Raw genomic sequence first — 41,143 nt, 5'->3', positions numbered from 1 at the left:
CGACGAGGTCCCCTCGGAGGTACCCGACGACGTACCGGTGGAGGTCCCCTCCGAGACACCCACCGACGCACCCTCGCTCGTGCCGGACGTGGTGCCTTCGGTCGCGCCGCCCTCTGCGCCGGCCTCGATGCCGATGCCGAGGCCCCCCTCGCCGGCCTCCGCGGTCACGCCGATCTCGAGTGCCGAAGCGGCACCCGCGGCGGTCAGCGAGGCGCCGGCGGCGATCACCGCGCCGGCCGCTATGCGCGCGACACGGATCCGCGTCTTCTTCGTCATGTAGTTGCTACCCCCAGTAGCCGAATAGTCGATGAGGCGGCGTTCGGGGCCGTGATCGACGGGAGTAGACGCTCTGAAGCCAAGCCCCCCGGTTCACATGCGCCCCAGAAATACGCATGCCGCGCTTCACCCTTCCGATTTTTGACAGCAACGTCAAGGCCATTGCGTACGCGATGTCCGAGTACGAGACGTATGCCGGACACGGAAGGGCGTGAGTGTGATGTAAAACCCAGACATCACCGGCAAACGAAAGGCAACTGCCGCCGGAAGGGCGGCAGTTGCCTTGTCGACAAAGCGGCGATCAGTCGCCGCCCGGTCTCCTCCGTTACTTCTCCTGCTGCTTGCGCCAGCGAATCCCGGCCTCGAGGAAGGCGTCGATCTCGCCGTTGAACACGGCCTCGGGGTTGCCGACTTCGTGCTCGGTCCGCAGGTCCTTGACCATCTGGTACGGGTGCAGCACGTAGGAACGCATCTGGTTGCCCCACGAGTTGCCGCCGTCGCCCTTGAGGGCGTCCATCTTGGCCTGCTCCTCCTGGCGGCGCCGCTCCAGCAGCTTGGCCTGGAGGACGTTCATGGCCGTGGCGCGGTTCTGGATCTGGGAACGCTCGTTCTGGCAGGAGACGACGATGCCGGTGGGGATGTGGGTGATGCGCACCGCGGAGTCCGTGGTGTTCACGCCCTGGCCGCCCGGGCCGGAGGACCGGTAGACGTCGACGCGGAGGTCGGACTCGTCGATCTCGACGTGGTCGGACTGCTCGACGACGGGGAGCACCTCGACGCCGGCGAAGGACGTCTGGCGGCGGCCCTGGTTGTCGAACGGGGAGATGCGCACCAGGCGGTGCGTGCCCTGCTCCACGGAGAGGGTGCCGTAGGCGTACGGCACCTGCACGGCGAAGGTGGTCGACTTGATGCCGGCCTCTTCCGCGTACGACGTCTCGTAGACCTCGGTCTTGTAGCCGTGCTGCTCCGCCCAGCGCAGGTACATGCGCTGGAGGCGCTCCGCGAAGTCCGCGGCGTCGACGCCGCCGGCCTCGGCGCGGATGTTGACGACCGCCTCACGGGCGTCGTACTCACCGCTGAGGAGGGTGCGGACCTCCATCTCGTCCAGCGCCTTGCGGACGGCCGTCAGCTCGGACTCGGCCTCGGCCCGGGTGTCCGGGTCGTCCTCCTCCTCGGCCATCTCGAACAGCACTTCGAGATCGTCGATCCTGCCGCGCAGCGCCTCGGCCTTCCGCACCTCGGCCTGGAGGTGGGAGAGCCGACTGGTGATCTTCTGCGCCTCGTCCGGGTTGTCCCACAGGGACGGCGCGGCCGCCTGCTCCTCGAGCACGGCGATGTCTGCCCTCATCCGGTCGAGGTCCAGAACGGCCTCGATCGACTCCATGGTCGAGGAGAGGGACTTGAGCTCTTCGGATACATCGACGACTGCCACGCATCCAGCGTAACGGCTCCGCCGGGCGGTCCACGCCGGGCGGGCACCGGATACGCCCCGGCTCAGGGCGTGGCGGGCGCCGAGTGCTTCGTGTCCTGCGGGTTCGCGTCGGCGTCGTCACCGGACGTGGCCAGCCAGGCACCGACACCGACCACGGCCGCGAGGGCCAGTGCCCCGGCGCTCAGCGCCACCCGGCGGCGCCGGACGGCGGCCCGGTTGCGGGCCGAGCCGGGGCGGGGGGCGCCGCTGGCGCGGGGGGCGCGTGCGGTGCCGCGGGCGCCGCCGGCCAGTTCGTCGGGGGCGGGGACGCGCATCGAGGTGTGCGTGTCCCGGTTGGAGCCGGCGGGCCTGGCGCCGGGCACCAGCGGGATCGCTCCCCGGCGGCGTACGGGCTCGCCGGACCGCGCGGGACCGGGGCCCGGTTCCGGCTCCTCGGCGGCGCCGGGGGCGTCCTCGGGCTGCTCGGCGCCGGGCTCGTCCACGTCCAGCGGGGGCATCCCGGCCAGCAGCGGCAGCAGCTCGCGCAGCCGGGCGGCCAGCTCCGGGGCGCGCAGCCGGGAGGCCGGGGCCTTGGCCAGGCACTGCACCAGCAGCTGCCACAGCTCGTCCGGGATGCCCGGGAGCGGGACGACGGTCTCGGTGACATGGCGGCGCAGGACGGCGCCGGGGTGGCCGCCGCCGAACGGGGTGAAGCCCGCCAGCAGCTCGTACAGGACGGTGGCGAGCGCGTAGATGTCCACGGACGCGCGCGGCGGCAGGCCCTCGACGATCTCGGGGGCCAGGTAGTCGGGCGTGCCGATGATCTTGGAGGCGCGGGTGCGGCGCGGGGTGTCGATGAGCTTGGCCACACCGAAGTCGGTCAGGAGTGCGCGGTGCGAGCCGCCGGGGCCGAGCGGACCCTGCATGTCCAGCAGCACGTTCTCCGGCTTGACGTCGCGGTGGACGACGCCGGCGGCGTGCGCGGCGGCCAGTCCGTCGGCGACGTCGGCCACGATCGCCGCCGCGGACTCGGGGGCCAGGCGCCGCTCCCGGTCCAGGCGGGTGCGCAGGTCGGTGCCGCGGACCAGGTCCATGACGAGCGCGAGGTCGTTGCCGTCCACGACCAGATCGCGCACGGAGACTACGTGCGGGTGCTCCAGGCCGAGCAGCGCGGTCCGTTCCTGTACGAAGCGTCCGACGAGCTCCTGGTCGGACGCCAGGTCCTCACGCAGCAGCTTGATCGCGACGGGACCCTCCGGCCCCTCGCCCAGCCACACCGTGCCGGCACTGCCCCGTCCCAGGATCTGGTGGGCGGCGTACCGGCTGCCGATCTTCCGTGCCAAGACTGCTCCTACCGACGCGTGTTGCCGCCGCTGCGTCTTTCCGGGGCCGCAGCCCCGGATCCTCGGCCGGCAAACCCGAACCCCCGGGCGACAAAGCTACGCGCCCCGGAAGCCAACCTTGGCCGCGGAGGCGGAAATCACCCGCTGGATGTCGACAAATCGCCAGGCCGGCCGGTCATGGCCCGGCTCGCGGGGAGCGGTCGGAAGCCGACGGTCGGTGGCCGGTATCCCTGAGGGAGCGAACGGCCCTCAGCCCGTGCCCGTTCCGGTGTCCGTGCCCGTGCCGCCGGAGGTTCCGGAGTCGCCGGCGCCCAGGTCCTGGATCCAGCCGGTGACATCGCCGAACCAGTCACTGAGCTGGGCCCAGTAGCCCTTGCCGGTGCCGATCCAGTCCTGGAGCGGGCTGAGCTCCCACACCAGCCAGCCGGCCACGAACAGGACGACCAGCGTGACCAGGCATCCCTTGAGGCAGCCGAGGCCGGGGATGCGCATGGGGTTGGCGCTGCGCCGGCGCGGCTCGCGCGGCTCGCGGGCGGGACGCCGGGGCTCGGGAGCGGGCGGCGGGGCGTACCGCTGCGGCGGGTCGGCCCTGCGCTGGGGCTGCTGCGGCTGGGGCGGCGGCTGCTGGGGCGCGTACGGCTGCTGCGGCCGGCCCTGCTGCGGATAGCCGTAGCCCTGCGGCGGCTGGGGTGCGCCCTGCGGCGGCTGCTGCGGGCGGGCCACCTGGCGCTGCGGGCGGCGGCGCAGCGGGTCCTGGGACGGGTCCAGGTACTGGACCTGCGTCTGTTCGTTGCGGTCGCGGGCGGCGCGCAGCTGGTTCTGCCAGGGGTGCGGGTCCTCGGGCCCGGCACCCTGGTTCGGCTGACCGGGTCCCCCGGGGTGACCGGGACGGCCGGGCGCCCCCTGCGGCATCGGCGGCATGACGGCGGTGGGGTCGGCGGCACCGGCCGGGCCGCCGGTGTGCGGCAGTACGCTGGTCGCGGCGTTGGGGTCGTACGATCCCGCGCCCTGCGGCAGCACCTGGGTGGGGTCGGCAGCACCGGGCGTGCCGGGCACCTGGGCGGGCGCCGGGTCGGGGGCGAGCAGCATCCCGACGTTCTCGGCGGCGCCGATCTGCGCGGAGTTCGCGTGCACGCCGATGCCCTCGGCGACGACGCGCAGGCCCCGGGCGAGGTTCTCGGCACTGGGCCGTTCGTCCGGGTTCTTGCGCAGGCAGCGCTCGATGACCGTCCAGAGCGGGTCGGGGACCGTGGACGGGCGGCGCGGCTCGGCGCTGAGGTGCTGGTGGAGGACCTCGAGGGCGGAGCCTCCGGAGAACGGCGGACGGCCGGTGACCAGTTCGTACAGCAGGATGCCGGCGCCGTAGACGTCGACGGCGGAGGTCTGCGGACGGCCCTCGGCGGACTCGGGCGCGACGTACGCGGGCGTGCCGACGAACTCGTGGGTCCGGGTGAGGCCGGGCGAGTCGGCGAGCCGGGCGATGCCGAAGTCGGTGAGCAGCGGGTGCATCTCGCCGCCGTCCTGCCGGAGCAGGACGTTGGCCGGCTTGAGGTCGCGGTGGACGACGCCGTCGGTGTGGCTGGCGGCCAGCGCGTCGGCGATCTGCGCGGTGAGCAGCGCGGCGGCGACCGGTGTGAAAGGGCCGTTCTCACGCAGGTAGCGGTGCAGGTCGGGACCCTCGATCAGGTCCATGACCAGGGCCAGCAGATCGCCCTCGACCACCAGGTCGCGGACCCGGACGATGTTGGGGTGGGTCAGCCGGAGCAGCACGGAGCGCTCGCGCAGGAACCGCATCACGACGTCGGAGTCGCTCGCGAGCTCCTCCTTGAGGACCTTGATCGCGACGGTCTCGCCGGGCTGTCCGGGTACGGCCGCCTCGGCACCCGCGGTCTCTCGCTGGCGGGCTCGCCAGACGGTCCCCGTGGCGCCGCGTCCGAGCGGCTCCTCGAGGAGGTACTTGCTGCCTACCGGCCGCACGTCATGCGCTCCCTGTTGCTCGGGGTTGCTTGCTGGCAATTCCGACCCACTGTAATGCCGCCGTGCGCGGCACCGGGCTGTCCTGTTCCTGTGGCCCCCCGGTTGATCTTTCCGCAGCGCCCGGCATTCCGCTTCCGGCGCATGTTCGAAGGAAAGACGCTCGACCCGGTCCGTTGGTTGCCGGGGGCGAACGTGACCGATCTCAAGCGGCGCTCAAACGATCAATGACACGGCACTGGTCAGGCAATTTTCCGGGCAGAGCCGACCAATCAAGATCATTTGACGGCGGGCGGGCGGCACGCTGTCAGTGGCAGGTGCGAGGATGCGTGGAGTACTGGCAGACGTGCTCGTGTGGCGGTGGGGGAAGTGATGCAGATCCGGCTGACCGTCGTGGACGCGCTGGGCCCGTCCTCCCCCTCGGCGCCGGACCGCGCCGCGCGCCGCGACCTCCTGGTCACCGCCCCGGCCGGCACGGCCCTGGCGGCGGTGGCCTCCGCGCTGGCATCGGCTCTCCCCGGCGGCGACAGCACCGGTTCCGGTTCCGCGGTGCTGTACGCCGGCGGCCAGCGGCTCGACGCCCAGCGCTGCACCCTGGGCGAGCCCCCGCTGGTCGACGGTGCCGTGCTGACGCTGGGCGCCCCGGGCGAGCCGGAGCCGCACCCCGAGGCGGCCGGCATCCCCGCCCAGCTCCACGTCGTCGCCGGCCCCGACGCGGGCGGCGTCCATCTGCTGCACGGCGGCCAGATCCGGCTCGGCCGCTCCGCCGAGGCCGACGTCGCGCTCGACGACCCGGACGTCTCCCGGGTCCACTGCACGGTGACGCTGGCCGCCGACGGCCGGATCTCGGTCGCCGACCTCGGCTCCACCAACGGCACCACGCTGGACGGCGCCGCCGTGGGCACCCGCCCGGTGCGGTTCGTGCCGGGCTCCCTGCTGCGGATCGGCGAGTCCGCGCTGCGGCTGGTGCCGGGCCGAGCGGCCGAGCGGGTGACGACCACGCCGGACGGAGAGGGGCAGGTGCGCGTACCGGGGCCGTCCACCCGGGTGACGGAGGCCTCCGACGGGAGCGGGGCGTCCGGGGGAGGCGAGGCGCCCGGGGCGGCACACGCCCGTGCGGATCACCGCGGCGCGGACCGCGCACCCCACGCCCAGGACCCCCAAGAAGTCCAAGATCCTCAGGAGACCCGAGAGCCCCGAGATCCCCGGGAGGCCGACGGGACCCCGCATGCCTACGGCAGCGCCGGCTGGGGCGCCTCCGACGCCTCCCCCGGTGCCAGGGGGCACGGCGCGCCCCGCACCCCCCTGGTGCCCGGCCAGGCCGGCGCCCCGCCGGTCGAGAGCCGCAGCGCCCCGGACGCACCGGGGCTCCCGACGCCCCGCGCCGGGGACGCGCCCCCGCCGAACGATGCGACGCCCGCGCCCACACACCATGACGAGCACGAGCACGGGCACGGACGTTCCGAGCAAGCCGAGCAGTCCGCCGTCGGCACCCGCGGCGGACGCAAGGGCACACCGGTGCGCGGCACCGACGCACCGCAGGGCGTGCGCAGGCGCGGCGGGCTGACGGCGTGGGCGCGGCGGCTGGCCGGCGGGCGGGGTGAGCCGGGCGCGACCGGGCGGACGCCGTACGAGGAGGCCGCCGACCGGCCCGAGGAGGCCCCGGCCGGCACACCCCCCGTACCGGAGACCTGGCCGGACCCGGCGGCGCTGCTGCTGACCGCGCTGGGGCCCGGACCGCGGCTGTGGGAGCGCGGGTCCGGGCATCCGGAGGCGCTCACCGTGCGGCTCGGCACCGCCGACCGGGTCGCGCCGGGCGGGGCGGTGCCGCTGCCCGCGGTGCCGGTGACCGCCGGGCTGCGTGAGGCCGGGGCGCTCGGGCTGGCGGGACCGCGCGAGCGGCTGGCCGGGCTGGCGCGCGCGGTGCTGGCCCAGCTCGCCGCGCTGCACTCGCCCGATGTGCTGGAGATCGTGCTGATCAGCGCGGACCGCGCCCGTCCGCTCGAGGAGCGCACCGCCGAATGGTCCTGGCTGGGCTGGCTGCCCCAGGTGCGCCCGGGACACGGCCAGGACTGCCGGCTGCTGCTCGCGTACGACCGGGAGCAGGCCGCGGCCCGTGCCCAGGAGCTGCTGCGCCGGCTGGAGGACCATCTGACGGACGCCCGATCCGGCAGGCCCCGCCCGCCTGCACCCGCCCCGGCCGCTCCCGCACCCGCGGGCCCGGGCACCGCACCCGCCCCGGCCGAGCCGCCGGGGGCCGCGCCCGCCCCGGCCGGGACGACCGGGGCCGTCCGGCGGCCCTCCTGGGCGCGGGCCGACGGGGAGGCCGACGAGCCGGCCGGTTTCCCGGGCCCGTACACGGTGCTCGTGGTGGACGGCGACCCCGGCGGCGCCACCGTGCGCGAAGCGGTGGCGCGGCTGGCCGTGGAGGGACCGCGGGCCGGCATCCATGTCGTGTGCCTCGCCGAGACCGCACCCGCCTCCCCCGCCTCCCCGGTGTCAGAGACGTACGAGGCGGCCTGTGCGGCCTCCCCGGTCTTCCGGGAGTGCGGTGCCGTCGCGCTGCTCAGCGGGGACGTGGCGACGGCCCTGCGGCTGCTCCGGGTGGCCCGCGCCGGAGTCTCCGGCGCCGGGGACCCGGCAGCGGCCCGGTCCGGTCCGGTGGGCCACGGCACCCTGGGCACGGCGGACGCCGTCTCGCCGCCCTGGGCCGAGCGGTTCGCCCGGGCCCTGGCGCCCCTCCGCACGGAGGGCACCGGCGGCGAGCGGCCTGCGCGCGTGTCCGCACCGCTGCCGCAGGCGGCCCGGCTCCTCGACGAACTGGGCCTGGCCCGGGCCACCCCGGCGTCCCTGATGGCACGGTGGGCGGACGCGGCCGACGACACCGCGGCCCTCGGCGGCCGGGTGCACGGCGTACTGGGCGCCGGACCCCGTGGCCCGGTCGGCGTGGACCTCGCTGCCGAGGGACCGCATCTGCTGGTCGAGGGGCCGCCCGGAAGCGGCCGTACCGAGCTGCTGCGCGCCCTCGTCGCCTCGCTCGCCTCCGCCGAGCGCCCCGACCGCCTGGGCATCGTGCTGATCGACGGCCGGGACGGGACGGGCACGGGCGGCGCATCCGGCGAGGGCCTGCGCGGCTGCCTGGACGTCCCGCACGTCACCACCCATCTCACGGCCAACGACCCGGTGCGCATGAGGGAGTTCGCCCAGTCCCTCAGCGCCGAGCTGAAGCGGCGCGCGGAGCTGCTCGGGCGGTCCGGCTTCACCGAGTGGCACACCGGCCGCGAGGTGCAGGACCGCATGGTCGCCCAGCGCTCCACCCGCACCACGACCGACCTCACCGGCCCCCCTGCGGAGCCGTCCGCCGAACCCGCGGCAGCCTCCCCCGGAGCCACGCCCGCCCCCGGGCCGCATCCCGCACCCGCGGCGCCGCACCCCGGCGCCGGGGATCTGGACACGCCGCCCAGTTCGACCCTGCGGCTGCGGCCGGGCGGGGCCCGGCGGCGGGAGCAGTCCGCGCCGCCGCTCGCGCGGCTGGTGGTGGTGGTCGACGACCTGGATGCGCTCGTCACCCCGGCCCTCGGTGCCCCGGGCCGACCCGCGGCCGGCTCCGTGATGCGGGCGCTGGAGACGGTGGCGCGCGAGGGCGAGCGGCTCGGCGTGCACCTGGTCGCGGCGGCCGGACCCGGCGGCCGTACGGCGCAGACCGAGCCCGCGCGCAGGGCTGCGCTGCGGGTCACGCTGGACGCGCCGGTGCCCGGACCGGACGAACCGGCGCCGGGACGCGGGCGATTGACCGGACCGGACGGGCAGGTGACACCGTTTCAGGCGGGCCGGGTCACGGGCCGGATCCCCCGCACCGCGACGCTGCGTCCGACGGTCGTTCCGCTCGAGTGGCACCGCATGGGCGACCCGCCGGCCAGACGCCCCGTCCGGGAGCTGGGCAACGGCCCGACGGACCTGGCGCTGCTGGCCAGTGCGCTGGAGCGGGCGGCCCGCGAGGTCGCGGCCGCCCGGGTGCCGTCGCTGCTCTGACGCGGGTCCGCCAAGGGCTTCGGCCAGGCCGCCCCGACCGTGGTCACGAGGGGGTCACGATAGCCCGCTCGGCAAGGGACGCGCTCTTGCCGCCCCTGACCCCCCGGGCGTACACCAGAGCGCACGGGACAGCGCCGGACGTTCGACGAGGAACGAAGAACGGGGCATTGATGGGGACCACGAGGAGCACCATCGGCACACGCAGGACCGTCAGGAAGACCACGAGACTCGCAGCCGCCCTCACCGCCGGAGCACTGTCGCTGGCGCTCACCGCCTGCGGCGGTGACGACGACGGCGACAGCGGCGGCAGCGGCGGCCAGGGCGGCGGCGACCCGCAGACCGGGTCCGCCGTCACCCTCCCCAGGCTGGACGGCGAGAGCCTGGAGGTCGCCGCCGTGTGGACCGGCGCGGAGCAGGAGAACTTCAAGAAGGTCCTCGAAGAGTTCGAGGAACGCACCGGCGCCGAGGTGACCTTCGTGCCCGCCCAGGACCCGATCATCAACTTCCTCGGCTCGAAGATCGCGGGCGGCGCCCCGCCGGACGTGGTGATGCTGCCGCAACCCGGCGCCGTCAGGCAGGCCGTGGACAAGGGCTGGGCCAAGCCTCTGGGCGCCGAGGCGCTCAAGGAGCTAGGCGAGAACTACTCGCAGGGCTGGCAGGACATCGGCGCGGTCGACGGCACGAGGTACGGCGTCTACTACAAGGCCGCCAACAAGTCGCTGATCTGGTACAACGCGCAGGTCTTCGAGAACGCCGGGGTGTCCGAGCCGAAGACCTGGGACGAACTGCTCCGCACCGCCCGGACCGTGTACGACTCCGGTGTCACCCCGTTCTCGGTCGGCGGCGCGGACGGCTGGACCCTGACCGACTGGTTCGAGAACGTCTATCTCTCGCAGGCCGGCCCGGAGAAGTACGACCAGTTGGCCAGGCACGAGATCAAGTGGACCGACCCGTCGGTGACCAAGGCGCTGACCACCCTCGCCGAGATCTGGGGCAAGGAGGACTACGTCGCGGGCGGCGCGTCCGGCGCACTGCAGACGGAGTTCCCGGCGTCGGTCACGCAGACCTTCACCGGCGGCGCCCAGCCGAAGGCCGGCATGGTCTACGAGGGTGACTTCGTGCAGGTCAACATCGCCGAGACGGAGGCGAAGGTCGGCGAGGACGCCAAGGCGTTCCCGTTCCCCGCGGTCGGGAGCACGGCGCCGGTGGTCTCCGGCGGCGACGCTGCGGTGATCCTGGAGGACTCGAAGGCGGCGCAGGCGCTGGCCACCTGGCTGGCCTCCCCGGACGCGGCGACCATCCAGGCGAGGCTCGGCGGCTATCTGTCGCCGAACAGGAACGTGGACCCGTCGGCCTACCCCAACGACGTGCAGCGGGGCATCGCCGAGGCGCTGGTCGCGGCGGGCGACGACTTCCGCTTCGACATGTCCGACCAGGCCCCGCAGGCCTTCGGCGGCACGCCCGGCAAGGGCGAGTGGAAGGCGCTGCAGGACTTCCTGAAGAACCCGGAGGACGTCGAGGGCACCCAGCGGCAGCTGGAGACCGACGCGGCCGCCGCGTACGGGAACTGACGCCATGCCGCCGGCCACCGCGGCGGGGGCCGCACCGGCCCCCGCCGCAGCCCCGTCGCGCAAGAGCGTGACCGGCACCCGCAGGACCGTGGCGGCGCTGTTCCTGCTGCCCGCCCTGGTGCTGCTCGGCGCGCTCGTGGTCTACCCGATCGGGTACTCGCTCGTCCGCAGCTTCTACGACCAGTCCGGCGACGGTTTCGCCGGATTCGACAACTACCAGGCGCTGTTCACGGACGACGGCATCCGCACCGCGCTGAAGAACAACGTCGTCTGGGTGGTGTTCGCGCCGACCGTGGCCACCGCGCTCGGTCTGGTCTTCGCGGTGCTCACCGAGCGGGTGCGCTGGGGCACGGCGTTCAAGCTGGTCGTCTTCATGCCGATGGCGATCTCGATGCTGGCGGCCGGCATCATCTTCCGGCTGGTGTACGACCAGGACCCGGACAAGGGTGTGGCGAACGCCGTGTGGGTCGGGGTGCACGACACGTTCGCCGAGGCGTCGGCGTTCCCGAAGGCGCACCCGGGCCGCGAGTCGCCGCTGCAGGCCGCCGGCGGCGGCGCGTTCGTCACCCGGGAGCCGGTGCGCACCGGCGAGCCGGTGGTGCTGCCGCTGGTCGGTGTCGCCCCCGACCGGATGCCGGGCGACGCGAGGGCGGCCGTGGCGCCGCGGGCCGAGCCGGGGAAAATCACCGGCACCACCTGGCAGGACTTCACCCGCGGCAAGGGCGTCGGCGAGCTCAACGGCGTCGACGGCTCCGAGCTGGGCTACGCCGGGATGCGGATCGAGGCGGTGAAGGACGGCAGGGTGGTCGCCACGACGACGGCCGCCGGCGACGGCACGTTCACGCTGCCCGCCGCGGCCGACGGGGCGCTGCTGCGGCTGCCCGGCGACAACTTCCGGGAGGCGTACAACGGACTGAACTGGCTCGGCCCGTCGCTGGTGACACCGGCGATCATCGGGGCGTACGTGTGGATGTGGGCGGGCTTCGCGATGGTGCTGATCGCCGCGGGGCTCGCGGGCGTGCCCCGGGAGCTGCTGGAGGCGGCCCGGGTCGACGGCGCCAACGAGTGGCAGGTGTTCAGACGGGTCACGGTCCCGCTGCTCGCGCCGGTCCTGGCGGTCGTCGTCGTCACCCTCATGATCAATGTACTGAAGATCTTCGACCTGGTCTTCATCATCGCGCCCGGTTCGTCACAGGACGACGCGAACGTGCTGGCGCTGGAGCTCTACCGCAAGGGCTTCGCCGCGGACCAGCCGGGCGTGGCCAGTGCCATCGCGGTGTTCCTGCTGCTGCTGGTGATCCCGGTGATGTGGTTCAACATCCGCAGGCTCAGGCGGGAGGTGCGGCGATGACCGCGGAGGCGGGCTCTGTCACCGAGGCGCGGCCGTCGCCGCCGCCCGCCGCGCCGGCCGCGCCGAAGCGGCCGCTGGGCGCGCGGCTCGCCGAGGGCGTCAGCGGCGGACTGGTCCGGGTCTTCCTGATCGTGGTGGGCCTGTTCTGGCTGGTGCCGACCATCGGTCTGCTGCTGTCCTCGCTGCGTACCCCCCGGGAGATGGCGGCGAGCGGCTGGTGGGAGGTCCTCACCGAGCCCTCCCAGCTCACCTTCGAGAGCTACGACGAGCTGCTGGGCAACAGCGACATCACGGGTTCGCTGCTCAACACGGTGCTGATCACCGTCCCGGCGACGGTGCTGGTGGTCGTCATCGGCTCGCTGGCGGGGTACGCGTTCGCCTGGATGGAGTTCCCGGGCCGCGACTGGTGGTTCCTCGGCGTGGTCGGGCTGCTGGTGGTGCCGGTGCAGGTGGCGCTGATCCCGATCGCCGAACTGTTCGGCACCGTCGGGCTCTTCGGATCGATGCTCGGGGTGATCCTGTTCCACGTCGGCTTCGGGCTGCCGTTCGCGGTGTTCCTGCTGCGGAACTTCTTCGCGGAGATCCCCCGGGAGCTGCTGGAGGCGGCCCGGCTGGACGGCGCCGGTGAACTCCGGCTGTTCGCCCGCGTCGTGCTCCCGCTGGGCGGCCCGGCCATCGCCAGTCTGGGCATCTTCCAGTTCCTGTGGGTGTGGAACGACATGCTGGTCGCGCTGATCTTCTCGGACTCCGGGAGCCAGCCGATCACGGTCGCCCTGCAGACGCAGGTGCGGCAGTTCGGCAACAACATCGACGTGCTCGCGCCCGGCGCCTTCATCTCCATGGTGATCCCGCTGGCCGTGTTCTTCGCGTTCCAGCGGCAGTTCGTGTCCGGGGTGATGGCGGGCGCGGTGAAGTAGACCGGCGTGCGCGCCCAGGGCGCGCCGCACCCGAGCGCCTGTGCACGCCCGGCGCGCACGGCGCACGTAACGCTCGCAGGGGGCGGACCGGCAACCGGCCCGCCCTCGTCCGTTCACCCGTGGTCCCCCGAATGCCGTAGGCACCGTAACCACGTCACTCCATTGGCCGTTCCCGGGCCGAACGCCCGCGCCGACCCATGGATGTCCCCGTGCCCCGGTTCAGTGTCATCGTCCCCGCGTACCGGGTCCAGGCGTATCTGCACGCGTGCCTGGACTCGGTGCTGTCCCAGTCGTACCCGGACCTGGAGCTGATCGCCGTGGACGACGGCTCCCCCGACGCCTGCGGCGCGATCATCGACGAGGTGGCGGCCCGCGACCCGCGGGTACGCCCGGTCCATCTGTCCGAGAACACCGGCCTGGGCCCGGCCCGCAACACCGGGATGGCCCGAGCCACCGGCGACTACCTGCTCTTCCTGGACGGTGACGACACCCTCGCCCCCGGTGCGCTGGCGGCGGTCGCGGACCGGCTGAAGGAGACCGGTGACCCGGACGTGCTGGTCTACGACTACGTCCGCACGTACGAGACCGGCGAGACCGTGCGCAACCGGGCCGCCGCCCGGCTCGGCGAGGACGGTCCCGCCCCGTTCCGGCTGGCGGACCGGCCGGAGCTGCTGGACCTGCTGATGGTGGCCTGGAACAAGGCCTGCCGCCGGGACTTCGTGGCCCGCACGGGCCTGGCCTTCCCGCCCGGCTACTACGAGGACACCCCCTGGACCTACCCGCTGCTGCTGACGGCGGACTCGATCGCCACCCTGGACCGGGTCTGCGTGCACTACCGGCAGCGCCGGCGGGGCAGCATCCTGGGCACGCCCGACGCACGGCACCTCGATGTCTTCGCGCAGTACGACCGGGTGTTCGCGTTCCTGGAGTCCGTGCCGGACGCGGACCGCTGGCGACCGGTGCTGTTCCGCCGCATGCTCGACCACCTGGCGACCGTCTACGCCCGGCGCGACCGCCTGCCGCCCGGTATGCGCGCCGAGTTCCTGCGCCGGGCCCGCGCCCACTGCCGCCGCCACCGCGTCCCCGGCCGGCTCCGCGCCCTGCGCAGCCTCCGCGACGTCCGCGGCCTCCGTGGTGTCCGGGGCGTCCGCGTCCCGCCCCGGACCCGGGTGCGGCACGCCCTGATCCGGCTGGGCCTGCGCCGCACCTACGGCGCCCTGCGGCTGGCGTCGGCCCTGGCCCGCCACACCCGCGGACGGGCCGTACGGCTGCTGCGCATCACGCGGAGCGGCGCCCTGCGGCTGCACTACCGCCTCCAGCGGCTGCTCCCGGTGCGCGCCGACCGCGCCCTGTTCGCCGCCCACGCCGGCGGCCGGGCCCACGGTGGCAACCCGGGCGCGCTGGAGCAGGCGTTCCGCGCCGTCGCCCCGCACATCCGCACCGCGTGGGCCGCGGGCCCCGCCCTGCGGCACACCGTCCCGCCGGGCCCGCGCCGGGTGACGCCCGGGTCGGCCGCCTACTTCACCGAGCTGGCCCGCGCCAAGTACCTGGTGCACGACGCCGGCTTCGACCCCCGGCTGGTCAAGCGCCGCGGCCAGGTGCTGGTCCAGACCCTCGCGGGGACGCCGCTGCGGTACGCGGGCCTGGACCTCCGTGAGCGCCCCGCCGCCGCCCCGGAGCCGGACCCGGCCGGGACGCTGCGGGCGGTCGGCACCTGGGACTACGTCGTCTCGGCCAACCGCCACTCCACCCTGACCTGGGAGCGCGTCTACCCCGGCGGCTACACCGTCCTGGAGGAGGGCCAGCCGCGCACCGACGCCCTGCACACGGCGTCCGCGGCGGACGTGGCACGGCTGCGTGAGGTGCTCGGCGTCCCCGAGGACGCGGTCGCGGTCCTGTACGCGCCGGTCCGCCGCGGCTACCGACGGGTCCAGCGTCCCGGCCTGGACCTGGAGTACGTGCTGCGCCGTCTCGGACCGGGGTTCGTGGTGCTGGCCCGTGTCCCCCTCCCGGACGGTGTGCGGCCCGTGCCCGGCTCGCCCGCGTCGGGGCGGGTCGTCGACGTCACCGGCCACCCGAGCGTGGCGTCGCTGTGCCTGGCCTCGGACGCGCTGGTCACCGACTTCGCGTCGCTGATGTTCGACTACGCGGGCCTGGACCGGCCGATCGTGCTGCACGCCCATGAGCCGGAGGCGTTCGAGGCGGTCCACGGCAGCTATCCCGACCTGCGCGCCTGCCCGCCGGGCGCGGTGGCGCGCAGTGAGGACGAGCTGATCGACATCTTCGCCACCGGCCACTGGCGCGGCTCCCGCTCGGCGCAGCTCAGATCGGCGTTCCGGGCCCGGTTCTGCCCGTACGACGACGGGCACGCCGCGGAGCGCGTGGCGCGCCGGGTGGTGTTCGGGGAGCGCGATCTGCCGCCGGTGGTGCCGCTGGAGGAGCGCCGCCCGGTGCCGTCCGCGGTCGCCCGCCGGTACCCGTCGGCCGTGCTTCCCGGACCGGTGGGCCCGCGCACCGTCACCCCGAGCCGCTGACCGCCGTTTCCCAGGGAGGCCCCTTGCTGCGCAGCTCCTCGCGGCCCACACCGACCCGGCCGCCCGCCCGGCGGCCGACGGGGCGGCCCGGCCGCCACCGCGCCGGCTGAGGGCCGACGGCAGGCAGACGACAGGAAGACAACGGAAAGAGCAGAATGCCCCGCTTCAGCATCATCGTCCCGTCCCATGGGGTCGCGGGCCGGCTGTCCCAGGCGCTGGACTCGGTCCTCGCCCAGTCCTTCGGCGACTTCGAGCTGATCCCGGTGTGCGACGCCCCGGACTGCTCCGCGGCACACGCCGTCGCCGCCCGTACGGAGCGGGACTCCCGGGTGGTGCCCGTGCACTCGCCGCCGGCGGCCGGTCTGTCCGGGGCGCGCAACACGGGGATGCGGGCGGCCACCGGCACGTATCTGCTGTTCCTCGACGGCGACGACGTCCTGGTCCCGGGTGCGCTGGCGGCACTGGACGCCCGGCTGGCCGAGACCGGCGACGTCGACGTGCTCTACTTCGCCCACGAGCGCGCCCCCTGGTGGGAGGGCGAGCCCACCGAGCCGGCCACGCCGGTGCTCGACGGCGCCCCGGACGGCGCGTTCCCCCCGGACCGCGCCCCCCAGCTGACCGGGGTGCGCCTGCCGGCCTGGAGCGCCGCGCACCGCCGCGCGTTCCTCACCGAGCACGAACTGCACTTCCCCGACGGACACTTCACCGACGTGGGCTTCGGCGGTCTGGTCGCGGCGGGCGCCGCCCGCATGGCGGTGCTGCACGACATCGTCGTACGGCATCAGGTGCGGCGGCAGGGCAACCGGCTGAATCTGCCCGGCGAGCACCACGGCGAACTGCTGGACCAGGCCGAGCTGCTGCTCACCCACACCGCCACGGCCGAGTTGTCCGAGCCGCGGCGCAGCGCGCTGTTCGAGCAGCTCTTCGCGGCGGTCCTGAAGACGGCCACGCATCCGCGCCGGCTGCCGCCCCGGCACCGCCGCGCCTTCTTCCGCCGGGCGAGTGCGCTGTACCAGCGGCACCGCCCCGCAGGATTCCGGCCGCCGGGCGGCAGCCTCGGGGCCCAGCACCGGCTGCTGGCGGCCGGAACGTACCCGGCGTTCCGTGCGCTGCGCGGCGCCACCCGGGCGGCGGCCCGGGCGATCGGGGCGCTGCCGCGCCCGCGCGGGCTGCGTACCCGCCTGCTGTACCGGCGGCAGCTGCGCCGCCCGCTGGATGCGAACCTCGCCGTGTACTGCGCCTACTGGGGCCGCGGCTATGCCTGCAACCCGGCCGCGATCCACGCCAAGGCCCGCGAGCTCGCCCCGCACCTGCGGTCGGTGTTCCTGGTCGAGGCGGACCAGGCGCACACCGTGCCGGACGGCGTCGACCACGCCGTGATCGGCAGCAGGCGCTACTGGGAAGTGCTGGCCCGCGCCAAGTATCTGGTCAACAACGCCAACTTCGCGGAGGGCGTGGTCAAGCGCCCCGGCAGTGTGCACCTCCAGACCCAGCACGGCACCCCGCTGAAGACGATGGGCGTGGACCAGTCGACGTACCCGGTGGTCGCGGCGGCCACCGGCAGCTTCACCAGGCTGCTGGGCCGGGTGGACCGCTGGGACTACAACATCTCCGCCAACTCCCACTCCACCCGCACCTGGGAGCGCGCCTTCCCGGGCTCCTACGAGCATCTGGAGTACGGCTATCCGCGCAACGACGTGTACTACACGGCGACCGCGGGCGACGTCGCCCGCATCCGGCGCGACCTGGGCGTCCCCGAGGGGGCGACGGCGGTGCTGTACGCGCCCACGCACCGCGACCACCGGACCGGCTTCGACACCGGCGGCCTCGACCTGGAGGCGTTCTGCGCGGCGGCCGGGGAGGACGTGGTGGTGCTGCTGCGCGCCCACTACTTCTACGACCGGGGCACCGGCCGGGACACCGGCCGGATCATCGACGTGACCGCGCGCCGCTCCGCGGAGGAGGTGTGCCTGGCCGCCGACGCGCTGGTCACCGACTACTCCTCGATCATGTTCGACTACGCCAACCTGGACCGGCCGATCGTCGTGTACGCCGACGACTGGGACGTCTACCGGGAGACCCGGGGCGTCTGCTTCGACCTGATGGCGGCACCGCCCGGTCCGGTGGCGCACACCCCGGAGGAGCTGGCGCGGATCTTCCGCGACGGCTCGTACGCGGACGCGGGGTCGGCGGCGCTGCGCGCGGCGTTCCGGGAGCGGTTCTGCGAGTTCGACGACGGCCGGGCCGCCGAGCGCGTGGTGCGCAGGGTGCTGCTCGGCGAGCCGCCCGAGGCGCTGCCGCCCGTGATCCCGCTCGCCGAGCGCGTTCCGGCCCCCGCCGCCACCCTGGTAAGGAGCTGACCCGAGTGCCCCGCTTCAGCGTCATCGTGCCCTGCTTCAAGGTGCAGGGATTTCTCGCCGAGTGCCTCGACTCGGTGCTGCAGCAGTCCTACCGGGACATCGAGGTGATCGCCGTCGACGACTGCTCGCCGGACGGCTGCGGTGCGATCCTGGGGGAGTACGCGGCCGGCGACGACCGGGTGCGGGTGGTGAGCCTGCCGGAGAACGTCGGGCTGGGCCGCGCCCGCAACGCCGGGATGGCGCAGGCCACCGGCGACTACCTGTTCTTCCTGGACAGCGACGACACCCTCACGCCGGGCGCGCTGCGCGCGACGGCCGACCGGCTGGCCGAGGCGGACGACCCGGACGTACTGGTCTTCGACTACGCCCGCACCTACTGGTGGGGCGGCACCCGCCGCAACGTCCTGGCACGGGTGCTGACCGAGGCCGGCCCCGGCACCTTCACCGCCGCCGAGCACCCGGAGATCCTCGAACTGCTGATGGTCGTGTGGAACAAGGTCTACCGGCGCGACTTCGTCGAACGGGAGGGCTTCAGCTTCCCGCCCGGCTACTACGAGGACACGCCCTGGACCTTCCCGGTGATGCTCACCGCCCGGCGGATCGCCGTACTGGACCGGATCTGCCTGTACTACCGGCAGCGCCGGCAGGGCAACATCCTGTCCACCACCAGCCGAAAGCACTTCGACATCCACGAGCAGTACGAGCGGGTCTTCGCGTTCGTCGAAGCCCGGCCGGAGCTGGCCGCCTGGCGGCCGTTCCTGCACACCAAGATGGGCGAGCACTGCCTGGACATCCTCGGCAAGCCGGACCGGCTGCCGCCCGGCGACAAGGGCGAGTTCTTCCGTCGCACCGCCCAGCTGCTGCGCAGCCACCGGCCGGAGGGCGCCCGCATCCCGGCCGAACTGCGGGTGCTGGAGCGGGGCTATGCCGCCTACCGCCTGCGGCACCAGGCGGGCCGCGCCGGGCGGGAGCTGCGCCGCAGGGCGCACAAGGCGCGCGAGGCGGCGGCCGGGCGGCTGACGCGCGCCGGGGCGGCGGTGCGTCCGCGCCGCCCGCTGGATCCGCAGCTCGTCGTGTACTCGGCGTTCTCGCACCGCGGCGTGCTCGGCGACCCGGCGGCGATCCACCGCGCGGCGCGCGAGATCGCCCCGCAGCTGCGCGGGGTGTGGGTGGTCCGCGACGAGGAGACGGCTGCACAGCTGCCGCCGGACACCGAGCATGTGCTGCTGGGCAGCGCGGAGTACCGCCGGGTGACCGAGCGGGCCGCTTTCCTCGTCAACAACGTCAACTGGCCGGGCACCGTGGCCAAACGGCCCGGCAGCGTGCACATCCACACCCACCAGGGCACTCCGCTGAAGTACATGGGCGCCGACCTGCTCGGCAGGCCCGGCGCCCGGCACGGCCTGGACGTGCCCGGGATGCTGCGCCGCGCCGACCGCTGGGACTACAGCCTGGTCGCCAACCGGCACTCGGAGCTGGTGTGGGAGCGGGCCTATCCCTGCCACTTCACCTCGGTGCGCACCGGCAGCCCCCGCAACGACGTACTGGTCGGCGCCGGTCCGGGGGACGGGGCCGGCTTCCGGCAGCGGCACGGCATCCCGGAGGACCACACCGTGGTGCTGTACGCGCCGACCCGCCGCGACTACCGGCGCGGCGGCCACGTGGACCGCATCGACCCGGCCCGCCTGGCCCGGGACCTGGGCGGCGGCCACACCCTCGTCGTCCGGCTGCACCCGTCCCTGGCCACCGGTCCCGCGCGCGGCCTGGGCCTGGCCGAGCTGCACCGGCGGGGCGTGCTGGTCGACGCCACGGACGAACCGCACGTCGAGGAGGTGATGCTGGCCTCGGACGCCCTGGTCACCGACTACTCCGCCCTGATGTTCGACTACGCCTGCCTGGACCGGCCGATCGTGGTGCACGCCGACGACTGGGGCGCGTACGCGGCGAGCCGGGGCGCCTACTTCGACATCACCGCCGAGGCACCGGGCCATGTGGCGCGCTCCTACCGGGAGCTGGCCTGGCTGTTCGCCTCGGGGGCGTGGCGGGACGAGGAGGCGGCGCGGCTGCGGTCCGACTTCCGGGACCGGTTCTGCGAGTTCGACGACGGCCGGGCCGCCGAGCGGGTGGTGCGGACGCTGATGCTGGGCGAGGAGATGCCGCCGGCCACCCGGGTGCCGGGCGCCCGCGCCGTCCCGGCCGACCGCGATCTGCTGGCCCCGTCGTGAGACCGCGCACCTGGGTGCTGGTCCTGGCCGCGGTGTTCGCCCTGTTCCAGCTCGCGAACGTCACCGGCCGGGACACCCCCGACACCAAGAACTACCTGGCGTACGCGCTGAGTCTGACCGGCGAGAGCAAGCGGGAGGCCGCGGCGGCCGTCATCGACCACTTCTGTGCGAGCCGGGCGGCGCGGGCGCGCCGCGACCAGAGCGTGCACGTGGTCCGCTTCCACCGGCCCGATCCGACGGACCGGGTGACGGCCGACTGCCGCGAGGAGCAGTGGCGGCTGGTCGAGACGCGGCTCGCGGACGGTCAGACCGCCGGGCGGACGGTGCCGTTCATGCCGGAGCGGTTCATGCAGATCTTCGAGGTGCGGCCCGGCTATCCGGTGCTGCTGGCGCCGTTCGTCGCGGTGCTGGGCGTGACCTGGGGGGTGTGGGCGGTGAGCGTCCTCGTCGCGGTCGCGGGCGGGGTGCTGGTCTTCCTGATCCTGCGCACCCTGTCGGTTGCGGTGCCGCTCGCGCTGACCGGGCAGGCCCTGTACTACGTGCTGCCGTGCGGGACGACCGCCATGCGCCCGATGACCGAGGGCCTGATGATGGCGCTGACGCTGGCGGCGGTGTGGGGCTGCGCGCTGGTGCTGCGGGGGCGGCGGGTGCGGGCCGGGGTGGCCCTGGTGGGCGGTGCGCTGGTGGTGCTGTTCACGGTGAAGCACTCCCAGTCGCTGTTCCTCGGGGTGTGCCTGGGGGTGGCGGGCACGGTGCTCGCGCTGCGGCGGCGCGGGCGTGGGCGTCCGGCGGGCCCGGGCGTGTGGGCGGTCGCGGGGACGGGGCTCGCGGTGGCGGTGGGCACGCTGCTGCTGGCGCGGCTGCTGCACTACCCGTCGATGTCCGAGAGCGTGCAGGATCTGCTCACCGATCACTTCGACCGGCCGGACCGGGAGCGGCCGTGGCGGGAGTTCTGGCAGCTGCAGGGCAACTTCTGGCTGGAGTGGCTGCGTCGGCAGCTGGGGGAGCCGGTGCTGGTGGCCGCACTGGCGGCGGGGGCGTGGGGCGCGGTGCGGCGGCCGGCGTTCGGCGGGTTTCTGATCGCGGCGGCGTGCACCGGGTTCCTCACCCAGGCCGGGCACCCGGACATCAACATCTGGGGTGAGCGGCTGATCGTCCTGGTCTGGCTGCTGCCGGTGGTGGGGGTGCCGCTGCTGCTCGAGGCGGTGGTGCGGGGCGGCCCGGCCGACCGCTCACCGGTGGCGGCTCCGTACCCGACCACTGCCGGGCAATCACTGAGCAGCAATCGCTGACCGCCGATCGCTGACCGCCGATCGCTGATCACTGAGCACTGAGCACTGAGCACTGAGCACTGAGCACCCGATGATCACTCGATGCGGTGAGATGGCGTCACGCCCTTGACCCGGAATGCCTGACCGGGAACATACGGCAAATGTCCAGAAAGATCCGTTTTCCGGCCGCGCGGTGAGCACGAGACCGCTCGACCGGCCGACCGCGCGCGGCGCTACGGCGCTGCGCGGCGGGCGCCGCCGCCGGCCCACGCCGTACCAGGTCGCCGGGTTCCTGTTCTGGCTGCTGGTGACGCTGGCGTACTGGCGGGTGCCGCTGTGCTGTGACGCCGGGCAGCATGCGGCGGTCGTGGAACGCCTCAGGGCCGACCTGCTCCACCCCCGCCATCCGACGGCCGACCTGCCGGGCGCGGGCTCCCCGTACTACTCGCCGTACGCGGTGGCGCAGGGTGTGTTCGCGCGACTGACCGGGCTGGGCGGCTGGGAGCTGGTACGGCTCGCCGGGCCGCTGAACCTGCTGGTGCTGCTGACCGGCCTCGGCCGCCTGGTGCGGGTGCTGACGCCGCGCCCGTGGGCACCGGTGCTGGCACTGGTGGCGACCGCGCTGCTGTGGGGCACCGAGCCGATCCGGTGGAGCGGGTATCTCGGGCTGATGCCGATGACCGGGAGCCTCGGCTACCCGTCGGCGTTCGCGGCCGGGCTCACCTTCTGGGCCTGGGCGCTGACCGGAGGGCGGGCCCGGGACACCCGCCGGGTGCGCTACGTCGGCCCGAGCGGACTGCGCGGCTTCGCGGGCTACGCCGGGCTCGGGGTGCTGTACGGGCTGATCCTGCTGGTGCACCCGATCACCTCGGTGGCGGCGGTGCTCGGCGGACTGGCCTTCGTGGCCGGGTGGCAGCGCGGGTGGCGCCCGGCGGTCGCCGGACGGTGGGCGCTGACCACCGCGACGGCGGTGGCGACGGCGGCGCTCTGGCCGTACTACGACGTCTTCACACTGCCCGGCGACGGCAGTGTCGACGCGGTGCACCGTCAGCTGTACACCGGTCTCGCCGGGCAGTTCTGGCTGGCGCTGCTCGGGCTGCCGGCGCTGTGGCTGCGCGGACGCCGCTCGGCCCGGGACCCGCTGGTGCTGCTGTTCGGCCTCGGCTGCCTGGTGGCGGCGTACGGCTGGTTCAGCGGCCACCACACCTACGGCCGGGTCCTCGGGCTCGCCCTGGTGCCGCTGCAGCTCGCGCCGGCGGTGGAGCTGGCGGCGCCCCGGCCCTGGCACCGCGGGCGGCGGCTACTGGGCGGGGCGGCCGCCGCCGGCGCCTGCCTCGGCTTCCTCACGGTGCACGCCGGGGCGGTGGTGCCGCGCGCATGGGACCCGGTCGGTTTCGAACGGCCGCCCCACTGGCCGGCGTACGCCTGGGCGGCGCAGCACATCGGCCGCGGTGAGGTGGTGCTGACCAACGGGTTCGCCGCCACCCGCACCATCGCCGGGTACGGCCCGAACCTCGCCGCGCCGGCCTGGCCGGACCCGGCACTCCGGGAGCGGGAGCGGCAGCGGCGGCTGGCCGACGTCGAGGCCTATCTGGACCCCGCCTCCACCCGCACCGAGCGGGCGGCCGTGGTGCGCCGGTACGGCGTGCGCTGGCTGCTGCTGACCCGGTGGCAGCGGGTGCCGCGGGAGGCGGTGGTGGTGGCGTGGAGCGAGCGGACGGGCGAGGTGCTGGCGCGGGTGGGGCGCACCGGAGGACTCGCCCGGTGACGTCGATGGCCGGTCGGCCTGTCAGGCCTGTTCGACCTGTCGGGCCGGTTGGGCCGGTTGGGCCGGTTGGGCCCGGTCGGCCTGTTCGGTGACGCGGGCGTCGCGCCCGGTCACTCGATGACGAGGTCGACCGGGATGTTGCCGCGGGTGGCGTTGGAGTAGGGGCAGACCTGGTGGGCCTGCTCGACCAGCTTGCGGCCGGTCGCCTCGTCCACAGCGGCGGGCAGCTCCACGCGCAGGGTGACGGCGAGCCCGAAGCCCTCGCCCTGCTTGCCGATGCCGACCTCGGCGGTCACCGCGGCGTCGCTGACGTCGGCCTTGGCCTGCCGCCCGACGAGCCCGAGGGCGCTGGCGAAACAGGCGGCGTAGCCGGCGGCGAAGAGCTGCTCGGGGTTGGTGCCCTGACCGTTGCCGCCCATCTCCGCCGGGATGCCGAGCTGGAGGTCGAGCCGTCCGTCGGAGGAGACGGCGCGGCCCTCGCGGCCGTGGGTGGCGGTGGCGACGGCGGTGTAGAGCGCGTTCATGGATGCCCTCCGTGGTGGGGATCGTGCCGCCGGCGATGGGCCGGTGCGGCGGGACGACCATAAGTAGAGCACACTATTAAGTTGTGCACAACTAATTGGCTCGCAAATCAATTGAGTCACCGGCTACGCTGGAGGCATGACCACGCCCGCGACCGACTGGCTCCGCCTCGACCGGCAGATCTGCTTCTCCCTGAACGCCGCCTCGCGCGCCTTCGGCGGCGTCTACCGCGTGCTGCTGAGGGACCTGGGACTCACCTACCCGCAGTACCTGGTGATGCTGGTGCTGTGGGAGCACGGCGAACTGCCCGTCAAGCAGCTCGGCGAGCATCTGCGGCTGGACTCCGGCACGCTGTCGCCGCTGCTCAAGCGGCTGGAGGCGGCGGGTCTGGTGCGGCGCGAGCGCAGTGCGAGCGACGAGCGGTCGGTGCGGGTGCGGGCGACGGAGGAGGGCGCGGCGCTGCGCGAGCGCGCGCTGGAGGTGCCGCGCCGGATCGCCGCGGCGACCGGGTTCGGCCTGGAGGAGATCGAGGACCTGCGGTCCCGCCTCGACCGGCTCACCAGCGCGCTGGACGAGGCGGCGCTGACCGAGTAGCGGCACGCGGGCCCCCGCTTGCGACGTCCGGGTGCGGCACCCGAGCGCGGCACCGGAGTGCCGCACCCTGGCGCGGCACCCGATCACAGCACCCGATTACGGCGGATGCACGCATATCGGCGTTCATATGACGTTCGCCCGGCCTACGATCCGTCGTGATGAGAACCACCCACCGAGAAGGCCCCCGCCCACGCCCCCGCGCCCGTGCGCCGGTGGGCGTCGTCGTCATCGGGCACCAGGACGCGGACCATGTGACGGAGGCCGTGCGCTCGGCGCTGGCACAGGGCACGGCCGTCCGCCAGGTCGTCGCCGTGGACGACGGCTCGACCGACGGGAGCGCGGAGCTGCTCGCCCGCCTGGCCGAGACGGAACCGCGGCTGTCGGTGATCCGCCGCACCGCCAACAGCGGCGGCTGCGGCACCCCCCGCAACACCGGCCTGGACGCGGTGACCACGCCGTACGTGATGTTCCTGGACAGTGACGACGTGCTGCCGCCGGGCGCGGTGGACGCGCTGCTGTCGGCGGCGACCGAGGGGCGTGCGGAGGTCGCCAGCGGGTTGTGCGTGCGCCGCGAGCTGCCCTCGGGGCGCGAAGTGCCGTGGCAGCCGGAGCTCTACACGGCGCGCACCGTCGTCGACCACCCCACGCGGCGTCCCCGACTCGTGCACGACACCCTCTGCGTCAACAAGCTCTACCGCACCGACTTCCTGCGCGAGCACCGCATCCGGTTCCCGGACGGCCGCTTCCCCTACGAGGACGTCGTCTTCACCGCACGTGTGCTGGCCGCCGGGCCGCGCATCGCCCTGGTCCCGGACCCGGTCTACAGGTGGCATGTGCGCCGTTCCGCCGGGCGGCTGTCGATCTCGCTGGACCGCGCCGGGCCGGACAACTGGCGGGCGCGCACACACGCTTGCGGGACGGCGTACGACATCCTGCTCGGCGCCGGGCAGAAGGAGCTGGCGCGGGCCGCCCGCGCCAAGTTCCTCGACCACGAGCTGCGCATGTACGTGCGTGAACCGGGGCTGCGGAACCCGGAGCACCAGCACGCGTGGTGGGCGCACACGCGGACGTTCCTCGCGGAGTACGACGCGGGCGACTGGGCGCGTGCGCCGGCCGCGCCCGGCCGGCTGATCGCCCGGGTGGTCCTGGCCTCGCCGGAGCCGCGCGACCTGCCAAGGCTGCGTGCGCTGGCCGCCCGCCCGGCCCGGCTGCTCCCGCCGTACGCCCGCGACCTCGACGGCACGCCGGTCTGGTCGGACGACCTGCCCTGGGTGACCCTGGAACCGCTGCTGACCCTGCCGGTGGGCTCCCTCCCGCTGACCGTCGACGCGGAACTGCGCCCACGCGCGCGTGGCACCCTGCTGCGGCTCCGGCTGCACGAGCTGTACGGCCGGGTGGCGGCTGCGGGACCGCGGGAGGTCGAGGTGGAGTGGCGGCGCCGGGAGGACGGGCACCCGGACGAGGTCCGCACGGCGCCCCTGGTCCCGGGGGCCGACCGGACCGCCTGGTCGGCCGTGGCCCAGGTGGACCTGCCGGGCCTGGCCGCGCTCGGGACCGGCACCTGGGACCTGTGTCTGCGGGTCCGGTTCCGGGACGGCGCGAGCCGCGAGGTCACGGCGCACGCGCGCGGGGACCACGGGCGGCTGCGCCGCCACGCCCTCCCGAGCGTCCGGCACGGCGTGTTCCTCGTCCAGCCGTACGCCACCCACTCCGGCGCGCTGGCACTGCGGACGGCGACCGGAGCGCGGGGAATCACGACCGTGGTGCGCGGCCGGATCCGGCGCCTGCTTCACTGAGGAGCGGACGACGGACCACGTCCACCGGGATCCACCGGGGTCCCGCTGGGGTTCACTGACGAGGGGACGGCCGCACATGACCTGGCTGATCACCGGCGGCGCCGGTTACATCGGAGCGCATGTCGTACGGGCGATGACCGAGGCGGGCGAGAAGACGGTGGTCTACGACGACCTGTCCACCGGGATCGCCGAACGCGTGCCGGACGGCGTCTCCCTGGTGGTGGGCTCGACCCTGGACGGCGAACGCGTCCGGCGCGCCCTCACCGACCACGCCGTCACCGGCGTCGTCCACCTGGCAGCCAAGAAGCAGGTCGGCGAGTCGGTGGAGCTTCCGCTGCACTACTACCGGGAGAACATCGAGGGCCTTCGGGTGCTGCTGGAGGCGGTCACGGAGGCCGGGGTGCCGTCCTTCGTGTTCTCCTCCTCGGCCGCGGTGTACGGCATGACCGACGTGGACCTGGTCACCGAGGAGACGCCCTGCGTCCCCATCTCGCCGTACGGCGAGACCAAGCTGGCGGGCGAGTGGCTGGTACGGGCCACGGGTCGTGCGAGGGGGCTGTCCACGGCGTCCCTGCGCTACTTCAACGTGGCGGGCGCGGCGGCCCCCGAACTGGCGGACACCGGGGTCTTCAACCTGATCCCCATGGTCTTCGAGAAGCTCACGGAGAACGCCGCGCCGCGCATCTTCGGCGACGACTACCCGACGCCGGACGGCACCTGCATCCGGGACTACATCCACGTGGTGGACCTGGCCGAGGCCCATGTCGCGGCGGCCCGCGCGCTCCAAGCGTCCCCGGGCCGGGACCTCACCCTCAACATCGGCCGTGGCGAGGGCGTCTCCGTCCGCGAGATGATCGACCGAATCAACGCCGTCACCGGCTACGACCTTCCTCCGCAGGTCACCCCGCGCCGCCCCGGCGACCCGGCCCGCGTCGTCGCCTCCGCCGACCGCGCCGCCACCGAACTGGCCTGGAAGACCAAGCACGACGTGCACGACATGATCACCTCGGCCTGGTCCGGCTGGACCCGCCACCACCCGGAGGCAGCCCGGGGCCGACGTCCCTGACACGCACCGAGGGCCGCCGCTACAACGCCTTGAGGGCCGCCGTCGTGGCGGTCGTCAGGGTGTCCAGGTAGCCCCTGGGGAGTCCGGCTCCGCGGATCACCACCGAGCGCCAGTAGAGCGGGCCCGAGATCAGGTCGAGGGCCAGTTCGTCGTCGAAGCCCGGGCGCAGTTCGCCGCGCTGCTCCGCCGCGGCGAGGATCTTGCTGGCGACGCCCTCCTGCCCCTCCCGCAGGGCCTTCTGGAGAGCCTCGGCGATGTCGGGGTTGCGGGCCGCCTCGGCCTGGAGGTCGGGGATGATCTGCGAGGCCACCGGGTGGCGCAGGGCGCGCGACGTCACCTCGAACAGCAGCCGGAGATCGCTCTGCAGGGAGCCGGTGTCCGGCGTGGGCAGGCCCTGGACCGCCAGCGCCGAGACGATGTCGAGGACCAGGTGCAGCTTGGAGCGCCAGCGCCGGTAGACGGCCGTCTTGCCCACGCCCGCGCGGCGGGCGATCCCCTCGATGGACATCCGCGCGTAGCCGACGGCCGCGAGCTCCTCGAAGACGGCGGCCCTGATGGCCTCCGTGACGTCCTCGCGGAGCACGGCCGCCCCGGCGGGGGCCCGGCGGCGCGGGCGGGGCTGGGGCTGGTCGGCGTTGGTGGTCATGCGGCCCAAGCATAGAGGCGAGGACGTTACGACGAAACGGTTGCGTTCCGACGCGAAGCGGGCCTACGCTCACGTTGCGACGATACGGTTCCGTCCCGACGTATTCGTCGCGACGCTCTCGTCACGACGCTCCCATCCCGACGTTCCGGTTCCGATCCAGCCGCCCACCGGCCCTCCCGGCCACACCCCCGCCCTCCGCCTCCAGCCACCCCTCAGCGAAAGCAGCGGATGTGAGTCAGGTACTCGACACACCGCCCCCGGCCCCGGCCGCCACCGAGCCGGCCGCCGCCGCCTCCTCCGAGGACCTCGCCGCGCTCGCCGCGCGCCACGGCCTCTCGGTCAGCGGAGCCCGTCCGTCCCTGCCCCGGTACCTCCGGCAGCTGTGGGCGCGCCGCCACTTCATCGGCGCCTTCGCCACCGCCAAGCTCACCGCCCAGTACAGCCAGGCGAAGCTGGGCCAGGTCTGGCAGGTGATGACACCGCTGCTGAACGCTGCGGTCTACTACTTCGTCTTCGGCCTGCTGATGCAGACCAGCAGGCACGTCGAGGACTACGTCCCGTTCCTGGTCACCGGCGTGTTCGTGTGGACGTTCACACAGAGCTCGCTGATGGCGGGGACCCGGGCCGTCTCCGGCAACCTCGGCCTGGTCCGCGCACTGCACTTCCCGCGGGCCGCGCTGCCGGTCTCCTTCTGCCTGCAGCAGTTGCAGCAGCTGCTGTTCTCCTTGGCCGCGCTCGCCGTCATCCTGCTCGCGTTCGGTGTGCCGCCGGCCCCGTCCTGGGCGCTGGCGGTGCCGGCACTGGTGCTGCAGTTCGTCTTCAACGCCGGTGCCTCGATGGTCCTGGCCCGCCTGGGCGCCAGGATCCCCGACCTCTCCCAGCTGATGCCGTTCCTGCTGCGTACCTGGATGTACGCGTCGGGCGTGATGTACAGCATCCACCACATGGCGGGCGAACAGAGCGACCTGCCGCCCTGGGTGGCGCCGCTGCTCCAGGCGAACCCCGCCGCCGTCTACATCGACCTGATGCGCTTCGCCCTGATCGACAGCTTCCATGCCGACCAGCTGCCGGACCACGTCTGGCTGCTCGCGACAGGCTGGGCACTGCTCGCCGGCGTCGGCGGCTTCATCTACTTCTGGAAGGCTGAGGAGACGTACGGCCGTGGCTGACGCGACACACGAGAACTCCGCGAGCGAGAAGATCCCCACCGTCATCGCCGACGGCGTCGACATCGTCTACCGGGTCAACGGCACCGGCGCCGGACGCGGCTCCGCGACCGCCGCCCTCAACCGCATCGTGCGCCGCAGAACCGCCGAGAAGGCTGCGGGCGTGCGCCGGGTGCACGCGGTGAGGAACGTGTCCTTCGTCGCGTACCGCGGCGAGGCGATCGGGCTGATCGGCACCAACGGCTCGGGCAAGTCGACCCTGCTCAAGGCGGTCGCCGGCCTGCTGCCGGTGGAGCACGGCCGGATCTACACCGACGGCCAGCCCTCTCTGCTCGGCGTCAACGCCGCCCTGATGAGCGATCTGACCGGCGAGCGCAACGTCCGTCTCGGCGGCCTGGCCATGGGCATGTCCCGGGAGCAGATCAGAGACCGCTACCAGGCGATCGTCGAGTTCTCCGGCATCAACGACAAGGGCGACTTCATCACGCTGCCGATGCGCACGTACTCCTCCGGCATGGCCGCCCGGCTGCGGTTCTCCATCGCCGCCGCCAAGGACCACGACGTCCTGCTCGTCGACGAGGCGCTGGCCACCGGCGACCGCTCCTTCCAGAAGCGCTCCGAGGCCCGCATCCGCGAGCTGCGCCGGCACGCGGGCACGGTGTTCCTGGTGAGCCACAGCAACAAGTCGATCCGCGACACCTGCGACCGGGTGCTCTGGCTGGAGCGCGGCGAGCTGCGCATGGACGGGCGGACGGAGGAGGTCCTCAAGGAGTACGAGGCGTTCACCGGCGGACCGGACCGGGCGGCGGCCGAGCCCGCGCGGAAGGGATAGGCGATTCCCTGGTACTCCCCCGCGGGGCACGGCCGCCTCTCCCCTGAGGCTCCGCCGTCTTCCCTCAGGAGGCGCAGCCGGGGTTCACCCTTTCGCACGATTGGTGCCACTATGACCGGACAGGTTGGCCGAAGAGCCGCACCGCACCAGGGCGGCGACGAGGTGAGGAGCCCGCCGCGATGTCCGAGACCGCAGCGCCGTCCGAGCCCCGCCCCGCCACTCCCGAACTCAGCGTCGTCGTCCACGGCCCCGACCTCCAGGACCGCCTCACCGGCCTCCTGGACTCCCTGGCCGCCCACCCCCTCCCCGGCACGGAGGTGATCGTCGCCGCGGTCGGCGACTGGGCCCGGGAGGCCGCCGAGCGGCACACCCCCGCCTTCCGGGTGGTGCCGCTGCCGGACGGCGCCGGCGACGCGGCGGCCCGTACGGCGGGGGCGGCGCACGCCTCCGGCCGCTGGCTGCACTTCGTCCGCGCCAAGGACGGGCTGCCCCCGGGCACCCCGGGCACGCTCGCCGAGCACACCGCCGGCCTCCCCGACGCGGTGGACGTCCTGCTCCTCGACCACGTCCGCAGTACCTGGCGGGCCTCGGCCCTGCCCTCCCCGGACGGCCCACTCCTCGCGCGCGCGGGCGGCGCCGCACTCGCCCTCGACGAGGAGCCCCGGCTGCTCGGTGTGACGCCGCTGCTCGGCAACCGCGTCGTCCGCACGGAATTCTGGCGGGCGCACGAGCGACGGCTGACCACGGACGACGAGCCCTTCGCCGCGTACGCCGCCCTGCTGCTCGCCGACCGAGCCGCCTGTCTGCCGCACCCCGCGTACGAGGACCGCCGGCTGCGCACCGCAAGCCTTCCGCCGGCCGCAGCCGAACAGCACTACGCCCTCGTCGACCGCTACGAGCTGCTGCTGGACCTGGCCCGGGACCGCCCGGCCGTCCGCGCGGTGCTCTACGACGTCATGGTCGGCGAGCTGCTGCGCACGTTCGTCCACGCCGGGATGCCGGACCCCGTCGCCCGGGAGTTCTTCCGCCGCGCCTCGCTCGCCGCGCTGCGCCGCCGGCCCGAGGACCACCCGCACCCCGGCGGCCTGGAGGGGGTGCGCCGCTCGCTGCTGGAGGACGGCGCCTACACCAAGTACCGCGCCCTCCAGGCCGCCAACCGCACACGCCGCACGGTCCACGCCGTCCTGAGCACCGGCCGGAGCCGCGCCGGCGTCCGGCTCCGCGACCACCGCTACCGCAGGGCGCTCGCCGGCCCGGTCGACCCGCAGCTGGCCGTCTTCTCCGCGTACTGGGACCGCGGCGTGGCCTGCAACCCGGCCGCGATCGCCGCCAAGCTCGGCGATCTGGCCCCGCACATCCGCCCGGTGTGGGTGGTGACCGCCGCCAACGCGGCGCTGCTGCCGCCCGGCACCGACCACGTCGTCCCCGGCACCCGCCGCTACCGGGAGGTGCTGGCCCGCGCCAAGTACCTGGTCAACAACGTCAACTTCCCCAACCCGGTGGTCAAGCGCCCCGACGCGGTCCATCTCCAGACCCATCACGGCACCCCGCTCAAGCGCATGGGCCTGGACCAGATGCCGTACCCGGCCGCCGCCCGTGGCCTGGACTTCGCGGCGCTGCTGGAACGCGTCGACAAGTGGGACTACAGCATCTCCGCCAACAGCCACTCCACCCGCATGTGGCAGCGCGCCTACCCGTCCCGCTACCGCTCGCTCGACTACGGCTATCCGCGCAACGACGTGTACTGCACGGCGGGTGCCGCCGAGGTCCGCGCCGTACGGGCGCGGCTCGGCATCGCCCCGGGCCGCCGGGCCGTCCTCTACGCGCCCACGCACCGCGACTACGAGGCCGCCTGGACCCCGCGCCTGGACCTCGCCGCACTCGCCGGCCGACTCGGCGAGGAAACGATCCTGCTGGTGCGTGGCCACTACTTCTACGACGGCGCCGACTCCCCGCTGACCGGCCTGCGCCGCACCGGCCGCCTGGTCGACGTCTCCTGCTACGACCCCGTGGAGGAACTCTGCCTGGCCGCCGACGCCCTGGTCACCGACTACTCGTCGATCATGTTCGACTACGCCAACCTCGACCGGCCGATCGTGATCCACGCCGACGACTGGGAGACCTACCGCACCACCCGCGGCGTCTACTTCGACCTGATGGCCGAGGCACCCGGCCCGGTCGCCCGCACCCAGGAGGAGCTCGCGGAGATCCTCACCACGGACGCCTGGCACGACGAGCGCGCCGCCGAGGCACGGGCCGGCTTCCGTCGCCGGTTCTGCGAGTACGACGACGGCCGCGCCGCCGAACGCGTCGTCCGCCGGGTCTTCCTGGGGGAGGACGACGCCTCCCTGCCGCCGGTGCTGCCGCTGGAGGAACGCACCCCGGCCCCGACCCCCGAGGAGGCCGTATGACCACCACCTCCAGCGCCCCGGACGTCACCGTCACGGTCATCGTCCACAACGACGCCGAGCGGCTCCCGCGCGCCGTGGCCTCCGTCCGCCGCCAGACGCACACGAACATCGAGATCGTCATCAGCGACGACCACTCCACGGACGCCACGCCTCAGGTCGCCCGGCGGCTGGCCGCCGAGGACCCCCGGATCGTGTACCTCCGGCTGGCCGAGAACAGCGGCGGCTGCAGCACACCCCGCAACCGCGCTCTGGAGATCGCCGCGGCGCCGTACCTGATGTTCCTGGACAGCGACGACGAACTCCCCGAGCGCGCAGTGGGGTCGCTGCTCGCCGCACACCGGGAACGCGACCTCGACTTCGCGATGGGCGCGGTGGAACGCGTCCGCGCCGACAACGGCCACCGCTCGATCTGGATGCCCCACCTGGTCGCCGAACGCCGCACGCTGGACGGCATCGAGGCGGACCCGCGGCTGTTCTTCGAGCACCTGGCGACCAGCAAGATGTACGCCCGCGCCTTCCTCGACCGGCACGGCCTGCGCTTCCCCGAGGGCATCCACTACGAGGACCAGCTCTTCTCGGCGCAGGCGTACTGCCTGGCGAAGAGGTTCACCATCGTCCCGGAGCCGGTCTACCGCTGGTACGTGGCCCCGTACGCCACCGCCCACGCCGCCTCCATCTCCAACCAGCGGGACCGGCTCAGCAACGTCCGCGACCGCGTCCATGTGCAGCGGCTCATCGACGCGTTCCTGGCCGACGGCGGGCACGAGGCGCTGCGCGAGGACAAGGACTTCAAGTTCCTCAAGCACGACTTCCGGATGTACGCCGGGGATCTGCCCCACCGCGACGAGGAGTGGCTGGCGGCCTTCGCCGACCTCGTCACCCCCTATCTCGACACGCTGGCCCCGGCGGCCTTCGCCCGGCTGCCCCGCGCCGAGCGGATCGTCCTCCAGCTGGTCCGCGACCGGCGCCTGTCCGACGTCCGGATCGCCGCCCGCGGCCTCGGACACGAGGTGGCGCCGCGTCAGTTGACGGCCGACCCGGGGAGCGGCCGGACGTACTGGGGCGACCGGGTCCCCTCCTCCGACCGGGCCCGCCGCGAACTGGACGTGACCGACCTGGAACTGGACACCCGCCCCTTCTTCACCACCCAGTTCCGTCACGAGATCACCGACGTCGCACCCGGCCCCGGCGCCTCGGTGGACCTCACCGTCCGCACCTACGACCCCGCACTGCGCCTCCCGGTCGGCCCTCAGCGCGCCGAACTGCTGCTCACCCCCGGCCGGCGCCGCATGGCCGCGCCCTTCCGGCTCGCGCCGGTGAGCCCCGGCGTGTTCGAGGGCCGCGTCCGGCTGGACCTGACGGCGGCCCGGCTGCCGCTCCACGGCTTCGACGGCATCCGCCACCCGGTCCTCCGCCTGCGCCGGCAGGGCCGGTCCCACACCGGCCTGCTGCTGGCCCCGTTGTCCTTCCCGGCGCTCACCGCCCACGTGCCCTACCGCGCAGGTACCACCCCGCACCGCATCACCGTGGCACCGGAGGGCCACGCCCCCGGCCGCCTGCAGATCCGCTGGCAGCCGGCAGGCCTGACGAAGCACCTCCTCCATCCGGCAGCCCGACGTCTGGCCCGCACTCCCGTACGCCGGGCGGCAACCCTGCTCCGCTGACCGGCACCCACCGGCGCGGGCAGCCCTCCGAGCGACCGCGGCCGGCGACCGCCCGCAGCACCGGGAAAGCCGGGGCGCCCCGGACCCGACGGGTTCCGGGGCGCCCCGCACTACCGCGAGGTCACGTGTGCGACCGCAGCAACGTCCGCATGGTCCGCATCGCCACCGACAGGTTGGCGAGATCGAACGCCTCGGACCCCTGGATCTCCTCCAGCGTCGTCCGCGCCCGTCCGAGAATCGCCGCGTTCTTCTGCTCCCACACCTTGTACCGCTGCTCCGGCGTCGCCGCCCCGTTGCCCGCCGCCAGCACATCCGCGGTGAGCGCCGCGTGCGCGGCGTACAGGTCCTCGCGGATCGCCGCGCGGGCCATGGACTGCCAGCGGTCGGTCCGCGGCAGGTCGCTGATGCGGTCCATCAGGTGGGTGATGGTCAGCCGGTGGGCGAGGTCGTAGTAGACCTCGGCCACCTCCAGCGGCTCCTTGCCGGTCCGGTCGGCCACCGAGACGATGTCCAGCGTCGGGAAGGCGGAGGAGAACCCGGCCACCCGCGTGGCGAGTTCGTCCGTCACCCCGGCGGCGCGCAGCTCGTCGTAGATCCTCTGGTACCACTCCGCGTCCGCGCCGCGCAGCAGCTTGGGCAGCTGCGACCAGACCTGCTCCACCCGCTCGGCGAAGAAGTCGACGGTCTCGGCGAGCTCCAGCGGCTGCGGACGGTTGTTGAGCAGCCAGCGCGTACCGCGCTCGACGAGGCGCCGCGAGTGCAGCCGGATGCGGGTCTGGACGGCGGCGTCGACCTTGTTGTCCAGGGCCTCCACCCCGTCCCACACCGGGGCGGAGCGGAAGATGGCACGGGCTGCGGTCTGCGCCCGCACGATCTCCTCCAGCGAGGCGCCGGTCTCCTCGCGCATCCGGTGCAGATAGGTCGTGCCGCCCGTGTTGACCGTGTCGTTGACCAGCACCGTGGTGGTGATCTCGCGGCGCAGCGGGTGCCCGTCGACCCGATCGAGGAACTGCTCGCGCAGCGCGGTCGGGAAGTAGGCGTACAGCAGGTTCTTCAGGTACGGGTCGTCGGGCAGCGAGGTGTGCAGCAGCTCCTCGGCGACCGTGATCTTCGTGTACGCCAGCAGCACCGCCGTCTCCGGGCCGGTCAGTCCGTGTCCGGCGGAGAGCCGCTCCCGGATCTGGCGGTCGGTGGGCAGGAACTCCAGGGACCGGTTCAGATGGCCCTCGCGCACCAGGTGCTTCATGAAGCGCTGCTGGGCGTGGAGCATGTCCTTGGACTGGGCGAGGGCGTTGGCGATCGCTGTGTTCTGTGCGTAGTTGTTGCGCAGGACCAGGCGGCCGACCTCGTCGGTCATCTCGGCAAGCAGCTTGTTGCGCTGCTTGACCGTCATGTCGCCGTCCGCGACCAGACCGTTGAGCAGGATCTTGATGTTCACCTCGTGGTCGGAGGTGTCCACGCCCGCGCTGTTGTCGATGGCGTCGGTGTTGATCCTGCCGCCCTGCCGCGCGAACTCGATCCGGCCCAGCTGGGTCAGGCCCAGGTTGCCGCCCTCACCGACGACCTTGACCCGCAGGTCGGCCCCGTCGACCCGGATGGCGTCGTTGGCCTTGTCGCCGACATCGCCGTTGGACTCGGTGGAGGCCTTGACGTAGGTGCCGATGCCGCCGTTCCACAGCAGGTCCACCGGTGCCTGGAGGATCGCCCGCATCAGGTCGGCGGGGGTCATCTTGGTGACCTTCTCCTCGATACCGAGGGCCTCGCGGACATGGGCGTTGACCGGGATCGCCTTGGCCGAGCGGGGGAAGATCCCGCCGCCGGCCGACAGCAGTTCGGTGTTGTAGTCCTCCCAGGAGGAGCGGGGCAGCTCGAACAGGCGGCGGCGCTCGGCGTAGGAGACCGCGGCGTCCGGGTCGGGGTCGAGGAAGATGTGCCGGTGGTCGAAGGCGGCGACCAGCCGGATGTGCTCGCTGAGCAGCATGCCGTTGCCGAACACGTCACCGGACATGTCGCCGATGCCGACGACCGTGAAGTCCTGGGTCTGGGTGTCCGTGCCCAGCTCCTGGAAGTGCCGCTTGACGGATTCCCAGGCACCGCGGGCGGTGATGCCCATGCCCTTGTGGTCGTAGCCGGCCGAGCCGCCTGAGGCGAAGGCGTCGCCGAGCCAGAAGTTGTAGCTCTCGGCGACCTCGTTGGCGATGTCGGAGAAGGTCGCGGTGCCCTTGTCGGCGGCGACGACCAGATAGGTGTCGTCCTCGTCGTGCCGGACCACGTCGGCCGGGGGCACGACCTGCCCGGCCACCATGTTGTCGGTGATGTCCAGCAGCGCCGAGATGAACGTCCGGTAGCTGGCGATGCCCTCGGCCATCCACGCGTCGCGGTCGACGGTCGGGTCGGGCAGCTGCTTGGCGACGAAGCCGCCCTTGGCCCCGACCGGCACGATGACGGTGTTCTTCACCATCTGCGCCTTGACCAGGCCGAGGATCTCGGTGCGGAAGTCCTCGCGCCGGTCGGACCACCGCAGACCGCCGCGCGCGACCTTGCCGAAGCGCAGGTGCACGCCCTCCACCCGCGGCGAGTACACCCAGATCTCGTACGCCGGCCGCGGCGCGGGCAGGTCCGGGATGGCCTGCGGGTCGAACTTCATGGAGACGTACTCGTGCGGCCTGCCGCCCACGGCCTCCTGGAAGAAGTTGGTGCGCAGCGTCGCCTTGATGACGGTGAGGAAGGAGCGCAGGATCCGGTCCTCGTCGAGCGACGCCACCTGGTCCAGGGCCGCGTCGACCTCTTCGAAGAGCGCGTCGACGATCTCGTGCCCGGCGCGCTGCCGGTCCGGCGACATCCGTGCCTCGAACAGGGAGATCAGCAGCCGGGTGGTGTGGACGTTGTTGCGGAGGGTGTCCTCCATGTAGTCCTGGCTGAACGTGGAACCGGCCTGCCGCAGGTACTTGGCGTACGCCCGCAGCACCATCGCCTGCCGCCAGCTCAGGCCGGCGCTGAGCACGAGGGAGTTGAAGCCGTCGTTCTCCGCCTGGCCGGTCCAGACGGCGGCGAAGGCGTCCTGGAACCGCTCGCGGGCGTCGTCCCCGAAGTAGTCGCCGTTGCCGATGACCGACTTGGGCAGGCGCAGACCGAAGTCGTAGATCCAGGCGGTGGTGCGGTCCGCGCACCGGAGCTCGTACGGCCGCTCGTCGGTGACCTCGACGCCGAGCCGGCTGAGCACCGGCAGCACGGCGGACAGGGAGACCGAACCGCCCTTCTGGTAGATCTTGAAGCGCCGCTCCTCGGGTGCGGCGCCGACCGGCTCGTACAGGCTCAGCTCGAAGGTCTTGTCCTCGTCGAGCCGCTCCAGGTGACCGAGATCGGCGACCGCCGAGCGCGGCGGGTGGTCGGCCTTGTAGCCCTCGGGGAAGGCGCTGCCGTAGCGGCGCAGCAGCTCGGCGGAGTGCTCCTCGCCGAACTCGGCGTGCAGTGCCTCGGCGAACCCGTCGGACCAGGAGCGGGCGGCCTCGACCAGCCGGGCCTCGATGCGCTCCTTGTCGAGGTCGGACAGGTGCGGCAGCTCGGTGCCCGGCGGGACGCGGACCACGAAGTGCAGCCGGGAGAGGATCGACTCGGTGTTCCAGGCGGTGAAGTCGACGCTGATGCCGCCGAGCTCCTCCTTGAGGATGTCGATGATCCGCAGCCGGACGCCGGTGGTGTAGCGGTCCCGGGGGAGGTAGACGAGGGCGGAGTAGTAGCGCCCGTACTCGTCCTGGCGCAGGTAGAGCCGCAGCCGGCGGCGCTCCTGGAGGTACAGCACCGAGGTGACGATGGACTGCAGCTCGTCGACCGGCGTCTGGAACAGCTCGTCGCGCGGGTAGGTCTCCAGGATCTGCAGCAGGTCCCGGCCGTCGTGGCTGTTGGGCGAGAAGCCGGCGCGGTGCAGCACCTCCGAGACCTTGCGCCGGATGACGGGGACCCGGCGGACGGACTCGGTGTAGGCGGCCGAGGAGAACAGGCCCAGGAAGCGCCGCTCCCCGACGACGTTGCCGTTCTTGTCGAACCTCTTGACGCCGATGTAGTCCAGGTACGAGGGGCGGTGCACGGTCGCCCGGCTGTTGGCCTTGGTCAGCACCAGCAGCCGGTGCTCGCGGGCCTTGGCGCGGGCGTCGGCGGGCAGCCGCTCGAAGGACGGGCTGACGGGGTGGCTGTCCTCGCCGGCGTGGTGCGGGTCGGAGCGGAGGATCCCGAGGCCGGTGCCGGCGACGGGGGCGAGGGAGTCGTCGCCGCGCAGCTGGTACTCGCGGTAGCCGAGGAAGGTGAAGTGGTCGTCGGCGAGCCAGCGCAGCAGCTCGCGGGCCTCGTCCACCTCCTGCGCGTTCAGGTCGCCGGGGGCGGGCTCCTCGGGCAGACCCTCGGCCAGGCGGACGGCGGCGTCCCGCATCTTGCCCCAGTCCTCGACCGCCTCGCGGACGTCGGACAGGACACGCAGCAGATCGGCGGTGATCTGCTTGAGGTCGGCACGGTCGGTCTCCCGGTCGATCTCCACATGGATCCAGGACTCGACGTGCGCGTCGTGCGGGAGGCGCTCGGTGGGCGAGGTGGTGAGCACCTCGATCAGCTTGCCGGTGACATCGCGCCGCACCACGAACTGCGGGTGGATCACCACGTGGATGCCGCGCCCCTGCCGGGTGAGCTCGTTGGTGACGGAGTCGACGAGGAACGGCATGTCGTCCGTGACCACCTCCACGACGGAGTGGCTGCAGGTCCAGCCGTTCTCCTCCACCGTCGGGGTGTGCACCCGCACGTTGGCCGTGCCCTGGGGTCGGTTCTCGGCCAGTCGGTAGTGCGAGACGGCGGCTCCGAAGACGTCGACCGGGTCGCGGTCGGCGAGGTCCTCCGGGGCGGTGTGCCGGTAGTAGCGCTGGAGGAACGCGAGCACGGATGCGCGGTCCGGGGTGTCCGGGGCCGCCTCGCCCGTCGTCCCGGTCGAGAGGTGCCCCCCGACCGGGCTGTTCTCAGCTACCCGGGCAGCCCTCCCGAGCAGCTCGGCCTTGGCTTCGTCCAGCTTGGTCTGCATTGTCCTCTGGCTCCTGTCGCGCGCCGTTGCGTGACGTAGAAGGAAGTACGGTCTCCGGTCCTGCGGCGTGGTGCCCAGACGCGGGGTGTCCGGTCTGCTTCGACGCTATGCCGCAAGATGAGATGAGCGGGGGTATATGAGCCAGATTTGAGGCTCTCGCCGGGTGTGACGCCGCTCTCGTCGGCGGCGCCGGCCGGGGAGTGCTCGGTGGCCCGGGGACCTTCGGCGCCCCGTCCCGCCCTCGAGGACCAGCGACTGCCGCCCGGTCACGGATGTCCTCCGTGCTCACCGGGCGCAGAGCGGGGGCACCGGTGCCCCCGCGAGCTATCGCGCTGATCACGCCATAAGGCTATCGCTCAATGCGGGGGGCCCGTCATGAGCCGTATGTGTACAAAACCGGGGCGGGAAGTTTGACGTTCTGCACAGGGGCAACGGAGCGGGAGTCGGCGTATCCGCCGCTCATGCCCCGCTGACTCCTCGCGCCCCACTGCCCGCCGGTGTCCCGCTGTCCTCATCTCTCATCCCCCGTTTCCCCGCTCACGCCGCAGCCATCACGCGCCCCCGCACGCACCGCTCACGCCGCCAGCCGCTCGGCCTCCTCGACCGCCTCCGCAAGCGTGTCCACCACGGGCACTCCCGCCTCCTCGAGACTGGCCCGGCTGTGCGAGCCGCCGGTGTAGAGCACGGCCTGCGCCCCTGCGTGCCGGGCGGCCACCGCGTCGTCGGCAGCGTCCCCGATCACCACGGTCCGGGCGGGCTGCACTCTGTCCAGGGCCGCGAGGTGGCGGACCATGTGCTCGGCCTTGCTGCCGCCCGAGGGCCCGGTGCGCCCGTCGACGCGCAGGAAATGCGCCTCGATCCCGAAGCCCTGGACCAGGGGGACGAGCTCCTCGTGCCCGTACATGCTGAGGAGGGACTGGCTGCGGCCCGCCGACCGCCACCCCGCGAGCAGCTCCGCCGCCCCCTCGGCGAGGCCGCACCGCACCTGGTGCTCGGTGTAGTGCCGGTGGAAGGTGCGGTCCATGAGCTCCCACTCGGCGTCGCTGGGCAGCCGCCCCAGCAGCCGCTCGTAGAACCTGGGCACCGGCACGCAGTACAGCGCCCGGTACTGCTCCAGAGTGATCGGCTTCAGGCCCAGCTCGGCGAATGCGGCGTTCGTCGCCCCGATGATCGCGTCATTGTCGTGGAACAGCGTGCCGTTCCAGTCCCAGACGATGTGCGCCCCTGTGTGCATCCCCATGTCCATCAAAGCTACCGGCCGCCACTGACAATCACGGCGGGTGTCCGCTCAGTCGCCGGACCCCACCAGGTTCGGGATCTCCTGCGTGGCGTACCAGAGCAGCTCGTGGTCCTCGGCGCCGTCCACGGTGAGGCGGGCGTCGCCGTCCCCGCCCTCCGCTGCTGCGAGCGCCTCCGCGGCGGCGGCGACGTCCGGCTCCGCGTCGGTCGCGTCGACGTGCACCGAGGCCGCCTCGGCCAGCGGCACCGCCCCGGTGATCCGCACCTCGCCGACCCCGGCCGGGTCCGGTCCCCGGCCGGGGTCGGCGCCCGCGGCGCCGTCGGGGACGTCGGGGACGTCGGCTGCGACCACGACCCGGCGGCGGGGCGCTCCGGCGTCCGCCGCCAGCAGCCGCAGCGAGGCGAGCGCGGCCCGGCCCAGCGCGGCGTACTCCAGCTCCTCCATGTCGTCCGAGAGGCACCACTCGCGCAGCGCGGGCGTGACGGCGTAGGCGAGGACCGGGCCGGCCCCCAGTTCTCCCGTCCGGTACGCCTCGGCGAGCCCGGGGAGGGTCAGGGGGACGTAGACGCGCATGCTGGCCGCTTTCGTGATCGTGCTGGGGCTCGGAACGAGACCTCAGGATACGTGCGGGACACCTGCGGGTGTCCCCTTTCGAGTTCCCCCCGGTGACGCCGAAACCGTCCACCGGCGTCCGCGGATTCACCCGGCCCACCCGCCCGCACCGGCTTCCCCAGCGGTTCCGGTCGCCCGGATAGGTGAACCTCCCGAGGTCCCCGCCGGGCGCCGCCCCGCGGTTGCCGGTGAGCTCTCCGCCCCCGTACAAGATCCACAACCGCAAGTTACCGCCCGGTACCTCCCGGGCCTCGGAACGGGGACCCCATGCACAAGGTGATGACCAGGACACAGCAGCACCGTCCGACCGCCCTCCCGCAGCACCCGCCCACCCCCGCGAACACGCCTCGTGGTCCGGCGCCGGCCGAATCCGGCACCACTGCCCTCCCGCACGGCAGGACCGGGGCCTCGGGCCCCACCGCCGCCGGTACGCCCACCGAGCGGGCCACCGCCGGGCCCGCGTCCTTCGCGGGCGCCGTGACCTGGAGAATCTCCTCCA

At 73.5% G+C, this 41,143-nt stretch carries 24 protein-coding genes and 2 pseudogenes; 17 read left to right on the top strand and 9 right to left on the bottom strand.

The features are described from left to right. The 4 genes and pseudogenes from V5O46_RS29725 to V5O46_RS29710 form a co-directional block, all read right to left on the bottom strand. Nucleotides 1–276 (bottom strand): annotated as a pseudogene (locus V5O46_RS29725) (hypothetical protein); the annotation flags it as partial. 325 nt (nucleotides 277–601) lie between these two features. After that, nucleotides 602–1,708 carry a peptide chain release factor 2 gene (gene prfB / locus V5O46_RS29720; protein WP_332887824.1) on the bottom strand — a complete coding sequence of 369 codons (1,107 nt, stop codon included), beginning with the start codon at nucleotides 1,706–1,708 and terminating at the stop codon, nucleotides 602–604. Nucleotides 1,709–1,770: 62 nt separating this feature from the next. Beyond that, a complete protein-coding gene (locus V5O46_RS29715; protein ID WP_332887823.1) occupies nucleotides 1,771–3,030 on the bottom strand; it encodes a serine/threonine-protein kinase in 1,260 nt (419 codons plus the stop codon). Between the two features lie 249 nt (nucleotides 3,031–3,279). Beyond that, nucleotides 3,280–5,007 carry a serine/threonine-protein kinase gene (locus V5O46_RS29710; RefSeq protein WP_332887822.1) on the bottom strand — a complete coding sequence of 576 codons (1,728 nt, stop codon included), beginning with the start codon at nucleotides 5,005–5,007 and terminating at the stop codon, nucleotides 3,280–3,282. A gap of 369 nt (nucleotides 5,008–5,376) precedes the next feature. Here V5O46_RS29710 and V5O46_RS29705 point away from each other — a divergent pair, with 369 nt between their 5' ends. The 9 genes from V5O46_RS29705 to V5O46_RS29665 all read left to right on the top strand — a co-directional run bounded on the left by V5O46_RS29705 (nucleotide 5,377) and on the right by V5O46_RS29665 (nucleotide 23,033). Continuing rightward, the gene (locus V5O46_RS29705; protein WP_332887825.1) at nucleotides 5,377–9,036 is read left to right on the top strand and encodes an FHA domain-containing protein; all 3,660 of its coding nucleotides are present in this window, start codon (nucleotides 5,377–5,379) and stop codon (nucleotides 9,034–9,036) included. A gap of 170 nt (nucleotides 9,037–9,206) precedes the next feature. After that, the gene (locus tag V5O46_RS29700; protein WP_332887821.1) at nucleotides 9,207–10,607 is read left to right on the top strand and encodes an ABC transporter substrate-binding protein; all 1,401 of its coding nucleotides are present in this window, start codon (nucleotides 9,207–9,209) and stop codon (nucleotides 10,605–10,607) included. 4 nt (nucleotides 10,608–10,611) lie between these two features. Further along, on the top strand, nucleotides 10,612–11,958 hold the full coding sequence (locus V5O46_RS29695) for a carbohydrate ABC transporter permease (protein WP_332887820.1): 1,347 nt from the start codon (nucleotides 10,612–10,614) through the stop codon (nucleotides 11,956–11,958). Next, nucleotides 11,955–12,875, top strand: coding sequence for a carbohydrate ABC transporter permease (locus V5O46_RS29690; RefSeq protein WP_332887819.1), 921 nt, complete (start codon nucleotides 11,955–11,957; stop codon nucleotides 12,873–12,875). Before V5O46_RS29695 ends, V5O46_RS29690 begins: the two co-directional genes overlap by 4 nt. 209 nt (nucleotides 12,876–13,084) lie before the next feature. Continuing rightward, nucleotides 13,085–15,409: a bifunctional glycosyltransferase/CDP-glycerol:glycerophosphate glycerophosphotransferase gene (locus tag V5O46_RS29685; RefSeq protein WP_332887818.1), complete on the top strand. Its 2,325-nt coding sequence runs from the start codon at nucleotides 13,085–13,087 to the stop codon at nucleotides 15,407–15,409. Nucleotides 15,410–15,564: 155 nt separating this feature from the next. Next, a complete protein-coding gene (locus V5O46_RS29680; protein ID WP_332887817.1) occupies nucleotides 15,565–17,769 on the top strand; it encodes a bifunctional glycosyltransferase/CDP-glycerol:glycerophosphate glycerophosphotransferase in 2,205 nt (734 codons plus the stop codon). 5 nt (nucleotides 17,770–17,774) lie between these two features. Beyond that, entirely contained in the window at nucleotides 17,775–19,994 is a 2,220-nt protein-coding gene (locus V5O46_RS29675; protein WP_332887816.1) for a bifunctional glycosyltransferase/CDP-glycerol:glycerophosphate glycerophosphotransferase, read from the top strand. After that, nucleotides 19,991–21,286 carry a hypothetical protein gene (locus tag V5O46_RS29670; RefSeq protein WP_332887815.1) on the top strand — a complete coding sequence of 432 codons (1,296 nt, stop codon included), beginning with the start codon at nucleotides 19,991–19,993 and terminating at the stop codon, nucleotides 21,284–21,286. The genes V5O46_RS29675 and V5O46_RS29670 overlap by 4 nt, the downstream gene beginning before the upstream one ends. A gap of 172 nt (nucleotides 21,287–21,458) precedes the next feature. Then, nucleotides 21,459–23,033 carry a hypothetical protein gene (locus tag V5O46_RS29665; protein WP_332887814.1) on the top strand — a complete coding sequence of 525 codons (1,575 nt, stop codon included), beginning with the start codon at nucleotides 21,459–21,461 and terminating at the stop codon, nucleotides 23,031–23,033. Between the two features lie 110 nt (nucleotides 23,034–23,143). Here V5O46_RS29665 and V5O46_RS29660 read toward each other — a convergent pair whose 3' ends face one another. Next, the gene (locus tag V5O46_RS29660; RefSeq protein ID WP_332887813.1) at nucleotides 23,144–23,557 is read right to left on the bottom strand and encodes an organic hydroperoxide resistance protein; all 414 of its coding nucleotides are present in this window, start codon (nucleotides 23,555–23,557) and stop codon (nucleotides 23,144–23,146) included. A 136-nt stretch (nucleotides 23,558–23,693) separates the two neighbouring features. Between V5O46_RS29660 and V5O46_RS29655 the strand changes: the two genes are divergently transcribed. From V5O46_RS29655 to galE, 3 genes are all read left to right on the top strand, one after another. Beyond that, nucleotides 23,694–24,149 carry a MarR family winged helix-turn-helix transcriptional regulator gene (locus V5O46_RS29655; RefSeq protein ID WP_332887812.1) on the top strand — a complete coding sequence of 152 codons (456 nt, stop codon included), beginning with the start codon at nucleotides 23,694–23,696 and terminating at the stop codon, nucleotides 24,147–24,149. Nucleotides 24,150–24,307: 158 nt separating this feature from the next. Continuing rightward, entirely contained in the window at nucleotides 24,308–25,945 is a 1,638-nt protein-coding gene (locus V5O46_RS29650) for a glycosyltransferase family 2 protein (protein WP_332887811.1), read from the top strand. 76 nt (nucleotides 25,946–26,021) lie between these two features. Further along, nucleotides 26,022–27,011 (top strand): UDP-glucose 4-epimerase GalE, encoded by a 990-nt coding sequence (gene galE / locus V5O46_RS29645; RefSeq protein WP_332887810.1) that lies wholly within the window; start codon nucleotides 26,022–26,024, stop codon nucleotides 27,009–27,011. A 19-nt stretch (nucleotides 27,012–27,030) separates the two neighbouring features. On the opposite strand, the gene V5O46_RS29640 is transcribed toward galE, so the two are convergent. Then, nucleotides 27,031–27,657: a TetR/AcrR family transcriptional regulator gene (locus V5O46_RS29640; RefSeq protein ID WP_332887809.1), complete on the bottom strand. Its 627-nt coding sequence runs from the start codon at nucleotides 27,655–27,657 to the stop codon at nucleotides 27,031–27,033. A gap of 230 nt (nucleotides 27,658–27,887) precedes the next feature. Here V5O46_RS29640 and V5O46_RS29635 point away from each other — a divergent pair, with 230 nt between their 5' ends. The 4 genes from V5O46_RS29635 (at nucleotide 27,888) to V5O46_RS29620 (ending at nucleotide 33,730) form a co-directional block, all read left to right on the top strand. After that, nucleotides 27,888–28,826, top strand: coding sequence for an ABC transporter permease (locus V5O46_RS29635; RefSeq protein WP_332887808.1), 939 nt, complete (start codon nucleotides 27,888–27,890; stop codon nucleotides 28,824–28,826). Beyond that, nucleotides 28,819–29,655 carry an ABC transporter ATP-binding protein gene (locus tag V5O46_RS29630; protein WP_332887807.1) on the top strand — a complete coding sequence of 279 codons (837 nt, stop codon included), beginning with the start codon at nucleotides 28,819–28,821 and terminating at the stop codon, nucleotides 29,653–29,655. The genes V5O46_RS29635 and V5O46_RS29630 overlap by 8 nt, the downstream gene beginning before the upstream one ends. Before the next feature lie 179 nt (nucleotides 29,656–29,834). Next, the gene (locus V5O46_RS29625) at nucleotides 29,835–32,066 is read left to right on the top strand and encodes a CDP-glycerol glycerophosphotransferase family protein (protein WP_332887806.1); all 2,232 of its coding nucleotides are present in this window, start codon (nucleotides 29,835–29,837) and stop codon (nucleotides 32,064–32,066) included. Then, entirely contained in the window at nucleotides 32,063–33,730 is a 1,668-nt protein-coding gene (locus tag V5O46_RS29620) for a glycosyltransferase family 2 protein (RefSeq protein ID WP_332887805.1), read from the top strand. Before V5O46_RS29625 ends, V5O46_RS29620 begins: the two co-directional genes overlap by 4 nt. A gap of 121 nt (nucleotides 33,731–33,851) precedes the next feature. Here the strand turns inward: V5O46_RS29620 and V5O46_RS29615 are convergent, their stop codons facing one another. From V5O46_RS29615 to V5O46_RS29605, 3 genes are all read right to left on the bottom strand, one after another. Next, nucleotides 33,852–38,792 carry an NAD-glutamate dehydrogenase gene (locus tag V5O46_RS29615; RefSeq protein WP_332887804.1) on the bottom strand — a complete coding sequence of 1,647 codons (4,941 nt, stop codon included), beginning with the start codon at nucleotides 38,790–38,792 and terminating at the stop codon, nucleotides 33,852–33,854. A gap of 574 nt (nucleotides 38,793–39,366) precedes the next feature. Next, nucleotides 39,367–40,032, bottom strand: coding sequence for an HAD family hydrolase (locus tag V5O46_RS29610; protein WP_332887803.1), 666 nt, complete (start codon nucleotides 40,030–40,032; stop codon nucleotides 39,367–39,369). A 48-nt stretch (nucleotides 40,033–40,080) separates the two neighbouring features. Further along, nucleotides 40,081–40,605, bottom strand: coding sequence for a DUF6912 family protein (locus V5O46_RS29605; protein ID WP_332887802.1), 525 nt, complete (start codon nucleotides 40,603–40,605; stop codon nucleotides 40,081–40,083). Between the two features lie 318 nt (nucleotides 40,606–40,923). On the opposite strand from V5O46_RS29605, the pseudogene V5O46_RS29600 reads away from it, so the two are divergent. Beyond that, a pseudogene (locus V5O46_RS29600) lies at nucleotides 40,924–41,143 on the top strand (hypothetical protein); the annotation flags it as partial.

The sequence above is a fragment of the Streptomyces poriticola genome, from assembly GCF_036689765.1.
Lineage (GTDB): Bacteria > Actinomycetota > Actinomycetes > Streptomycetales > Streptomycetaceae > Streptomyces > Streptomyces poriticola.
Note: the sequence above shows the minus strand (reverse complement) of the source record. Positions and strands in the feature narration are given on the sequence as shown.

Bases quoted from the DNA above. Each gene is read 5' to 3' on its own strand.
- V5O46_RS29705 (WP_332887825.1), top strand. From the start codon at position 5,377: ATGCAGATCCGGCTGACCGTCGTGGACGCGCTGGGCCCGTCCTCCCCC.
- V5O46_RS29700 (WP_332887821.1), top strand. From the start codon at position 9,207: ATGGGGACCACGAGGAGCACCATCGGCACACGCAGGACCGTCAGGAAG.
- V5O46_RS29695 (WP_332887820.1), top strand. From the start codon at position 10,612: ATGCCGCCGGCCACCGCGGCGGGGGCCGCACCGGCCCCCGCCGCAGCC.
- V5O46_RS29690 (WP_332887819.1), top strand. From the start codon at position 11,955: ATGACCGCGGAGGCGGGCTCTGTCACCGAGGCGCGGCCGTCGCCGCCG.
- V5O46_RS29680 (WP_332887817.1), top strand. From the start codon at position 15,565: ATGCCCCGCTTCAGCATCATCGTCCCGTCCCATGGGGTCGCGGGCCGG.
- V5O46_RS29660 (WP_332887813.1), bottom strand. From the start codon at position 23,557: ATGAACGCGCTCTACACCGCCGTCGCCACCGCCACCCACGGCCGCGAG.
- V5O46_RS29655 (WP_332887812.1), top strand. From the start codon at position 23,694: ATGACCACGCCCGCGACCGACTGGCTCCGCCTCGACCGGCAGATCTGC.
- V5O46_RS29650 (WP_332887811.1), top strand. From the start codon at position 24,308: ATGAGAACCACCCACCGAGAAGGCCCCCGCCCACGCCCCCGCGCCCGT.
- galE (WP_332887810.1), top strand. From the start codon at position 26,022: ATGACCTGGCTGATCACCGGCGGCGCCGGTTACATCGGAGCGCATGTC.
- V5O46_RS29640 (WP_332887809.1), bottom strand. From the start codon at position 27,657: ATGACCACCAACGCCGACCAGCCCCAGCCCCGCCCGCGCCGCCGGGCC.
- V5O46_RS29625 (WP_332887806.1), top strand. From the start codon at position 29,835: ATGTCCGAGACCGCAGCGCCGTCCGAGCCCCGCCCCGCCACTCCCGAA.
- V5O46_RS29620 (WP_332887805.1), top strand. From the start codon at position 32,063: ATGACCACCACCTCCAGCGCCCCGGACGTCACCGTCACGGTCATCGTC.
- V5O46_RS29615 (WP_332887804.1), bottom strand. From the start codon at position 38,792: ATGCAGACCAAGCTGGACGAAGCCAAGGCCGAGCTGCTCGGGAGGGCT.
- V5O46_RS29610 (WP_332887803.1), bottom strand. From the start codon at position 40,032: ATGGGGATGCACACAGGGGCGCACATCGTCTGGGACTGGAACGGCACG.
- V5O46_RS29605 (WP_332887802.1), bottom strand. From the start codon at position 40,605: ATGCGCGTCTACGTCCCCCTGACCCTCCCCGGGCTCGCCGAGGCGTAC.